At 46.1% G+C, this 57,671-nt stretch carries 43 protein-coding genes and 1 other RNA gene (1 of these 44 running past the window's edge); 19 read left to right on the top strand and 25 right to left on the bottom strand.

Annotated elements, in window-relative coordinates; genetic code table 11:
* A protein-coding gene (locus tag BM122_RS08910; RefSeq protein WP_074905242.1) for an adenylyltransferase/cytidyltransferase family protein crosses the window boundary here: on the bottom strand, positions 1-929 show its 5' portion. 631 nt of this gene lie to the left of the window's left edge; only the first 929 of its 1,560 coding nucleotides appear in the window; it begins with the start codon at positions 927-929; its stop codon lies off the left edge, out of view.
* A gap of 147 nt (positions 930-1,076) precedes the next feature.
* Between BM122_RS08910 and BM122_RS08905 the strand changes: the two genes are divergently transcribed.
* The 7 genes from BM122_RS08905 to BM122_RS08870 all read left to right on the top strand — a co-directional run bounded on the left by BM122_RS08905 (position 1,077) and on the right by BM122_RS08870 (position 8,959).
* Positions 1,077-1,679, top strand: coding sequence for a calcium-binding protein (locus tag BM122_RS08905; protein ID WP_074905241.1), 603 nt, complete (start codon positions 1,077-1,079; stop codon positions 1,677-1,679).
* Positions 1,680-2,638: 959 nt separating this feature from the next.
* The gene (locus BM122_RS08895; protein WP_074905239.1) at positions 2,639-3,382 is read left to right on the top strand and encodes a hypothetical protein; all 744 of its coding nucleotides are present in this window, start codon (positions 2,639-2,641) and stop codon (positions 3,380-3,382) included.
* 214 nt (positions 3,383-3,596) lie between these two features.
* Positions 3,597-4,061, top strand: coding sequence for a hypothetical protein (locus BM122_RS08890; RefSeq protein WP_074905238.1), 465 nt, complete (start codon positions 3,597-3,599; stop codon positions 4,059-4,061).
* A gap of 36 nt (positions 4,062-4,097) precedes the next feature.
* Positions 4,098-4,613, top strand: a complete 516-nt coding sequence (locus BM122_RS08885; protein ID WP_074905237.1) for a TlpA disulfide reductase family protein — start codon at positions 4,098-4,100, stop codon at positions 4,611-4,613.
* Positions 4,614-4,666: 53 nt separating this feature from the next.
* Complete coding sequence (locus BM122_RS08880; RefSeq protein ID WP_074905236.1) at positions 4,667-4,894, top strand: DUF4266 domain-containing protein; 228 nt, start codon at positions 4,667-4,669, stop codon at positions 4,892-4,894.
* A 20-nt stretch (positions 4,895-4,914) separates the two neighbouring features.
* A complete protein-coding gene (locus BM122_RS08875; RefSeq protein WP_074905255.1) occupies positions 4,915-7,662 on the top strand; it encodes a DUF3570 domain-containing protein in 2,748 nt (915 codons plus the stop codon).
* A gap of 394 nt (positions 7,663-8,056) precedes the next feature.
* Positions 8,057-8,959 (top strand): FAD:protein FMN transferase, encoded by a 903-nt coding sequence (locus tag BM122_RS08870; protein ID WP_074905235.1) that lies wholly within the window; start codon positions 8,057-8,059, stop codon positions 8,957-8,959.
* Between the two features lie 250 nt (positions 8,960-9,209).
* On the opposite strand, the gene ubiE is transcribed toward BM122_RS08870, so the two are convergent.
* Together ubiE and BM122_RS08860 are read right to left on the bottom strand one after the other, a co-directional pair.
* Entirely contained in the window at positions 9,210-9,944 is a 735-nt protein-coding gene (gene ubiE, locus BM122_RS08865) for a bifunctional demethylmenaquinone methyltransferase/2-methoxy-6-polyprenyl-1,4-benzoquinol methylase UbiE (protein WP_074905234.1), read from the bottom strand.
* 46 nt (positions 9,945-9,990) lie between these two features.
* Positions 9,991-10,389, bottom strand: coding sequence for a gamma-butyrobetaine hydroxylase family protein (locus tag BM122_RS08860; protein WP_074905233.1), 399 nt, complete (start codon positions 10,387-10,389; stop codon positions 9,991-9,993).
* Positions 10,390-10,516: 127 nt separating this feature from the next.
* On the opposite strand from BM122_RS08860, the gene phoB reads away from it, so the two are divergent.
* Together phoB and phoR are read left to right on the top strand one after the other, a co-directional pair.
* Positions 10,517-11,242 (top strand): phosphate regulon transcriptional regulator PhoB, encoded by a 726-nt coding sequence (phoB, locus tag BM122_RS08855; RefSeq protein WP_074905254.1) that lies wholly within the window; start codon positions 10,517-10,519, stop codon positions 11,240-11,242.
* Between the two features lie 287 nt (positions 11,243-11,529).
* Complete coding sequence (gene phoR / locus BM122_RS08850; protein ID WP_074905232.1) at positions 11,530-12,918, top strand: phosphate regulon sensor histidine kinase PhoR; 1,389 nt, start codon at positions 11,530-11,532, stop codon at positions 12,916-12,918.
* A gap of 110 nt (positions 12,919-13,028) precedes the next feature.
* Here the strand turns inward: phoR and BM122_RS08845 are convergent, their stop codons facing one another.
* Positions 13,029-15,005 (bottom strand): aminotransferase class I/II-fold pyridoxal phosphate-dependent enzyme, encoded by a 1,977-nt coding sequence (locus tag BM122_RS08845; RefSeq protein ID WP_074905231.1) that lies wholly within the window; start codon positions 15,003-15,005, stop codon positions 13,029-13,031.
* A 495-nt stretch (positions 15,006-15,500) separates the two neighbouring features.
* On the opposite strand from BM122_RS08845, the gene BM122_RS08840 reads away from it, so the two are divergent.
* The 3 genes from BM122_RS08840 (at position 15,501) to BM122_RS08830 (ending at position 34,692) form a co-directional block, all read left to right on the top strand.
* The gene (locus BM122_RS08840; protein ID WP_074905230.1) at positions 15,501-23,219 is read left to right on the top strand and encodes a SpvB/TcaC N-terminal domain-containing protein; all 7,719 of its coding nucleotides are present in this window, start codon (positions 15,501-15,503) and stop codon (positions 23,217-23,219) included.
* Positions 23,220-23,458: 239 nt separating this feature from the next.
* Entirely contained in the window at positions 23,459-23,692 is a 234-nt protein-coding gene (locus tag BM122_RS24130) for a hypothetical protein (protein WP_218152047.1), read from the top strand.
* Between the two features lie 638 nt (positions 23,693-24,330).
* Positions 24,331-34,692 (top strand): Tc toxin subunit A-related protein, encoded by a 10,362-nt coding sequence (locus BM122_RS08830; protein WP_074905229.1) that lies wholly within the window; start codon positions 24,331-24,333, stop codon positions 34,690-34,692.
* Positions 34,693-35,016: 324 nt separating this feature from the next.
* Here the strand turns inward: BM122_RS08830 and ssrS are convergent.
* Positions 35,017-35,194, bottom strand: a non-coding RNA gene (gene ssrS, locus BM122_RS08825) — 6S RNA.
* 61 nt (positions 35,195-35,255) lie between these two features.
* On the bottom strand, positions 35,256-35,564 hold the full coding sequence (locus BM122_RS08820) for a cell division protein ZapA (protein WP_074905228.1): 309 nt from the start codon (positions 35,562-35,564) through the stop codon (positions 35,256-35,258).
* Positions 35,565-35,968: 404 nt separating this feature from the next.
* Here BM122_RS08820 and BM122_RS08815 point away from each other — a divergent pair, with 404 nt between their 5' ends.
* Positions 35,969-37,408 carry a dihydrolipoyl dehydrogenase gene (locus BM122_RS08815; RefSeq protein ID WP_442753904.1) on the top strand — a complete coding sequence of 480 codons (1,440 nt, stop codon included), beginning with the start codon at positions 35,969-35,971 and terminating at the stop codon, positions 37,406-37,408.
* 194 nt (positions 37,409-37,602) lie between these two features.
* On the opposite strand, the gene BM122_RS08810 is transcribed toward BM122_RS08815, so the two are convergent.
* Entirely contained in the window at positions 37,603-38,292 is a 690-nt protein-coding gene (locus tag BM122_RS08810) for a VIT1/CCC1 transporter family protein (protein ID WP_074905226.1), read from the bottom strand.
* A 266-nt stretch (positions 38,293-38,558) separates the two neighbouring features.
* Between BM122_RS08810 and BM122_RS23240 the strand changes: the two genes are divergently transcribed.
* A complete protein-coding gene (locus tag BM122_RS23240) occupies positions 38,559-38,732 on the top strand; it encodes a hypothetical protein (RefSeq protein WP_177198084.1) in 174 nt (57 codons plus the stop codon).
* A gap of 362 nt (positions 38,733-39,094) precedes the next feature.
* The gene (gene corA / locus BM122_RS08805; RefSeq protein WP_074905225.1) at positions 39,095-40,168 is read left to right on the top strand and encodes a magnesium/cobalt transporter CorA; all 1,074 of its coding nucleotides are present in this window, start codon (positions 39,095-39,097) and stop codon (positions 40,166-40,168) included.
* Positions 40,169-40,322: 154 nt separating this feature from the next.
* On the opposite strand, the gene BM122_RS08800 is transcribed toward corA, so the two are convergent.
* The 16 genes from BM122_RS08800 to BM122_RS08725 all read right to left on the bottom strand — a co-directional run bounded on the left by BM122_RS08800 (position 40,323) and on the right by BM122_RS08725 (position 53,396).
* A complete protein-coding gene (locus tag BM122_RS08800; RefSeq protein WP_074905253.1) occupies positions 40,323-41,471 on the bottom strand; it encodes a LytR C-terminal domain-containing protein in 1,149 nt (382 codons plus the stop codon).
* Between the two features lie 9 nt (positions 41,472-41,480).
* Entirely contained in the window at positions 41,481-41,990 is a 510-nt protein-coding gene (locus BM122_RS08795; RefSeq protein WP_074905224.1) for a tetratricopeptide repeat protein, read from the bottom strand.
* 12 nt (positions 41,991-42,002) lie between these two features.
* Positions 42,003-42,953 (bottom strand): type II secretion system F family protein, encoded by a 951-nt coding sequence (locus BM122_RS08790; protein ID WP_074905223.1) that lies wholly within the window; start codon positions 42,951-42,953, stop codon positions 42,003-42,005.
* Positions 42,954-43,037: 84 nt separating this feature from the next.
* On the bottom strand, positions 43,038-44,012 hold the full coding sequence (locus BM122_RS08785) for a type II secretion system F family protein (RefSeq protein ID WP_074905222.1): 975 nt from the start codon (positions 44,010-44,012) through the stop codon (positions 43,038-43,040).
* 9 nt (positions 44,013-44,021) lie between these two features.
* Positions 44,022-45,401, bottom strand: a complete 1,380-nt coding sequence (locus tag BM122_RS08780) for a TadA family conjugal transfer-associated ATPase (RefSeq protein ID WP_074905221.1) — start codon at positions 45,399-45,401, stop codon at positions 44,022-44,024.
* A gap of 57 nt (positions 45,402-45,458) precedes the next feature.
* The gene (locus BM122_RS08775) at positions 45,459-46,619 is read right to left on the bottom strand and encodes a CpaE/TadZ family protein (protein ID WP_074905220.1); all 1,161 of its coding nucleotides are present in this window, start codon (positions 46,617-46,619) and stop codon (positions 45,459-45,461) included.
* A gap of 233 nt (positions 46,620-46,852) precedes the next feature.
* Positions 46,853-47,305, bottom strand: coding sequence for a TadE/TadG family type IV pilus assembly protein (locus tag BM122_RS08770; protein WP_074905219.1), 453 nt, complete (start codon positions 47,303-47,305; stop codon positions 46,853-46,855).
* Entirely contained in the window at positions 47,302-47,802 is a 501-nt protein-coding gene (locus BM122_RS08765) for a TadE/TadG family type IV pilus assembly protein (RefSeq protein ID WP_256211969.1), read from the bottom strand. The genes BM122_RS08770 and BM122_RS08765 overlap by 4 nt, the downstream gene beginning before the upstream one ends.
* Positions 47,803-47,806: 4 nt before the next feature.
* Positions 47,807-49,084, bottom strand: coding sequence for a TadE/TadG family type IV pilus assembly protein (locus BM122_RS08760; RefSeq protein ID WP_074905218.1), 1,278 nt, complete (start codon positions 49,082-49,084; stop codon positions 47,807-47,809).
* A 44-nt stretch (positions 49,085-49,128) separates the two neighbouring features.
* Positions 49,129-49,458: a hypothetical protein gene (locus tag BM122_RS08755; RefSeq protein ID WP_074905217.1), complete on the bottom strand. Its 330-nt coding sequence runs from the start codon at positions 49,456-49,458 to the stop codon at positions 49,129-49,131.
* 12 nt (positions 49,459-49,470) lie between these two features.
* Positions 49,471-51,063: a type II and III secretion system protein family protein gene (locus BM122_RS08750; protein ID WP_074905216.1), complete on the bottom strand. Its 1,593-nt coding sequence runs from the start codon at positions 51,061-51,063 to the stop codon at positions 49,471-49,473.
* Between the two features lie 21 nt (positions 51,064-51,084).
* Positions 51,085-51,891 (bottom strand): Flp pilus assembly protein CpaB, encoded by an 807-nt coding sequence (cpaB, locus tag BM122_RS08745; RefSeq protein WP_074905215.1) that lies wholly within the window; start codon positions 51,889-51,891, stop codon positions 51,085-51,087.
* A gap of 262 nt (positions 51,892-52,153) precedes the next feature.
* Positions 52,154-52,696 carry an A24 family peptidase gene (locus BM122_RS08740; protein WP_074905214.1) on the bottom strand — a complete coding sequence of 181 codons (543 nt, stop codon included), beginning with the start codon at positions 52,694-52,696 and terminating at the stop codon, positions 52,154-52,156.
* A gap of 69 nt (positions 52,697-52,765) precedes the next feature.
* Positions 52,766-52,948: a Flp family type IVb pilin gene (locus BM122_RS08735; RefSeq protein ID WP_074905213.1), complete on the bottom strand. Its 183-nt coding sequence runs from the start codon at positions 52,946-52,948 to the stop codon at positions 52,766-52,768.
* 41 nt (positions 52,949-52,989) lie between these two features.
* A complete protein-coding gene (locus BM122_RS08730; protein ID WP_074905212.1) occupies positions 52,990-53,172 on the bottom strand; it encodes a Flp family type IVb pilin in 183 nt (60 codons plus the stop codon).
* 41 nt (positions 53,173-53,213) lie between these two features.
* The gene (locus BM122_RS08725; RefSeq protein ID WP_074905212.1) at positions 53,214-53,396 is read right to left on the bottom strand and encodes a Flp family type IVb pilin; all 183 of its coding nucleotides are present in this window, start codon (positions 53,394-53,396) and stop codon (positions 53,214-53,216) included.
* Between the two features lie 321 nt (positions 53,397-53,717).
* On the opposite strand from BM122_RS08725, the gene BM122_RS08720 reads away from it, so the two are divergent.
* A complete protein-coding gene (locus BM122_RS08720) occupies positions 53,718-54,338 on the top strand; it encodes a methyltransferase family protein (RefSeq protein WP_074905211.1) in 621 nt (206 codons plus the stop codon).
* A 61-nt stretch (positions 54,339-54,399) separates the two neighbouring features.
* Positions 54,400-54,546 carry a hypothetical protein gene (locus tag BM122_RS23235; protein WP_177198083.1) on the top strand — a complete coding sequence of 49 codons (147 nt, stop codon included), beginning with the start codon at positions 54,400-54,402 and terminating at the stop codon, positions 54,544-54,546.
* Positions 54,547-54,594: 48 nt separating this feature from the next.
* On the opposite strand, the gene BM122_RS08715 is transcribed toward BM122_RS23235, so the two are convergent.
* Positions 54,595-55,287 carry a LuxR C-terminal-related transcriptional regulator gene (locus BM122_RS08715; protein WP_083398412.1) on the bottom strand — a complete coding sequence of 231 codons (693 nt, stop codon included), beginning with the start codon at positions 55,285-55,287 and terminating at the stop codon, positions 54,595-54,597.
* Between the two features lie 1,108 nt (positions 55,288-56,395).
* On the opposite strand from BM122_RS08715, the gene BM122_RS08710 reads away from it, so the two are divergent.
* Positions 56,396-56,827, top strand: coding sequence for a hypothetical protein (locus BM122_RS08710; RefSeq protein WP_074905209.1), 432 nt, complete (start codon positions 56,396-56,398; stop codon positions 56,825-56,827).
* Between the two features lie 114 nt (positions 56,828-56,941).
* Here the strand turns inward: BM122_RS08710 and BM122_RS08705 are convergent, their stop codons facing one another.
* A complete protein-coding gene (locus BM122_RS08705) occupies positions 56,942-57,358 on the bottom strand; it encodes an OsmC family protein (protein ID WP_074905208.1) in 417 nt (138 codons plus the stop codon).
* Positions 57,359-57,470: 112 nt separating this feature from the next.
* Here BM122_RS08705 and BM122_RS08700 point away from each other — a divergent pair.
* Positions 57,471-57,671 (top strand): transposase (locus BM122_RS08700; protein ID WP_143083342.1); only part of this gene is annotated, 201 nt, incomplete at its 3' end.

The raw sequence follows: 57,671 nt of genomic DNA, 5'->3' as shown, positions 1-57,671 counted from the left end.
ACCAACAAAGTAAATTTTTCCAGATTTAAGGCAGATATCACTGTATCCCAATAGGGATTGGGGGTACGCCAATCACCATAGAAGGCGGTTAAAATTTTCTCGGGAGGTTGTGGGAACCATACATCTCCATACTCTGTGCTGCGTTTGATTAAATCGAACTCAGGAAAGACGGAAACCCGTTGATATTCTTCCGGATAATCTGGCAAAGAAAAGCCTCCTACGATTTTGTGATCACTCCTGTGCTGTAGGCCACATAGATCAAGGGTTATTCCAATTTCTGAATGCACATAATCACGGTAATTGTTGTAGTTGAAACCCATTGATACCCTGGACCATCCCATTTTCTCAAGAGCCTTGCAGCATGCTTCCCAGGATTCAATCCATACCGCAATGTCCAGATCCTTATCAAACTCTAGTAGATGACCATTACGAACTAAACCGAGCAAAGTGCCAGCAAAAGGAAATGCGGGTATGCCTTGTGAAGCCAATTCTGCACAGGTTGCCCATAACAACTGTTCAGCCTTACCAGAGGTAAAAATATTTTCTGTACCGGCTTGTTCTTCCGCTTGTTTTTTTTTGGCCGGAGCTTTTCCCGATTTGGCGAGTAACGTTAAATGATGAATTGTGCTGGTAAAGTGAGCATGAGCCGCTGTCAAATCCAATAATAGAAAGCTTGCTATTCCCATAATCTGCGCCCAGCGTGCTTTCTGGAAATCACCTTGTACATGGTCATAAATACTAGCGGCATAGGCTGGAACCTCTTTTGTTCGTTCAGATCGCATCGCCATCGAGCACCATAATTTGGCAACATCAGGTGATAATGGATGCTCATGTTTTAATGGCTCTAGAATTTTGGTTGCCTCATTTAGATTGCCGGTAACAATAAGCTCCTGCGCGCGCTGTAAGGCGCTCTTAAGTTTCTCAGTCATAGTCATTAATAATTAGCACGATTTAATTCACATTATTCTTGTATTCTACTGATTATTTGTTAATATTGAGAATTAAACTCATTATTATTTGAATGATTAAATAATAATGTTTTAGGAAATTTCTTTAATGTACAAGGAGATAACATAATGGCTGTGAGTACTCAACCTCGTCCCAATCTCAGCAATTCTGGGAATATTTTTGAGATAATCGATGGCATCCAATTTCTCGGTTTCGGTTCGGGTGGATTTAACGAAAATGATTTGCTGATTATTGGTGATGAAACGGATAACGTCCTTGAAGGCGGATCCGGTCATGACGAAATAGAAGGAGAGGCTGGAAACGATACATTAACAGGTGGAGATGGTAACGATACATTGGATGGCGATGCTGGCAATGATGACCTGGATGGTGGGTTAGGAACCGATAAGCTCTTTGGTGGCGCAGGTGATGATATTCTTCGTGCTGGCCATGGTCGTGATCAGTTGACGGGGGGGAGTGAGAACGATACGTTTGGTTTTTATGCATTGGGGCATTTTCGGGTAACCGATTTTACTATTGGCCAAGATCGCTTATTTTTTGATTCTGAGAAGATTGGAATTAATAGTCTCGAACAGCTCGCTCCCTTAATAACAAATATTAACCAAAGAGCGGATGGAGTTAAGGTGGAATTCGGATCAGAAGCATCGATCGACCTTATTGGTATCAATTTAAACGATATTACGGCAGATATGATTGTCTTTACAGTTTGAGGTATTTTCTTCAATCACCAAGCGCATTCATTTTGTAGCGAGATGTTTTTATATTGAGAATTATTTAATCTACGAGAATTGCTGCTGTCTACGCGGCAACCTAATTAATTTTTTATCAGGTGTAAAAAAAATACCCCAGAGCAGCAAGAATGCTGCTCTGGGGCTCATCTGGCTTTAACAATATAGTTGTACGGGGTGATTTTCTGTTGCAACTGCATAAACTTCAGTCGAATTTGCTCAAACCTAGTATATTATTTGCCACACGGTATTTAGCCCAGCGCATACCGACTAACATAATTCGCCATGAGCTATATGTGCTAGGATCAGAAACAGTACTAGCTGGCGTATATGTACGCCACCCAATACTTGCGTTAGTCTACTTAGTCAAACAATTATTTCAGTCCAAATAAAATACTAAAAAGTACTGTTTGTCATATAGCCTGAATAGTTATCAGCCTCTCTCTAGCGGACGCAAAGGGTAACGGTACAAATTGGATTTATGTAACTCTATTATATAACTCTATCTGGAAGCGCTTGTTTATCAGCTTTTATATCCTGTTGCTATCTCCACAGCTGGGCGTTTTATTCGAATAAAGGAGGTATTAGAACAACCAATAAACGCTCTGCCATGCGACAAATTGTCGCAACCCGATACCCTTCCAGTAATTATATAAATAAACTTTGCTCAGATTACATTCATTTTCAAGCAGTTCTGTAAGTACAATAGATTTCAAAGGCACGTTTGAAATAATAACTGCGACAATTTGTCGCATTGTTATTTATTTGAGCAGACCAGATAATGTTTGTGACTATTCCTCTTTCCTTTGCAAAAAGATGATTAGTCACCGGTACTCTAGTTTCATTTTCAATTAATAAATTAACCCGGTAGCTGGGATGAGTCTTTTGGACTGCTTCTTGATTAAATCATAAACGTATAAAAAATGAGTAAAAAGGGCAATATGAAAAAAAGAAAGCTTAAAATATTAACGCTGACTTTGGTTACGACTATGCTGGTAAGTGTGGGGCAAAGTGTGCTGGCACATACAAGGTTAGATATACCGACTATGACTGAAGGCACTCGTGCCATTAATCACTTGCTAGGTCATACCTGTGGCGAAAATAATGCCATTGGAACGTCAGTTGTTTTTCCTGATGGGATTGATTCAACTATTCTGGTGAATGGCCAACCCCATAGTGGTCCAATAACAGATTTTTTGACAAATTACGGAAATAACGCTCAACTCATTTTTAATCGTGCTGTATTTGATCATATGGACGAAAAAACAGACCCGAATGGCAATGTGGTTGGATTCTGGGCAGGTGGGGGACCAGGTGTGCCACACAATCTCACCATGGCCACACAGTTTAGATTGACTGCACCTAGTATTGAGCCGGCATCTTGTGCCAATAGTGTAAAAGTCTATGTGTCTATTGCGACTATTTGCAAGATTACAGGTGTAGATCAATTTGGTGTGGAGGGAGTTGTTGATTTATGGACGCATAATAATCTGGGAACGCCGTTTGATCGTGTGAGTGCGGAAGATGATGGTCCCGCTCCATTAACAATTAATCGTGATTTAACGAAGAATCCGCTACCTAGCTCATGCAGTGCGGGTGTCGATGTCGAGGTGAAGCCGTCAGCTGCCCAGATCAACCGTGATATGCCGATTAAGTTCGAAGGTCAGCAAGTTTGGCCTCAATAGCGTTATACTAGACATGTGCAAACGAGATCGTGAATCTCGTTTGCATCAATAAAGATAGATGATTTTTTTAGTCAGTTAAAACGGGTATGCTTGCGAGCCATTGCTAAAAAATTGTGAAAAATGAAGTTGATTCGATAATGCTCTTACCCATATGTTTTTAATGATTAAATTAATTGAATATTTGAAAGAAGAGTAAGAAAGAGGAAAAGAAAACATGGCAAAGAACCATTTATTTCTGCAAAAAGTATTGATGGTGGTAAGTTTGACCTTAATTGCTGGTTATACTGCAACGATCAGTGCACATGGTGGGGGTGCGACGCTTGATCCTGCTGGCAACAAGGCAACGTTTACAGCGTTGGCGCGCGTGACCTGCCTTGATGATGGCAATGGGCCGCCTGATCATCTTGTTGCTCGTATTCGCGATAACTCTCCTGCCACACCTGGCATGTTTGTCAGCCTCCAGCTGCATAAAGGCAGCAAAGCAATCAGTATTACCGATACCACACCGGGTGATGCCGAATTCAGCCCATTTGTAACATTGCAAGGAGGTAACGGAACGTATTTTATGATGGCGGACAAAACGATTGCCGGTGTTCGGGATTTTGAAGTTGAATGGCATTGCAACACTGCTACAGGCGTGCATACCGGTACAGATATTGTGGTGGATCAGTTCGAATAATCTCAATTTTGATGATGATCATAAATTTTTACTAAAATGACCAAGCAAACGAGTTTATTATTTTCAGCCAGCCTGATATTGTGCCTTTCTATGGTAACGCCTGTCAGGGCGCACCTGGAAGGAAATACGCCGCCGCCGCATTGTCAGTTGATTTCTTTGGATGGAAAATCTGCTGAAGATTGGGAGGCAATGAAAGGTGAAGTGATTTATGTTGATTTCTGGGCTTCCTGGTGTCCTCCGTGTGTGAAATCGTTTCCCTTCATGAGCCAATTAATGCATGAATTTAAAGACAAAGGTCTGAAGGTGATCGGCATTAATCTGGACGAAAATCTTGAAGATGCTAAGGAATTTCTTGCCAAGCGTCCTGTTAATTTCTCTATTATGGTCGATACCAGTAAACGCTGCGCTCAAGACTTCAAAGTGATGGCCATGCCGTCCACTTATATCATTGACAAAAGAGGTTTGGTCCGACATATTCATCGTGGTTTCCGGACTGGGGAAACTGAAGAGTTGCGTGGTTTGATTGAGGAATTGCTGCAAGAAGAACTATAGAGCTAGTTGATATTCATAGTAACGGTATAAAAATTTTTAGCTTGACTTCATTGATGAAAGTCACTCATTTTGTTGTCATTTTCGCTATTTTACTCAGCGTATCGGGATTATCAGGCTGTGTCCATGTAGCGGCCTGGGAGCGTGGTAATCTTGCCAAACCGGAAATGGCGCTGGAGCCTAACCCATTACAAAGCGCTATTCAGGCGCACGTTTATGGTAGTCGTGAAGCTGCTGCCAGCATTAATTCTTCGGGGGGAGGCGGCGGCTGTGGCTGTTTCTAAGCCATATCATGAAAATAGGTTTGAACGATCCACTCTTAGCTGGCTCAACTCAATATTCAGCCGAGGAACTTGAATCTAGCGATTTAAAAGCCAATTCAGCTTCTCCTTCCAGTAAAACAGCGCTGCAAGCATTGACTTCTGCCGCGCTTGTTTTGCCGGGTTTGTTACTGTCTTCTGCACACGGTGCAAATCCCAGTAGTGACAACGTCAGTTTCCAATATATCCGCTATGAAGAAGGTAAACGCAATCTTTACAATGTACATAGCAACCTGAAGCCTATTACGGTTGATGTAATCCATGGAAGTGGCAATTTTACCTTCTATGATCGAGTTAAGTTTTCCTTTAACTATACTCAGGATACGTGGTCGGGTGCGACGCCTGTTACAACAGCGCCTTTAGTGGCGAATGGAAATCGGCCGATTCTGCAAAACTCACCCAATGGAGTGGTTACCGTTGGGGCCTCTCCTTTCGTCAATACCCAGGTTTTGCTGGATCATAATTTAAATCCACTTAGACTCACACCCGATGCTGGACAAGTTGTTGATTCACGTAATGTACTGGTTCTGTCTTCCGCATCGCCTGAAACACGTAATCAGGCAAATTTTAAACTGGGTTATGAATGGAATGAGGCGGCGCTTAATGTGGGAGGGGGATTTTCATTAGAAAGGGATTATAAATCCAGTTATGGCAATATCAGCGGTCGTCTCGATTTCAATCAGAAGTTAACCAGCTTGAAATATGGAGCAGCTTATACCAGCAGTGAAACATCCGCCATTCTCGACCCAGATCTTGTGCCTTATTTAACTACGACCGCTTATGCCAATCAAATCGAACGGCGCAGTGGCTCGGATATATTACAAGGCGATCGACAGGATTGGACAGCTAATTTAGGCTTGACTCAGGTCCTTGGTAAGAACTCGCTGATTGATACCAACATCGGTTATACCCATAGTAGTGGGTTTATGGAAAATCCGTATAAAGTAATGACGGTTATTTTTGTTAACCCAAATGCCATCAGTCCTGATCCCAATGTCCCCATAATGGGTGATGCGCGTGCCTTATTGGAGCAGCGACCCAATATCCGCAATCAACTGGCGTTAGGTAGTAAATTCGTGCAGCATATTAGCCCATTGGATGCTGCTCTTCATCTGAATTACCAATTCTCATTCGATGATTGGGGAATCCATGCGCATACTTTTGAAGCGGATTGGGTGCAACCACTGGGTTATGGTTTGACTGTTACGCCTCGAATTCGCTATTACTCACAAGATTCAGCTGATTTTTATAACCCTTTTCTCATTTCTACTCAGGCATTTCGTAGCCCTGCTATCGATGCATCGGGGCGGCAAATCTGGGTTAATTCGGATAATCCCAATCAACAATTTTTTCGTAATGGCAATGGTAACTTTTTCGATGTGAATGGCAATCCAATTGATGCAACTGAACTTAATTTACAACCTCAGTTGGTTTCATTTGATGCTGCCAAGCTACCTAAAAGCTTTTCTAGTGATCACCGATTGTCTGGTTTTGGTTCATTGAGCGGCGGCTTTGTAGTTAATAAGAAATTTGCCAAAGGAGTCGAATTAGAAGCAGCCTTTGAATATTACACGCGGGCCAGCGCGCTTAAACTAGGTGGAAATGGTCATAGCAGTTTTGCTGATTTTGATTTTTACGTTGCCAATGCTGCAATAAAAGTTGATATGGATGCCATTAACTCCCGGGTGAATAAAAAAAACCAGCATAACCATGCGGATAATGGCCATGGCCAACAGCATGTACATGGGATAGATCATGTCCCGGCAAGTATTATGTTTGGACACATGCTGGGTAATCCAGGTGAATTGATGGTGGGATACCGCTTCATGTATTCACGTCAAACAGGCGATATGTTGCATGGAACACACCATGCCAGCGATCAGGCGATTGTCAATCAAGGTTGTAGCGACCTCGCATTGTGCCGCTTTGCCCCGAAAGATATGAGCATGAGAATGCACATGCTCGATATTATGTATGCACCCACCCGCTGGTTGAATCTAATGATCATGCCGCAATTCGTGGATATGGACATGAATTTACGTGAGCTTACCGGGCGCCCACCACCCACGCCGGGTGTCCACGAGCATACTGGCATTGGTGGGCATACAACCGGCGGTGTCGGTGACACCATTCTGATGTCACTTTACAAGTTGCTAAATTTACCTGGGCATGGTCTACATGTGGGCTTAGGTGTCAGTGCACCAACCGGAAAAGTAGACTTGGAACTTCGGCGTATGTTTCAGGCCGATGGAGGGCTTATTCACTTTGACATGCAGCTAGGAAGCGGCACGTGGGATTTCATGCCTAATGTGACGTATACTGGGAAAAGCAATCGCTGGTACTGGGGAACCCAGCTTTATGGCGTCAAGCGAATGGAAAGCAGTAACGAATCGGGCTATCGACTCGGTGATATTTTTCAAGCCTCTACCTGGGGAGGGTATCATTTGACTCATTGGCTGGGGGCATCAGTGCGAGGCGTTTATACCTACCGCGATAGAATACACGGAGATTTCAACCAGTTTAATGCGCGTATTGGGCCGATGGATTTCCCTGAGAATCAAGGAGGACATTACTGGGATATAGGCATCGGTGTAAACGCTTCGGTACCGAGTGGCAAGTTTGCTGGCAATCACTTTGCTTTCGAATGGGTGCAACCACTGCATCAGGATGTGAATGGTTTTCAGCTTGAGCGTAAGGGCGGGTTATCAGCTACTTGGCATTATAGCTTTTAGGGTGCCCTTTAGTGTATTTTGGATTTAATTATTCGCTTCTTGAGGTAGCTGGTTGGAAAACCAGCAGATTGTAAAGCGCAGCTAAATCCATTTCCAAATCAAATATAACACGAAGGCGAGCCGTAGCAACTAAACTATAATATTTTCTCGCACTCAGCCAAACATTATTCAATGATCGCAGTGAGTTTATAAGTAATTTACTGCAAGAAATTTCTATCTTAGTTAAGATTCCAGAAAATTTGTCGTTAAAAAGTGACAAAGTAAATAATTTATTATTTACTCATTTTAATTTATTTGAAAGAACCTGGATGCGTATAACTCGTCTCATTGGTTATAGAAATGAAAATAAAGGTTCTAGAATTGTCTGAATGACTACCTGAGTATTCCCTTTTTAATGAAACTGTACCGTTTTCCGTTTAAAGCGATGGGCACGCCTTGTGAAATACAGATTTATGCTGTAACCGAGACTAAAGCTGGGCGTGCTATGGATGCAGCAATTTCTGATATTCATCGATTAGAATCGATTTATTCCCGTTATCGTGAAAGTAGCTTTTTGTCTGAGATTAATCGGATCGCAGCGGAAGGAGGAAGTATTATTGTCGATAACGAAACAGCCGGCTTGTTGGATTACGCAGACACCTGTTATCGGGAGAGTGATGAGCTTTTTGACATTACCTCGGGTATTTTGCGCCGTGCCTGGGATTTTAAATCAAATCAGTTACCGGATGAAGCGGTTATTCAAGCCTTGCTGGATAAAATTGGCTGGCATAAATTGAGGTGGGCCTCGCCTGTGCTTGAATTCCCGCTTGCTGGCATGGAGATTGACCTGGGTGGTGTCGTTAAAGAATACGCAGTAGATCGTGCTGCTACGATATGTTGGGATAGGGGCATTCATCATGGCATGATCAATTTGGGAGGAGATATCAAAATTATTGGCCCGCATGCGGACGGCAGTCCCTGGCGAGTCGGGATATGTCACCCGCGTCGTCCCGATACGTTATTACAAACGCTAGAGCTATATTCAGGTGCAGTTGCCAGCAGTGGGGATTATGAGCGCTGTATTACCATAAATGGCATCCGTTATGGTCATGTGCTCAACCCAAAGACAGGCTGGCCTGTAAACCGAATGGCTGCAGTAAGTGTAGTAGGTGATTTTTGTGTTATTGCGGGCAGCGCTTCAACGATCGGGATGCTAAAAGAGCAGCAAGGCAAAGATTGGCTTGCTGAGCTTGGTTTACCTCATTTGTGGGTAGATGTTGATGGGCAAGTGGGAGGTTCGCTCACGGAAGAATGCTGATTGATCAAAGAGATGATTCCATTTCTCAATCAAATTTGACTCTGCCAGCTCTCCTTGCCGTATCATTCCATTTCTAAATCAAAACTGACTTTGTCGGCTTCACCTTGTCGTATTATTTAACCTGCCTGCGGCTCGCCTTGGCGTCATGTTTGATCTGAAAATGGAATTAGAATCTAGAAAGGCATTTTAGTAGATGAAGCACAAGGAACCATACGCAGTGATTCTTTCGCAAAAATACTTGGGAAATATTCTAAAATTTGTAGCCGCGATGCAGCGCTACCACACCAGCAGCCAAATTAAAATATTCTACCCGTTCAAATCCAACTTGCTGCATGAGTTGTTTCAACTCATCCTGCGATGGATGCATACGAATCGATTCGGCAAGATAACGATAACTTCCTTCATCCCGAGCAATTAATTTACCCATGAGAGGGAGCACTTTGAAAGAATAAGTATCATAAAAAGGTTGGAGTGGCTTCCATACTTTTGAGAATTCCAGCACAGTAAGTGATCCGCCTGGACAAAGCACACGCAGCATTTCTTTGAGTGCAATATCTTTGTGAGTCATGTTTCTCAGGCCAAAGGCGACATTGACATGATCAAAGAAATTATCAGGGAATGGTAGTTTTTCAGCATCACATTGGGCTACTGGAACGGCTATTCCTTCATTCAGCATGCGATCCCGCCCGATTGCCAGCATGGAATTATTAATATCAGTTAACCAAACCTGGCCTGTTTCACCAACTTGATCAACGAACAATGCCGTCAAATCTGCAGTGCCACCGGCGATATCAAGAATCCGATCTCCCGCTTTTGCACCACTGGTTTCGACAGCAAATCGTTTCCACAGTCGATGCAAACCGAGTGACATGACATCATTCATCAGATTGTAGCGTGCAGCTACCGAGTCAAAAACATCCGCAACTTTGTGTGCTTTCTCAGCTTCTGAAACGGTTTTGAAACCAAAATGGGTAGTTTTTGTCATTTCAAATGATTAGTTGAGTATTAAGAAAATAAGTGCAATATATAGGCTATGAGTTAGACATATCCTTCATATTATTTTCACGGTTGATACCAGCATCAATTAGCCGTTGCAAGTAATGTTGCCACATTGCATCTTGATTCAATCCATAATTATAAAGTAAATCCCATGAATAAAGTCCCGTATTGTGGCCATCAGAAAAATTTAACTGGATGGCGTAATTGCCGACTGGCTCAATATGCGTGATGGACACATCCTGTTTGCCAGTTTGCAGAACTTCTTGTCCAGGCTCGTGGCCTCGTACTTCCGCTGACGGAGAATAGACGCGAAGAAACTCACAGGGTAATCGAAAAGTCTTACCATCGCTGAAGGAAATTTCCAGTATCCTGGATTTCTGATGAAATTTTATTTCAGTGGGAATTGGAGTATGTTTACTAAGGCCTGCCATAGATGTTTTTTAAAATTGAGATTATTAATAAATAGCAGCTAGGATGATTGTCACAAAAATGCAATATTGCCGATATATTATCTCAGAAATTTCTAAAGAATTTTTTTTGAATGGAGTCACGAGTATAATGCCTGCAACAATACTGATCGTGGAAGATGAGCCCGCAATCCAGGAGCTGATTTCATACCACTTACGCACTGCAGGGTATGGCGTTTTGTGCGCTAAAAGTGCAGAAGAGGCAAAGGATATGGTTAACGATGCGTTGCCGGATTTGGTGCTACTGGATTGGATGCTACCCAATATGAGCGGCATTGAGCTTGCTCGCATGCTGCGGCGAGAAGCACGCACCAAGATGATTCCTATTATCATGTTAACGGCCAGAGTGGAGGAAAGTGACAAGATAACCGGATTGGAAATTGGTGCAGATGATTATATTATTAAGCCTTTCTCACCGCGTGAACTTGTTGCGCGCATCAAGGCCGTGCTACGCCGACGCCTACCGGAAGTGTCAGATGAAGTGGTTGAAGTAGGCGGGTTAAGATTAGATCCAGCCTCGCATCGAGTCATCGCTAATGATCTGGAAGATGGCGCAAAGTCAGCAGAAATTGCCTTGGGACCGACTGAATTTCGTCTATTGCACTTTCTGATGACGCATACCGAACGCGTGCATACCCGGGAGCAGTTACTTGATCGTATATGGGGAGACCATGTCTTTGTGGAAGATCGTACAGTGGATGTTCATATACGAAGGCTGCGTAGAGCGCTCGAAGAAGCAGGCAAAGATGAATTGGTGCAAACTGTGAGGGGAGCAGGTTACCGTTTTTCTACCCGCTGTGAAGTTGGCGCTGAATAAAAGTTGGGCTGCATTGATTTTGAGTATTATCCTTTGGTATTCTTATTAATAATCACTATCTTTTTCTATGCCTATCTGCTTTTTCGCGCATAATACGTAGCAAACTAATCTTTTCAAAGGCAGTTAAATGGGAAGATGTTAATTCCATTTCCAAATCAAACATACCGAGAAGGCGAGCCGCAGACAGGTTAAATAATACGGCAAGGTGAAGCCGACAAAGTCAGTTTTGAATTTAGAAATGGAATAATTTCTGGAATATCCAAAATTCTTACCTCCGGGCTATTGAAGTGTTTGATTTCTGGCGACGCTTTGCTGCTATTATTTTGCTGATAGTGGTTACAGCTGTAATATGGATGGTGGTAGATGCTGTGACAGCATTGGCTTTATTCAGCTTGGTATTATTAGGATTAACGATATACCATACCTATTGCTTGGCTTTACTTGATCTATGGTTTCAACGTTTTAATCATACCGGGTTTGATCCCTCCACCATACCGAATGTACCTAAAAGTTTTGGTGCGTGGGGGGATGTGTTCATTCGTCTAACGCGCTTTATCCGACGTTATTACCGAAGCCGACAAAGTCTGAGCAAAGCGCTGGAGCGTTTGCAGCGCGCTACTTCAGCAATGCCGGAAGGTATCGTTATCTTAGATGAAGCGGATCGGATTGAATGGTGTAATCCCTCTGCTGAGCAGCATCTGGGATTGGATCTGAGGCTTGATATTGGGCAGCATGTGACTCATCTGGTGCGGCAGATGCAGTTTGTAGCGTATTTGACTTCCGGCGATTACAGCAAGCCACTGATTATCAAGCAATCACGATATGAGGAGTTGGTGCTTTTACTTCAGCTAGTGCCTTATGGAGACATGGAAAAGCTGCTGATCAGTCGAGATATTACACGCTTTGAGAAAATGGAAATCATGCGTCGTGATTTCATCGCGAATGTTTCACATGAGTTGCGCACACCCTTGACGATCATAGGCGGGTTTCTAGAAACATTGCTAGATGAAGAGATTAAAGACAGCGAGATGGAAAGGCGCGCGTTGATTCTAATGAATGATCAGGCAAAACGCATGCAACATCTGGTAGAGGATTTACTGACCTTATCCAAACTCGAGAATGCACAGAATATCTTGCATGAGGAAGAGATTAACATTGCTGAATTGCTGCAAAGCTTGTATCAAGAAGCACAATCGCTCAGTGCGGGACGCCACCACATTAATTTGAATCTGGTAAGTGATGCTCACTTGCTGGGAAGTATGAACGAGTTACGGAGCGCCTTCAGTAATTTGATCAGTAATGCCGTTCGTTATACACCCGATGGCGGTAATATTTCATTAAACTGGGCAGAAGAGCAGGGTCAAGGCTTATTTTATGTGCAGGATAGTGGTATCGGTATCGGACCTGAGCATATCCCTCGCCTGACAGAGCGGTTTTATCGAGTTGATCGGAGCCGTTCCCGTGAAACCGGGGGAACAGGATTAGGGCTTGCTATCGTCAAGCATGTGTTAGGTCGTCATCAGGCTCGCATGGAAATTATCAGTGAAATAGAAAAAGGAAGTATTTTCAAAGTCTGGTTCCCAGCAAAACGATTGATAAAAAATAAGGTAAGCAACATTACCATCCATGATACTCATGCTATGCCTTCAAATAAAACGATTCCACCGCTACTTTAGTCCTTCTTATTCCATTTCCAAATCAAAAATGACGCGAAGACGAGCCGCAGACAGTATCAATATTACGGCAAGGCGAAGCCGACAAAGTCAGTTTTGATTTAGAAATGGAATTAAGATAGCTTTCTCAAGCTTCCTTCCTCAGTAGCCGTAAGCAGCCTTAAGCAAGGCAAGTAGCCGTCAAAGACAATGCCATGTACTTCTACACGTTTTTGTGAACGGAGTATACTGACCAGATAATGTACGATGCTGTTGGTAATGGTTTGTCCTGGTACCAGCACGGGGATGCCGGGCGGGTAAGGTGTGATTTGATCGGCAGATACTCTTCCTTCCAAATGCTTATTGACTTTCTCTTCTTCGTCCAATAGGGGTACTAATTCACCCTCGCAGTAAAATGCATCACGCGGCAAATATCTCAACTCAGTAAAATGAGGGATTTCAGGTGTCTGATAAAGGCGCCGAGGAGCCCGGCCTTCGCGTGCAATGCGCATCAGGGCATCATATAGACGCGAGACTTTGCTGCGAGTAGTACCGATGGTGAGCAACAGGGTAAGCGTATTAAAAGTGGATTTCTCCACTTGAATATTGTAGTGCTCGAATAATTCGCGGATCAGCTCTTCCACAGTAAAGCCGCAGCGTGAAATATCCACCGTTACCTTAGTGGGATCAAGCTGAATATTGTCATGCTTGACTTCATCAGGCAGGAGTTCGGGCAGTTCCAGTACTTGAAATACACCTGTAGAATTGATTTGTGGACGGAGTTCTCTGGCAAGCTCCAGTGTGCGCGAAAGCAGTTTGTATCCTTCCAGCGTGGCCTGCTTGCGGGCTACATCCAGGCTTGCAATCATGCTGTATTGCGGGCTAGTGGAGGTATGCATGTTGAAATTTTCACGGAAAAGATGCTCGTTGAAATCGGGATCATTGACATGAATCATGCTAGATTGGGAAAAAGCAGACAATACTTTGTGTGTGCTTTGGGTGGCATAGTCAGCGCCTGCTTCCAGAGCAGTGGGGCGAAAAGCGGGATGAAAGCGGGCAAAGCCATACCAGGCTTCATCAATAATAACTTTGATCCCCTTTGCATGCGCAGCTTCAATGATCGGGGAGAGATCATAGCGTAGACCATCATAGGTGCAACTGGTTAATATCAATGCTTCTGCATCAGCATGTTGTTCAAGGGCATTGAATAGGGTTTGTTTGGGTACCGGCCCATAAATACTGAATTTCTTATTGACCGATGAGTCAAGATAAACCGGATGAGCCCCTGATAGCACCACGCCATGATGTACCGATTTGTGACAGTTTCGGTCCAGCAGTAATTTTTCACCTGGGGCGAGTAAGGTCTGAAAAATAACCTTGTTGGCGGTAGAAGTGCCATTAGTAGCGAAAAAGGTACGGCGTGCGCCGAATGCTTTAGCTGCAATTTTTTGCGCTTCCGCGATGACTCCCGCGGGTTCCATTAACGAATCAAGCATGGGAACGGAGACCGACAGATCAGCCCGGAAAATATGCTCACCGATAAATTCATAAAAATCGCTTATCCACGGGCTATCGCGCAGTGAATCACCAGAAGAGTGCCCCGGTGTATGCCAAGCATCCTTTGCCATCAGGACATAACTCTTGAGTTGATCATAGAAAGGGGTGCGCGCCTTTTCTTGCAGCTGAGCATTAAGGATGCGATACATACCGCGATAATCACGTTCTTCTCGATAGAAATAACCATCTACCGTTTCTGAGAAGAGGGCATCAACGACTTCATCCTGCTGTTCTTGTGCAATCAGAATATAAATATTTAATTCAGGACGAAAACGAGAAATTTTTTGGACGAGTTCTAATGCCGTCATTTGCAGATTACGTGCACCTTTCCGTTCACTTTGCAGAGTATAGAGCTTATCGTCGACCACCAATGCCTGAATATCGCCATCTTCTTCAATTGCCTGCAACGCCTCGCGTGCAGTCGTAACGCCAGTAAAAGTGATCCCCAAAGAATTTTCCATTGACTTGGCTGCGTCGTTCAATCCTTTGATGAATCCCTTCAGGATCAGTTTTTCATCATTGATAAGCAGAATACGGCTGATTGGTTTTTTCATGAGATATACGTCATCAAAATGAATGCTAGAGGTGACAGCTGAGAACTCTCACCATTCAATTAGAAATTATTATCTTGGTTAACAAAAGCTTAAAGTCATCAACTATTTTGTTGTGACGTTCTTTATGCACAAAATTTTTGTTATAAATTTTATTTAGGAGTTTAAACTTAATCTAATCTAAATCAACAATTCGACCATTATTGGACAATTTTCTCCTATGGCTGAAATTTTTGATGATAAGGAATAAAAATTGTATGCAGATGCATTATTGTTAGCTTGCTTCTTACTCCTTAGCATTATTACGTTGTAAAGCTGAATAATCTTATTCTATTTCTAAATCAAAACTGACTTTGTCGGCTTCACCTTGCCATATTATTGATGCTGTCTGCGGCGTCATTTTTGATTTGGAAAGGCAATTAGTCCCTAGCTTTTGCCCTATTTGAGGTGCTATGTTCATGCGTAACGCTTCATGAATCTTCACTGGAAGGAGTAGGAGTGGAATATTCATCACGTTCAACCAATTCTGGCGCAAGTAAAGAAGGTGAAACGTCGCATAGACAGGCAATCTCAAACGCTGCCCCCTCAATAACACTACCCAAAGGCGGCGGCGCCATTCGTGGTATAGGTGAAAAATTTACTGCCAATCCGGTTACAGGCACAGGTTCAATAAGCTTACCGATTGCCACCAGCTCAGGGCGGTCCGGTTTTGGTCCGCAGCTTTCATTGTCATATGACTCAGGTGCCGGCAATGGCACCTTTGGCTTTGGTTGGAGCCTTTCGATTCCCTCTATCACTCGCAAGACCGACAAAGGCTTGCCCAAATATCAAGAGGCTGAAGAATCCGATGAGTTTATACTATTCGGCTCAGAAGATTTGGTCCCGCTGCTGAAGGAGGATGGTTCACGTTGGAGTGATATACGAAATATTGAGGGTACATCCTATCGTCTCTACCGCTACCGGCCTCGTACCGAAGGATTATTTGCTCGTATCGAGCGATGGACCAATACTGAAACCGGTGAGATTCATTGGCGTTCTCTCTCCAAGGACAACATCCTAACGCTTTATGGTAAAGATGCTGCTGCACGCATCTCGGATCCCAAGAATTCTACCCATATCTTTTCCTGGTTGATCTGCGAAATCTGTGATGACAAGGGCAATGTAGTTCTCTATGAATACAAATCGGAAAATGGCGATGGCGTCGACTTGGGCTACGTGCATGAGCGCAATCGCGGTGCACGTGATGATACTCATCGTGCGGTCAATCGCTATCTAAAGCATATCAAATATGGCAACCGAAAAACTGCGCTAGATGATAACGGGCATCGCCCTTCTTTTCTGAGGGACACACAATTGGATTGGATGTTTGAGGTTGTGTTCGATTATGGTGAGCACGATGTCAATGCACCGCAGCCAAATGATTCAGGTCAATGGAATTTCCGTCTTGACCCATTTTCCACCTACCGTGCAGGTTTTGAAGTACGTACCACTCGCTTATGTCAGCGTGTGCTCATGTTCCATCACTTCCCGGAAGAGGAAGGGGTAGGAGAAAATTGCCTGGTACGTTCTACTGACTTTAACTACTCTCATGAGCAAGATCCAATCAGTGCTCGCAATCCTGTTTATACTTTTTTAAAGCAAGTGACCCAAGCTGGCTACAAACGTAATGGCAATACCTATCTAAAACGCAGCCTGCCACCTCTCGAATTCGAGTACACCCAACCCATCGTCCAGGATATAGTCGAGGAAGTCGATCCTGTTAGCCTGGAAAATTTGCCCATCGGTGTAGATGGTGCAAGCTATCAATGGACTGATCTGCATGGGGAGGGTATTCCTGGTATCCTGACCGAGCAAGGAGCTGCTTGGTATTACAAACGTAATCTGAGCCCCAGGAATTTCAATTTGACAAGCAAGCAGCCAGTCGAATTTGCGCCGATTGAGCATGTCATGACCAAACCCAATCTAGCTCTGGCTGGTGGTGCGCAGTTTATGGATTTAGCAGGGGATGGCCAGCCAGACCTGGTGATGTTAGATAACACCATACCCGGTTTGTACGAGCATGATGAAGAGGAAGGCTGGCAATCCTTTCGCCCATTTAAGTCACTGCCAAATCATGAGATGCGCAGTCCAAACCTCAAATTTATTGATCTGGATGGGGATGGTCATGCCGACGTGCTGATTACAGAAGATGAAGCTTTTATCTGGCATGCCTCACTGGCAGAAAACGGCTTTGGCCCGGCACAAAGAATGGCTCAATCCCTGGATGAAGAGAAAGGCCCTCGCTTGATATTCGCTGATGCTACGCAATCCATCTATCTGGCTGATTTAAGCGGTGATGGCCTTACTGATTTAGTACGTATCCGAAATGGTGAGATCTGCTACTGGCCCAACCTTGGCTATGGTCGTTTCGGTGCCAAGATAGCTATGGATCATCCCCCTTTTTTCGACAATCCAACTGAATTCGAGCACGAACGCATTCGACTGGCTGATATTGATGGCACTGGCACCACCGATGTAATTTATCTACACCGCGAGGGTATACGCCTGTATTTCAACCAATCAGGTAATAGCTGGAGTGAGCCGGTGTATTTAAACGTTTTTTCTCGTGTAGATGATTTGGTCAATATCGCTCCTACTGATTTGCTCGGAAATGGTACTGCTTGTCTGGTGTGGTCATCGCCATTACAAAGGGATATGCAACGGCCCATGCGTTATGTGAACTTGATGGGGGAGCATAAACCGCATTTGCTCATCAAGACCATCAATAATCTAGGTGCCGAAACTCGGGTGAAATACCTCCCTTCCACCTATTTTTATTTAAAAGACAAACAGGAAGGAAAGCCCTGGGTCACCCGTTTGCCGTTCCCAGTACATGTGGTTGAACGAGTCGAGACATTCGATCATATCAGCAATAACTATTTCGTCACGCGCTATGCTTATCACCACGGTTACTTCGATGGCGAGGAACGAGAGTTCCGTGGCTTCGGCATGGTGGAACAGTTTGACACTGAACAATTCAGCTCCTTTGCCCCGATAGGAGGTGAGGAAGCAGCCAGTAATATCGACGAAACCTCTCATGTGGCGCCTGTTCATACCAAAACCTGGTTTCATACCGGGATTTATCTTGGTCGCGGTCATGTCACCAATTTTTTCGCCGGACTGTTGAATGAAAGGGACGTTGGTGAGTATTACCGCGAGCCAGGGCTGAGTGATATTCAAGCGAGGCAGCTTTTGCTTGAAGATACCGTGCTGCCTGAAGATTTAACGGTCGAGGAAGAGCGCGAAGCCTGTCGCGCGCTGAAAGGTGCTATGCTGCGTCAGGAGGTATATGCGCTGGATGGCACGGATAAAGCAAAGCATCCCTATAATGTTGTCGAGCAGAACTTTACCGTCCGGCTTTTGCAGCCGCGTGACAAAAACCGCCATGCGGTCTTCTTCACCCACACCCGAGAAGCTGTCAGCTATCACTATGAACGTAACCCGAGTGATCCGCGTATTTCCCATGTGCTGACGCTCGAGGTAGATGGCTTCGGTAATGTGCTGAAATCGGCGGCTATTGGTTACGGCCGCCGCCAACCGGACCCGACTTTGTCGGTAGAAGCCCAGACTAAGCAGACTGAAATTCACGTCACCTACAGAGAAAATAATGTAACTAATGCCATTGAGGATGCCGACGTTTATCGTAGCCCGCTGCCCAGTGAGTCGCGCTGCTTTGAGCTGACTGGACTGCACCTACCCATGGGACAGAACCGTTTTACCGTAACAGAGATGCTAACTGCTGGCGCTGGTGCTGTGCCTATTGATTATGAGCAGAACCCGGCTGCGAGTATATTGCAGAAGCGGTGGATCGAGCAGGTGCGCACATACTACCGGCCAGATGACCTCGGAGCAGTCCAGAACAATAACCCCCTTATATTTTTACCGTTGGGCAAGATGGAATCGCAGGCCTTACCGGGCGAAAGTTATCAGCTTACTTTCACGCCAGGCCTTTTAAATAACGTCTATAAGCGCAACGGCCAGAGTTTGCTTCCGGCCAATCCCGCAGATGTGCTGGAAGGTGGAGGCGCTGAGCGCGGCGGTTATGTCGATCTGGATAAAAATGACCATTGGTGGCTGCCATCCGGTCGGGTGTTTTTCTCGCCAAATATAACTGACAATGCAGCAGCAGAGTTGACCCATGCCCGGAGTCACTTTTTCTTACCGCATCGTTACCGCAATCCGTTCCATACTGACGTACATAACACCGAGACCGTTGTCATCTACGATGATCACAAGCTACTCACGGTAGAGACACGTGATGCGCTCAGCAACACAATTCGCGCACAGAACGACTATCGCATACTAGCAGCTCGGTTAATGACCGACCCAAATGGGAACCGCTCCGAAGTGGCCTTCGACATCTTCGGCATGGTGGTCGCCACTGCTGTGAAGGGCAAGATCGGGCAAACCCTCGGCGATCTGCTGGAAGATTTCGATCCCGATCCGCCGCTCGTGGCGTTGCAAGCCTTCGTCGCTGACCCGCACGGCCAGGCAGACTCCCTGCTGGGCAAAGCCACTACCCGCATCGTTTATGATCTCGACCGCTATTTACGCAGTGGCCAACCCCCTTTCATAGCGACGCTGGCGCGGGAGACGCACTTCTTCGATCCTGGTGGCCCAGAGACGAAAATCCAGGTCGGCTTTTCCTACTCCGACGGCTTCGGCCGGGAGATCCAGAAAAAGATGCAGGCTGAGCGCGGCGACGCACCACAGCGCGGCCCCGACGTGATGCTTTCCTCTGGCGATGTGCAGCAGGGTGCGCTGGTGCGCGATGCTAACGGCAAACCTGTGCAAGTCGATACGCCACAGCGCTGGGTCGGTAGCGGGCGTACCGTGTTCAACAACAAAGGCAAGCCCGTCAGGCAGTACGAACCCTTCTTCAGCTCGACCCCTCTTTATGAACAAGAGAGGGAGATGACGGACACCGGCGTCAGTCCCATCCTGTTCTACGATCCGGTCGAACGGGTCGTGGCCACGCTGCATCCCAATCACACCTGGGAAAAGGTGATAGTCGACTCGTGGCAGCAGGAAACCTGGGACATCAACGACACCGTGCTGATCGCCGATCCTAAGACGGATGCCAATGCCGGCGATTTCTTCCGTCGACTGCCGGCTGTGGATTACTTGCCTACTTGGTATCAAGAACGAATAAGCAGACCACCGGCAGATCCTGAGCGGCAGGCTGCCGAGAAAGCAGCCATGCATGCTGGAACACCTGCCATCGCTCACACAGATTCGCTCGGCCGTACTTTTCTAACCATTGCGCACAACCGCTTCGAGCGTAACGGCGCGCTCATTGAGGAGCATTATGCCACCCGCGTGGTGCTCGACATCGAAGGCAACCAGCGTGAGGTGATCGATGCCAAAGATCGTATCGTCATGCGCTACGACTACGACATGCTGAGCAACCGCATCCACCAAGTCAGCATGGAGGCGGGCGAGCGCTGGATGCTGAACGATGTCGCTGGCAATCCGCTCTACGCTTGGAATAGCCGCAACCACCAGTTCCGTACAGCTTACGATCCATTGCGTCGATCTATCGAAACCTCTTTCCGCGAAGACACAGGACCAGAGTTTCTTATTGAACGCACGGTTTATGGTGAAACCCGCCCCAATCCCGAGGCGAACAATCTGCGCGGTAAGATGGTTCAACTCTTTGATCAGGCCGGCGTTGCCACCACTGATGAGTACGACTTCAAGAGCAATCTTTTACGAAGCCAACGCCAATTGGCCGAGTTTGTCGACCCGCAAGGCACTCGAATTCCGGCCTACAAGACCACTGTAGATTGGTCCGACAGCATTCAGCAGTTGGAAACCGATATCTATATCAGCCGCACTCGCTACGATGCCCTTAACCGGGCGACAGAACAGACCGCGCCGGACTTGAGCGTCTATCATCCCACATTCAACGAAGCCAATCTGTTGGAGAAGGTGGACATCCACCTGCACGGCGCGGCGGTGGCTATGCCTTTCGTGCGCAACATCGACTACAACGCTAGGGGCCAGCGCGTGCTCATCGAGTACGGCAATCAGGTTAAGACCGAGTATGAATATGACGTCTTGACCTTCCGTCTGATCCGCCTCAAGACTACGCGGTTGAGCGACCAGACGCGGCTGCAGGACCTGAACTATACCTATGACCCCGCAGGTAACATCACGCAGATTGAGGACGCCGCTCAGCAGACGATCTATTTCAACAATCAGGTGGTGACGCCCAGCAATGACTATAGCTACGACGCGGTTTATCGCCTGATCCAGGCAAAGGGGCGCGAGCATATCGGCCAGTCTTCCCAGCCGCAGACCACCTGGGATGATCAATTTCGAGTGCATTTGCCGCACCCAGGCGATGGGCAGGCCATGCGCCGCTATAGCGAAACGTACTATTACGATGCGGTTGGCAATTTCGAGCAACTGATTCATCAGGCGGCGAATAGCAATTGGATCCGCAGTTATGCTTATAACGAAGACAGTCTGATTGAACCTGCCAAGAAAAGCAACCGTCTGAGCAGTACCACTGCCCACCCAAACGGCAACCAACCGATTCCTGAGCCGCATAGTCACGACGCTCACGGTAACATGACCACCATGCGGCACCTCAGCTTAATGCAGTGGGACTTCAAGGATCAGCTGCGGGCGACCGCGCGGCAGGTCGTGAACGAGGGCACGCCGGAGACCACCTACTATGTATACGACGCAGCCGGACAGCGCGTGCGCAAAGTGACCGAACGTCAAGCCGCTGCCGGTCAAACCTCGACACGCAAGAAAGAGCGCATCTATTTGGGAGGCTTTGAGATTTACCGTGAATATGAGAACGATGGTAACACGGTGGAATTGAAGCGAGAGGCGCTGCACATCATGGACGATAAGCAACGCATCGCGTTGGTAGAAATCCGGACCCAGGGCAACGATGGTTCACCGGCCAAATTAGTCCGTTATCAATTCGGAAATCACCTCGGTTCCGCTACCTTGGAATTGGATGAGGAGGCGCAGATCCTCTCTTACGAGGAATATTACCCTTACGGCAGCACGTCATACCAGGCGGACCGAAGCGCCACGGAGGTAAGCCTGAAGCGGTATCGGTATACGGGAAAGGAGCGGGATGAAGAAAGCGGGCTCAACTATCATGGGGCACGTTACTACGCGCCATGGATTGGCACGTGGCTGTCTACCGATCCGGCTGGCATTCTGGACCACATCAATATGTACGTGCTCAGCCGAAATAATCCGATCAACTTCATGGATCGAAATGGACGAAATTCGAATAAGGTGAGCGAGGCAGAAAGCGCGCTGATCGATGAGCGTACAAAGCTGAAAGATTTAGTGGAGAACAGGTTGCCAGAAACGCTCAGCTCACAGCGGCAGCTTGAAGTGGAACTCAAAAGCACCGAAGCGAGCATCAAGCAGCTTGAGTCGGATATCAAGGGACTCAACCCCAAAGAGGCTGGATTCGCGGCTCAAAAGCAGAAGCTCGAAGCGGAGTTGTTGAGGAAACGGGTCCACTACGGGTTGACTCGATCGGATCTGGAGATTGCAGGAGAACGTGTGCGGCAGGTTAAGGCAGACATCAAGAAATCGCAAAGCACTGTAAAAAACCTGGCACGCCGTGTCACGAAGCTGGGAGGCGATCCAAATGTGGAGCGTGGCGATGTCAGGTACGGCAAGGCGGATCAGGCAAGCTTGGCCGAAACAGAAGTAGACGATTTGGAACGAAAAATCGATGAGCTCGAAGGTAAGAAAACCAGCACACCTGCTGGGGACAAAGGTACCGGTGGTGGCGGGGGGACAAAAAAGAAAAGTGGGCCGGCCAGACGCTGGAGGGGATATGGCGGTAAAGCACTGCAAGGAGCGAAGTTCCTCGGCAAGGCGGCAGTGGTCGTCGGGGCTGTCGTGTCAGGTGCTACGATTGTGTGGCATCTCGCTCACGGTGATATCGATGCGGCAGCCATTGAAGCGGCAGATTTTTTTACGTTCGGTGGGGTATCGTATGCCAAAGAAAAAATAGAAGAAGGCATGAAGAAGATTGACGAAGGAATAAAGGCTTATCAGAGCATAAGAGAATTTCAAGAGTATGGTCCAGGACCGGTTGAGTACAGAAAGCAGTTGGACCCTCTCGAGCGATTGGAGAGGAAACGGTACCGTCAAGAGAGGATTCTCAAAGGAGATATTTTTGTACCTTAGCCCGCGAAGGTTAGGGTGACAAAGAACCCCAACATTTTGCGGCACTGGGATCACTTTCGGGCGTTGCTATCGGGATTAATCGTTGGGGTTCACCACCAAGCGGGACGGGGTATATACCCCGACCCGAACGTTTGTGTAAATTAGTCGGGTATCGAAACATTCCGGACGGGGGAAATCACCGATCCGGCAATAAAGAGTTCGGCACGAGGAAATTAAGGTTTTGCAGGAGAACGAATACTATGCCCTCGCGCCGTGTTGCTGTCGACCTGAGTACTGAGACATATTACTTGACCCTGACGGTCCAGCACTGGTATTACCTGTTCGATCGTGATAACCACTGGCAGATTCTGGCCGAGTCGCTGCGATATTGCCGGGAACATAAAAATCTGGAACTGAACGGATATGTTTTCATGCTGAACCATTTTCATCTTATCGCCACATTGCCGGACATGGCAGGTTTCCGCACGACTTAAAACGGTTTACCTCCATGAAATTCAAGAGCAATCTGGAAACTAAAAAGCCCAGTGTATTGAAGTTATTTTTGGATGAGGACGGAAAGCATCGGTTTTGGATGGGTATCCATGATCGAAGAAAGCTGAAAGCCCAGATTCTTACCGACAGAAGCTCAATTAACATCTACGAAGACCTGGTGAGAAAGGGCTATGTGACGTGTCCTGAACATTGGATTTGGTCGTCGGCGCACCCCGCTTCCCAATGAGGGTAAGGATGCTTGGTGGATAAGCTGATAAGTTTATGCAATGCGTGTCAACACTGCAAGTAGTGGCGCTATTTCAAACGTTCCGGATGGGGGAATTCGATGTCCAACATCTGGACCGGACGTTCGTTGTGCGGCCGCAGAATTTATATGGACGATTAAATAGTCATACCCGATCACAGGCATGGTGTTAACACCGCCGCCAGGTAACGATAGTGATTCTTATCGCTGGATAGCGCACAAGGCTTGTCATGAGCCTGGCGGAAGATCCGCTTGGAACAGGCCCTTTCCCGCAGCAAGCTGAGCTCGTAGGTTCAGATTGCACAGGGGAAAAGAGACATATGGCATCGGCTAACTAATGTATTGAGACAATTGATTTGGACAGGAGAATTCGGGATGAATGATACTAACAAAACGTTTCGTATTACGGGCTATGTGATCGACGCAAAAACGCATCAGACTTTAGCGGGTTTACGCGTTGAGGTGTGGAGTAAGGATCATATATTGAATGATCTGGTGGGTTGTGCTGTGACTGATCAGCAAGGTATTTTCCGGGTAATATTCGATGAGTCTTCTTTTCGTGAAATTTTCTTGGACCGGCGGCAGGATTTATTCTTCAAGGTGTTCCATGAAAATAAACTCATCAAGAGCACTGAAGATTCAGTGTTGTGCAATGTAGAGAGCATGGAAGCCCCAGTCGTAATCGAGGTTGAAATGGAAGCTGCCGAGCCTCAGCCGGAGGAGATGTTCATTGTTCGAGGACTCATCCACTATCCGGATGGCAAGCCAGTAATGTCGGGACTCGTCATGGTATTCGATAAGGACTTACGTAGCGAGGAATACCTGGGTGAGACGCTAACTAGCAAAGCAGGGCACTATCAGATTACCTATCATGTTAGCCAGTTCCGCCGCAAGGAGAAGAAAAGCGCGGATTTGTTGGTCCGTGCCTATCTGGGAAGAGAAAATATCACCGAGTCAGCCATTATCTTCAATGCCCAGCCGGTTGAGATAGTCGATCTGGTCATCGGCGACGGTGAATACCGCGGCCCTTCCGAATACGAGCAGATTGTCGAACAACTGATGCCACTGTTAGATAACGTCACTTTCGCTGAACTCAGACAAGATAATAAAATCCGCGACATTACTTTTTTGAATGGAGAAACCAACCTTCCGAATGAAAAGCTTTTCTGCTTTGCGGTAGCTCATCAATTGATGGGGGAGAGCCATATCGAACCTGAATTCTGGTATGCTGTATTCTCGACACCTTTCTATTCGATCTCTGAGGATCAGAATCTACCGGATCTGCTGGCGGTGATACTCGCCACACTTCCTTCTCTTGATGCGATGACCGTGCATAAGGCTTTGATCAGTGCCTTGAGTCATAATCTCATTCCTTCGTGGGGCAAGGATAAGGTAGGCGTGTGGATCAAGGCGTTCCTCGATTTTGTAGCCCGGCAAACCGTGAGCGACGATGGCGCCGTCCTCAAAGGCGTACTCGAAGACGCGGGTATTCGAGATGCCCCAAGACAAGAAAAGTTCGCACGTCTCTTTGGCGAGTATCAAGGGTTAACGCACGATCTGGTTGAGGTGTTGAAGCAAGATGGCTCCTTCAAAGAGAGCGAGATTACTGATCTGCAAACCACTTTTCAGATTACAGAGTTGGCACAGGGTAACTTCTCCGTTGCCCGTGTTTCAAAGAAAGTCTATGGCATTGATCAACCTAGTCAAATACGACTGCTAGCCAAGGTGAGCGAGGATGAGTGGATTAAGCTGGTGCGCGATCATGTCGCCTCTGGCGAGCTGCAATTACCGGTAGATATCCCCCTGCCAGATTTGCCGCTAAAGGCTGACTTACGCGCCGCTGAAGCCTATGGTAAAACCTTGGCGCAACAGTTCCGGGAAGCTTTTCCTACGGTTGCTTTCACGGGAGGCTTAGAACGGGTAATGAGTAATGGTGGGCCGAAAGGATTGAAGCATCCTGAACTCATCAATAAGTTCCTGCAGGCGCACGAACAGTTTGAATTTCTAACAACAGCCATAGATGATTTTTTTGAAACCAAGCTTCGCCCAGATATAGGGAGATTGGAACAGAATGAGGAGTTGAGGCTGCAACTGAAGGGGATTCAGCGGGTATTCAAGCTTGTACCCAACTTCGAGGCAACGGATGAATTGCTGGCGGATGATCTGCATTCGGCTTTGAAGATTTACCGTATGGGAGAGGCGGAGTTCGTGCGAACTTATGCCAATCGTCCTGGTTTTAGCCGAGAAACTGCGCGACTCACTTATAACCGTGCTGCTCAAACTCATGCTGCTGTAGTGACGCTGGTGGGCGAATTGCAGGCGCTGGATGCCGAAGGCTTGCCTAAGGCGTTGCTCAATGGCAACGAGGCGGTGTCCAAGTTCCCCAACTGGAACAACCTGTTCAAAGCGGGTGATCTATGTGAGTGTGAGCAGTGCCGCTCAGTCTTCAGCCCTGCAGCTTATTTTGCTGATGTGCTGATGTTCCTCAAAGATCGTAAGGCGAAGAACCCGGCACAGACAGTCAAGGGCATCCTATTCCAGCGCCGCCCCGATCTGGGCTACCTGGAGTTGAACTGCGAAAATGCCCATGTACCTTTGCCCTATATCGACATCGTATGTGAAGTGCTGGAAGATGTCATCGCCAATGGCGAGAACGACCTGGAGCTGTCTGGGCTGACAGCTATCCTTGATGCGAGCGCTACCAGCAAAGCCAACGTGGCGACTGCCTTCGCCACGCAGGGGGTCAGCTTAGGGGATGATTTCACGCTCATACAGGTTAAGCCCGCCGACCCCAACCTTTGGGTGGTGCACGGCGATGCTATTACATATCTGTTGAAGAAAAAGGCCACGCCTAATTTCTTCGCCGAAATCCTGCGCAATACAAAAGCAAGTGCTGACGAGCTGCGGGCCAACCCCCAGTATGTTAATCCCAAAGCTTATGGCAAGTTAAAAAAAGCGTTTTATCCCTTTACACTGCCTTTTGACCTGTTCATTGAAGAAGTGCGGACAGCTTTTCAAAAAATCGCATTGAAGCGTTGGGAGCTTATGCGCACACTCAAAGGTACGGTTGCACCGAACAATCCGACTGAGGTTCACATCGCTGCCGAATACTTCGGTATTTCGGTCGCGTTAGAAGAGACTGCACCACCGCTCGAAAAGGATGAGAAGCGTATCATACTCATAGAAGACTCAGCTAATCAGCACCCTTACTGGGGTGAACCAGATATTTCAACAATGATAGCTAACGTAAGCAAGGTTGACGTTTTTCTACAAAAAACCAGCCTGGAGTACCCGCAACTGCTCGCCTTGCTCGACCTGAAATTCATCAATCCCATGGGCGATATCGCCGTCGTCCACCTCGACCCGACATGCGACACAGAGCAGAAGCGCATCGAAACCTTGGATGCTCAGAAACTCGACCGTATCCACCGCTTTTTGCGGCTGTGGCACAAGCTAACCGATTGGAAGATGTGGGAGCTCGACCTCGTCATTCGTCATCCTGCCATCGGCAATGGCAGCCTGGACGAGGCGTTCCTAGTCAAGCTGATGTACTTTGCAGAAGTAAAAAACAAGTTGGGCAGTAAGGTGACGGTGGAGCAGACCACCGTCCTGTTTGGTGATCTAAACACCGTGACACGATTCACCAAGCTTCATGAAAAACGGGAGGACGCGCTCTATCAGAATCTGTTCCTAAACAAGAAGCTCATTCATCCGCTTGACCCGGCATTCCAGCTCGACCCCAATACGGGTGATCTACCTACCGGGCAAACGATCACAGCTCATCTGCCGGTTGTGCAAGCAGCGCTAGGCGTGCGTGATGCTGATTTGCAGGTTTTCAAGCATCTTAAGAACCCCTCCGGTGTAGTTTACATCAACGATGACCTCAATTTGGCCAATCTGTCCTTCCTCTGGCGCCACGCTTGGCTAGTTAAGCTACTGAAACTCAAAGCGAACGAGTGGCAGATATTATTGAAGTTACTCAACGAGGATATTGCCGCATTTAGCAGTCCTCAAGCAGCTTGGGGTTTCCTGGAGAAAGTCGGGCAACTGAAGAAAACCGGTTTCAACATGGATGAATTGAACTGGCTGCTCTACGTGGACCATTCTGCGAAAGCCACCGTGAAGGAATCAGACGCAGCCAAGTTTTTGTTCGAGCTGCGCAAAGCGCTGCAGGCCGTGCGTAGCGAGTACGATGCCTCAAAGTATGCGTTCCTGACAGCCACGCCGCCCACGGATGAGGAGCAATTGGCCGGACTGCTGGTTACGCTCCTGCAACAGCTAAACCGCGATGAACCGGCAGTGAGCTCCTTCGTGGCGATACTGCGGGGCGATGTGGCGGTGGAAAAGAAAGTGGCAGGCTTGGGGACACTCGTTTTTCCTGCCGGAATACCGATCCAGTACAATGCAACGAGCGGAATCTTGCGCTTTACCGGCGTCATGACCAGCACCCAACAAAACACGCTAAACGGTCTGTCTGCTGACTCGGTATACCGTGACGCCATTAAAGATCTGTTCGAGCGCCCTCGGTTGGCGGTGAAATTTTACGAACCCGTGTTCACCGCGCCACTCAAAATACTGCCCCCCGCAATAAATTTTCAAACACAGCTTTCCGCTGATCTCGCTGCCAAGATCGTTTATGATGCCGAGTATCGATTGCTGCGCTTTACCGGCATCATGACCGAGGAAGAACAGGCGGCGCTCGAAGATCTTGTGCCCAACACTACTCCTTCGGATCCGCTGGATGCTGCTTATCGCAATGCCGTAACCAGCCTCGCCACGCAACCCCAGACTATCGTTTTGCCGGACGAACGCATCTGGTTGAGTGACGCTGACCTTGATACCACGGTTCCCGCCAATGACACTTTTGCCAAGCGACTCGTAAATGCTACCAAGCAAGCGTTGGCTTACCTTGCCAAGACATTAGCAGTAAATACTGTGGTACAGCAGAGTAGTGACACACTCGGCTTAACCACAGCCATGGTACGGGAAATCATGACCCGTTTCGAATTGAACTCCCCCGATACCATTCTTGAACTTTTCATCGGTGCGTTCTCCACATCGAGCGGAGCGCTGGATTACGAAGACCCAGCTTTTAAGGATGCTTTCGATACCTGGTACTGGCTCAATAGGATTGCAGTGATTTTGAAAAAATGGAAGATCAATCTGGAGGAGCTTGAAACCATCATCACTCTGCAAGCTCCGGCAAAACTGTTCGATTTTAAAAGTCTGCCGCTCGACAACAATGATCCGATCGCTCCCATCGACACTTTCCTGCGCATGAATCGGTTGTTCAAGTTGCGCGACACCTTGCCAGAAACGGGCATCAAATTACTCGTTATTTTAGGGAAATTAAATGAAGGTGCCTATGCTTCTGCCAATGAATTTGCCGCCGATGTGCAGCTCCTGAACGACGCCTGGAATGCAATTGACGTTGAGCACCTTATCCAATCACTCGACCTTGCTTATCCAACTGACTACCTGCTGGCGGAAAACTGGGAACGCTTGCGCGATGCATTTCGCTTCTTTGATAAGCTCAATGCCGGAGCGGATAAGGCAATTATTTTCGCCAACCCCATCGTCGGTAAAATGGAAAGTGATACGCTCAAGCAGTTGCTTCGCTCCAAATTCGGGGCGGATACTTGGCTAACCCTCAGTACGGAAATACAGGACATGCTGCGCGAGCGTAAGCGCGATGCCCTTGTGGCCTGGTTGCTTCATCACTTCACCCCGACAACGCCACCGCCACCCTCCGGTAAATGGGAGAATACCAATGATGTGTACGGCTACTATCTGCTTGACGTGGAAATGAGTTCTTGTCAATTGACTTCTCGCCTCGTCCAAGCATCCGGTTCGGTGCAGCTATTCCTACAACGCTGCCATATGGGCTTGGAACCTGATGTATTGGTGAAGGCCGATGGCAATGACGGTGACAGTGCCTGGCGCTGGTGGGAGTGGATGAGTAAATACCGTGTCTGGGAGGCTAACCGTAAAGTATTTCTCTATCCCGAAAATTGGATCGAGCCGGAATTGCGCCGAGATAAATCCTCCTTTTTTAAGGATCTGGAGAATGAGCTACTGCAGAACGAGGTGAATCAGTATACGGTCGAAACGGCTTTTTTGAATTATCTGGAAAAGCTGGACGAAGTTGCCCAACTTGAAATCGCGGGTTTTTACCAGGAAGATGATGCCGACCATACTATTCTGCATGTTTTTGGACGCACAAAGGGCGGTGAGCCGCATATTTATTACTATCGCCAATACGACTATCGCCGCTGGACTGCTTGGGAGAAGGTGGACTTGGACATTGCGGGAGACTACCTCATCCCGGCGGTGGTAAACAAACGGCTGCTCCTATTTTGGCCGATATTTACGGAAGTGCCGGATGAAACAGAAAACAATAAGCCCGTTCCGATACCGCAGTCAGGGGATAGCGAGGCACCCGTTAAGAGAACAATAAAACGGCTCAGATTGCAGATGGCGGTGAGTGATTACCGGCAAGGAAAATGGACACCGAAGAAGATATCAAAAGATTTTTATCAGAGTGGCTGGGTAACTGAGGTCGATATTGTCAGAAAGTTTTATCATTTTATCCCCGTGGATCGTAGCAGCATTGATGGACGGTTCATTATTAACTTTGGTGGATATAGCCTTGGTAGCGATGGATACGAGCAGGCGGAGTTGCATGGTGCGTTTGAGATTACCGGCTGTAAGGGGGTGCCTGAACTCACGGCTCTCACGGCTGAAAAGGGCAACTACATACCCGTCCTTCAGCCAGAATGGGCTTCAGTGGGGCAATATAGTAATCCAGCTAAGTCCTATACAGCGTTCATGAAGTGGATTGAGCTGGGAATGCCTGATGAATTTGGTCATACCGTTAGTCGTCATGACGAGCCGCAGAACGATTTCACCCTCTCCAATTCATTCCTCACCCTCCTTCAAACGTCGAAGATCACCAATCTACCCAATACCATCATGGTTCCCCGGGATTGGAGTGGGTTTTCTACCCCCATCCTGATCCAGACGCCCAATATCTTCAAAATGTCCCCGCCTTGGCATCTTTCTTACCTGGATAAATTCTGGCTTGATTCCTTTGATCTTTTCCATCTTACATCGAATCGAACCTCCGTTAGATCAGGAGTCAATTTTGCAGGCAGTTGGCTTCCGTACTTCTACGCTGATAAAAAGCGCACGTTTTTTGTCCTACCCTCGCTCAAATTGCGGACGGGAGATGTAGACACGATACACGGAGGTGCCGCAGCCATCCGACTGTACTACCCGGAGGTCAAGAAAATATTCCGGCAATGGCAGGATATTTTCGATGGTCAGGTACAAACCGTTGTGGACGGCATCGACCTCTCGGCCTTGACTCCTGACCAACGGAAACAGTTGGAAGAGGGTCTTCGCCTGCAGTTCCCCAGAGAGGAAGAGCAGCCACGCTATACAGACAAAAAGGTCCTGGAACTGTTGACACGATTCTTGATGAGGTATTTCAATTATTGGCTCGGCTACTGGTCATACTATTTGTTCCTGTTTCGGCAGTTTCACTTCAAGAATTTTTATCATCCCTTTGTCTGTGATTTTGCCAAGCTGGTTAATAACCCTCTCAAGGGTATCCCCGCCTTGATGAGTCGGGAAACCCAGTTGAAAGATTCCGGATTCCGGTTCTTCGATATCTACCAGCCGACCCAATGGGTCGTCGAGCCAACCGGCGATCCAAACAATCCTTATTCGGAGTTTTACCCCAAGGAAGACGTGGACTTCACGCCGGATGGTGCCTACTCGCCCTACAACTGGGAATTATTCTTCCACGCACCGCTGATGATCGCTAACCAGTTGAGCAAGAACCAGCGCTTCGCAGAGGCGATGCAATGGTATCACTTCATCTTCAATCCTCTTGGCTTAGAAGGTACCTTGCCGGACGGCACAATAGCAGGGGCACCCCAGAAGTATTGGATCACCAAACCATTTTTCCTGACAACTGATGACGAGTACCTGCAGCAGCGCATCGATGGCATCCTGCGCATGTTGGCGGAGGATACCGCTGTACCTGGCTATACCGTACAGTTGAAAAAGAGTCTTGAAGACCAGGTAAAAGATTGGAGGGACCACCCCTTCGAGCCACACCGTATTGCTCAGTATCGGACCGTCGCCTACCAGAAAACGACGGTGATGAAATACTTGGATAATCTTATCGCCTGGGGCGATTACCTGTTCCGACAGGACAGCATGGAAAGTATCAACGAGGCGACTCAACTTTACATTCTGGCGGCGGAAATCCTCGGGCCGCGCCCACGCAAGATTCCGCCTCAGGCAAAGCCGTCCTCAGAGTCTTTCAACGAACTGGAAGATCAGTTTGACCGCTTCTCCAATACCCTTGTGCAGGTAGAGAATTTCGTGCCGCCCATGCCAGGCGATGGCCAGGACGGCGAAGATGCAGCGCCGCTGCCCATGCTCTATTTCTGCATCCCGCAGAACGATAAGTTGCTCGGCTATTGGGATACTGTCGCTGACCGGCTCTTCAAGATCCGCCACTGTATGAATATCGAAGGTGTGGTACGGCAATTGGCGCTTTTCGAGCCGCCGATCGAGCCCGGTGTCTTGGTGAAAGCGATCGCCGCCGGCGTGGATATCAGCAGCACGCTCACTGACTTGAATACACCGCTACCGCTCTACCGCTTCAACGTGCTACTGCAAAAAGCCAATGAGGTGTGCAACGACTTAAAGGCACTTGGCGGCGCCTTGCTCTCTGCACTAGAAAAAAAAGATGCTGAGGCGTTGAACCTGCTGAGGCAGGGTCAGGAGATCAGACTGCTGGAAGCGATGAAAACGGTGCGAGAGAAACAGGTTGATGAGGCGAAGGATAATCTGGAAGGAGTGAAGAAAAGTAAGGAACTGGCCCAAATCAAGAAAGATTACTACGAAAGTCGGGAGTTTATGAATATAGGAGAAATAACGGCAACTGCTTTAAATTTCCTTTCCATGGCGTCTCATACAGCCGGTACCCTTGCCGACACGTTGGCAGGCGTGATGTTTCTTATTCCAGATTTCAGAATTGGCGGGTCAGGATTTGGAGGTAGCCCTCACTTTACATCTGTACCCCCCACGGGTGATAAACCGGCAAAGGCTTCAGAGCGTGCAGCCAACGGCTTGTACAATATAGCCACCATTTTGGACAAGAACGCAGATCTTGTTGCTAACCTTGCCAGTTATCAACGTCGACAGGAAGAATGGGACTACCAAAAGGATCTGGCCATTAAGGAAATCGAGCAACTCGACAAGCAAATCGCCGCTGCCGAACTGCGCCTCGCCATTGCCGAGAAAGAACTCGATAACCACGTCCTCCAAATCGAGAACGCCAAAGCCACCGATGACTTCATGCATTCAAAGTACACCAACGAGGAGCTGTTTCAGTGGCAGGTAGGACAAATTTCCGGGGTATTTTTCAAGAGCTACCAGCTTGCGTATGATTTGGCAAAACGCGCGGAGCGCTGCTTCCGTTTCGAGCTCGGTTTGCAGGACAGCAATTATATCCAATTCGGCTATTGGGACAGCTTGAAAAAGGGGCTGCTGTCTGGCGAGAAATTACAGTATGACCTGCGCCGCCTCGAAACGGCGTATTTGGAACAGAATCGGCGCGAGTTCGAGTTAACTAAGCATATCTCGCTGCTCACGCTTGACCCGCTAGCCTTGGTGAAGTTGAAAGCAACCGGACGTTGCTTTATCAACCTACCCGAGGAGATCTTTGATCTCGACTACCCAGGTCACTACTTCCGTCACATTAAGTCGGTGAGTATCACGCTGCCGTGCGTCACTGGACCTTACACGACAGTTTCCTGCACGCTTCGGCTATTGAAAAATTACATCCGCATCCATTCCGATCTTGCCGACGGTTACGCCCATGCTCAGGACGACAGCGGCGTCTGGACGGACGATCCCCGTTTTGTGGAAAGCAATATCCCAGTCAAATCAATCGCAGCTAGCAATGGGCAGAACGACAGCGGCGTCTTTGAATTAAGCTTCCGCGACGAGCGCTATCTCCCCTTTGAGGGAGCGGGCGTAATTAGCGAATGGTCTTTGGAATTATTTAGTGATCTTCCTTCTAATAATCCTGATCCTGGAAACCCTGACTTTGGGAGGCCATTGCGTCAATTTGATTACAGCACGATTTCTGATGTCATTGTTCACATCAAGTACACGGCAAGAGAAGATGCTGGACCATTTAAAAACGGTGCAATTGCTTATCTACGAGAATATTTCAGCAAAGAGGGGACAACGCACTCTGTACGATTGCTTAATTTGCGTCAGGAATTCCCGACCCAGTGGCATCGCTTTTTGCACCCGATCAATCCAGCAGAAGAGAATATTTTTGAGTTGGAGATGGTGCCAAGTCTTTTCCGTTTCCTGGATCAGGGAAAGATCCTGAAGGTTAATAGCATTTGGCTATTGGCACAATGCACAGATAGGGGCAACTATAACGTTGTCATGACGCCACCATTGCCTGAGCCGCCTCCTGCGGGATCTAATGCTTTTACCCTTTCCCCAGTCGAGCAAGATCAATATGGTGGTTTGCATTTCAGCCAAAAGGACGTCTCTGCCTTAGGGGTTGAGGTGGTACCAACAGATCCGCCATTGAAATGGCAACTAAAGATGACCGGCCCAGGCTCTAGCGGTAACTTGCAGAACAATGAAGTAAAAGATGTTTTATTGATAATAGGCTATCAGTGGGAGGAAAGCTGATGAAAATCAGATTTCTATTTTTTTTAAATAGTTCAGTCTAATCCAGATTTTTATTAAGAAAATTTTCTAATGGAAAATCTGGATTTATGTAGAAGGCGAGAAATTTTACGGGTGAGAGTTTTTTAAGCAGGTGCTTATTTTGTAGCGACGGTAGGATTAGATGAAGAAATAGTTAGAGAATATATCTATCCGACACCAAGTAAAAGAGAAGGAGGATGAACATTATGATCAGCTTAAGCTTATGTGTGATGCTACCTGATACTATCTGCTATCCTATCTTTAGGTAGCGCAATTTTTGCCTTTCTGGAGTGTTATTATGAAAATGGTTTCCCCGCCAATGCCGTCAGGCTGTCATCTTGAACCTTGAGGTTCAAGGTGGTCGCAAACCGGATGCATCAGGTGCCCCTTCTTTGAGGAGCGCACAACAGCATCACTTTAGTTCGCAACCTGCTATAACAATTGGTTCAAAGAGTATTAGCCTTAACAAACACCGCAGGGAAATTCTGTAATGCAAATTCTGTATTGCTCAAACAAGATTTAATGAAAAAATCTTAACTTATTTTTTATTGGTCTTCTTTTTCTTTTTTTGGCAACAACTCATCTAACTTGTTTTCTATAAATTTAATTTTACGCTTAAATTCACTCATGTCAAAACTTTTGGCTGGACGCATGGTAAGCAGTTCATGAGTCATATGAAGCGCTGCTACAATCGCAATCTGTTCGGTTCCCACTATTTTGCGTTCATTTTTTATTTGCAGCATTTTTTTATCTAAATAAGAAACCGCCAGCAATAAACCCTCGCGTTCTTTTTCAGAGCAGTTAATGCGGAATTCTCGTCCCATAATAGTAACGATGATTGTCTCAGTGTCCATACCTATTTTCAGGAAGATTTTTTAAAAAATCCTGTAAGCGATTGATAACAATATGTATAGTTTAGGAAGCTGATTATCTATGCAGTGATTGAGTCAGCTGAATGATGATAAAATCTGCCTTTTAATGAGCAGATAACTTTATATCATTTTACAAGTTGATTAATTTTATCATCAAATAATTTTAAAATTCTGCATTCATGAAGTCACTATGGTTTTACAAACATAATAAAGTTAAAGTCAATTATTAATCGACCTTATTCCAATTCCAAATCAAAAATGACGCAACGGCGAGCCGGAGACAGTATCAATAATACGGTGAGGTGAAGCCGACAAAGACAATTTTGATTTAGAAATGGAATAAAATGAGATAATTGAAAAACTGTTCTTAGCTAAATAGGCACAATGTGGCGAATTCTAATTTTGTAAATGAAATGCTGGATGTCATTATCATTGGGGCAGGGAGCGCTGGGTTGTCTGCGTTGCGCGAAGTAAGGAAGCGCACCGAACAATTTGTAATTGTCAATGATGGCCCTTGGGGAACGACATGCGCACGTATTGGATGTATGCCCTCTAAGCTATTGATTGAAGCGGCCAATGCCTTCCATCGGCGTACTACATTTGATACATTTGGAATTCGGGGGGCAGACCAGCTGAGGATAGATATAGCTCGTGTCATGCAGCGTGTTCGTGAGCTTCGTAATGATTTTGTAGCCAGTACCTTAAATGCAACTGAAGTGCTTGGACCGAGGGCGATTTCGGGTCGTGCGCGCTTGCTTAATGCAAATCAAGTCCTGATCAATGATAAAAAGTTAAGTGCAAAAAATATTATTATCGCTACCGGCTCACACCCAATTGTCCCCGCAGAGTGGCATGTACCGGGAAATCGTTTATTGACTACAGACACTTTATTTGAGCAGGAAAACTTACCAACAAGGTTGGCGGTCATTGGAACGGGGCCTATTGGGGTGGAAATGGCACAAGCACTGGCCCGCTTAGGTGTAAAGGTCACTGCATTCGGCAGTAATAAGCTGATTGGCGGCTTAACTGATCCACACATTAATGAGGTAGCGTTAGATTTACTTTCACAGGAATTTCCACTCTATTTGGGAGAAAGAGCTGAGGTGGTTCTGGAACCAGAAGAAAATTGCGTGCGCATTCGAACGAGTGGAGTAGACATCGCGGTTGATGGTGTACTGGCAGCACTTGGCCGTCGCCCCAATATTGATAATCTTGGACTCGAAACGCTAGGTGTTTCGCTCGATGAACAAGGATTACCCCCTGTGAATCCCACTACTATGCAGATAGCTGATCTTCCTGTGTTCTTGGCTGGCGATGCGAATAATTATCTGCCATTGCTGCATGAAGCTGCCGACGAAGGACATATCGCAGGGCTAAACGCAGTACAAGAAGAAATGATTTGTTTCAAACGTCGTACTCCACTTGGCATCGTGTTTTCTGATCCAAATATTGCAGTTGTTGGAAACGATTTTCGATCACTTGATCGTAATGATATCGTAATCGGTGAAGTGCATTTTGATCATCAAGGACGTGCCAGGGCTGCACAATGTAATAAAGGAATGTTACGCCTTTATGCAAAATCAGGAAGCGGCGAACTACTCGGTGCAGAGATTTGTGCCCCAGCAGGCGAACATATGGCTCATTTACTGGCGCTGGCAATTGATCAATCTCTAACGGTTGGGGACCTGTTAGGTATGCCTTTTTATCATCCGGTTCTGGAAGAGGGACTCCGTACGGGATTACGTAATCTCGCTGCCAAATTGCCGGCAGTCAGCGAATCTGATCTTGCTTCCTGTGATGCTTTCAATGCGGCCGCACTCGATTGATTTACGGCACCTCTAAAAATTCAGAGTTTTAAACAAGACGAGGCGAGAACAAAAAATGTTGACGCAGCATATAACTGATATGTAAGGAAACAATTTTTGTGAACAGCGACGTATTGTGACGAGACGGGGTAAGCAGGCAATCCGCGAAAGCAGATGCTCGCAAATATGGGTGTTTAGAGATACCCTTATAATTGTCAGACGGTGATACCGAACAGTTTTCCTGCTGTAGCAGTAAGCCCCATGGCGAGTGTTCCCCAGAAAGTTACCCTGATTGCGCCTTTCAAAATATTTGCGCCTCCCAAATAAGCAGCCAGTGCACCCAACATAGCCAGAGAAAAAAGGGAAAAGCTGGCGACAATAGGAATAATTTGGGCTGTGGGTGCAACAAAAGTAGCTGTAAGCGGCATGGCAGCACCTAGGGTAAACATCGCTGCTGAGGTAAAAGCCGCTTGAATGGGTTTTGCGGTCATACGCTCATAAATACCCAATTCATCTCTGAGATGGGCATCTAATGCATCCTGAGCCATTAATTGCATAGCCACTTGTTTTGCGAGTTCCGGTTGGATTCCTCTTTTGATATAGATCTCTACTAATTCCTGGAATTCAAATTCATGATCTTCCTGAAGATGGCGTTGTTCAAGAGCAATATCGGCTTTTTCTGTATCGGCCTGCGAGCTGACAGAGACATATTCCCCGGCCGCCATCGACATGGCTCCGGCAACAAGACCTGCTATACCTGCCAAAAGAATATCTTCCCGGCTTGTGTGGGCAGCAGCTACGCCGATAATAAGGCTGGCTATAGACACAATTCCATCATTAGCACCCAGTACGGCAGCACGTAACCACCCAGTACGGTGAGAGCGATGATCTTCTTTATGAGCCATGAAGGTTAATAAAATTTTATTAGGTTGAGAAGCGCTGCAGTATAGCTATCATAATGATGCTTATTGGCAATGGCCAACCTGAACGTGCCGTTCTGCAATAGCCATGCTTTAATGATTTTATAATAATAGCAATTATGTATTGACTTTCTTCATATAAACCTTCAAATTGTGAATGTAACTTGCTCATTATTTTTATTCTTTATGCTATAAGTTGTCTAAACAAAGCTGATTTACTCTCTTCATTTGTTATAAGGAGGTTTGTTGCAATGGACAAAGAACTTTCTTTTGATAATATTGATGTTGATGAAGTAGTCAATGACATCATGCCGATTAGCCGGGTAGCGAAGATAATTGATGAAAATGAATTCCTCAATGAGGATGATGAAGATATTGAAATCGAAGAAATTGAAATAACGCTTGATTCTCTGGGATTAGATTAATTTTAGGACGCCTCTAAAAATTCAGAGTTCTAAACAAGACAAGTCGAGAACAAAAAATATTGACGTAGCATATAACTGATATGTAAGGAAACATTTTTTGTAAACAACGAAAGATTGTACGAAATATGAATTTTTAGAGTGCCCTTTATTAAAAGTGGGCGGATTAGTTAGAAGCTATCCGCCTCCGTATTGCACATTCTTAATTTTTTTCACCTGCTAGCAGGGTGAAAATACTGTTTATTCATCATGCGGTAAGATGAGTATTGGCGAAATAGCGTAAGCTTATTCGTCACCAAAGTCCCTATAGCTCCTTATACGATGCACTCGTTAAAGAGTGGTTGATTCTTCCAAAAAATATTCTCATGCATAAATCCAAGGCAACTAGACGCAGAGCAAAAAAGGTTGGTTTACCCGCTGAGACCTTGCTATACACAGGGGAAAGGGAGAAAAACAGTATCCATATCACGCTCACTGACTATGATGCAAAGCACTTTGAGGAGCATACACTCAAACAAGTAGATGAGTGCCTACCTTATAAACTTAAGCCCACCATCACATGGATCGATGTCGATGGCGTGCATGATCCCAGTATACTTGAGAAATTGAGTGAAGATTTTAGTATCCACCGGCTTGTGACTGAAGATTTGATGAATATCGTGCAGCGGCCAAAATGTGATGATTTTGGTGATTATCTATTTATCGTTGTCAAGATGCTTTCCTATGACGAGCAGGAGAACAAAATCCATCCGGAGCAGATCAGTATTATTCTAGGACAGAAATTCCTGCTGTCTTTTCAGGAGGAGAGTAAAAGAGATGCCTTCCAATTAATTCGTGACCATCTGCGTACTGGAAAAGGGAAAATAAGGAAGATGGATACCGACTATCTTGCTTATTCGCTACTGGATACATTGGTGGATAACTATTTCATCGTTCTCGAAAAACTTGGCGATAAGATTGATCTGCTGGAAGAGGAGTTGATGATCCGACCTGATAAAACTGTTATAGAGCAGCTTTACCAATTGAAGCGGGAACTTCTGTTTTTACATAAAGTGGTGTGGCCGTTGCGCGAAGTCATTTCATCGCTGGCACGGCGGGAGTCGCCGTTAATTCATGAAGTGACGGTTCCCTATTTGCTTGATATCTATGATCATGTCGTGCAAGCCATTGACAGTGTCGAGATTTACCGGGATATGCTCACAAGCTTGCTTGATCTGTATATCTCGAATGTGAGCTACCGAACGAACGAGATCATGAAAGTCCTGACGATCATCGCTACCATCTTTATGCCATTAACCTTTCTCGCTGGCGTTTATGGTATGAATTTTAAATATATGCCAGAGCTTGAATGGGAATATGGCTATCTACTGATATGGATGATCATGATCGGGCTGGGCGCGGTCATGCTTGTCTACTTTAAGAAAAAGCGCTGGATATAGTTTTTCATAGTGGACACTAATTCCATTCCTAAATCAAAACTGATTTTGTTGGCTTTACCTTGCCGTATTATTTAACCTGTCTGCGGCTCGCCTTCGCGTATTCTTGATCTAGAAATGGAATAAGGATACGCGCTTAAGTTATCACCTAGAAACCCTAGGGTGCAAAGGCCAACATATTTTGAGCAAGCCGAATATTCCCTTGCTTGGTGAAATAAGCCATCTCATTCGCAATATCTTTACCTAACAATATTTTTAGAGGGGTATCTTCACGTAGTTCGTTGTTTTCAATCATTTTAACTTGACCTGGCATGAGTTGACTGATTCGCACAGCATGCGTATGCGCATCTGTGTGGTAATGTATTTCGGTTTGGGGCTGCTGGAATGTTGGGTGATTGGTAAGGCGTGCGTTGTCAAATCCATATGATTTCAGAAAGGCAGCCATATCTTTGGCCATGCCTGCTACGCCATTACCATTTGAGATTTCAATCCGTTTATTTTGCTTAACAGCGGCAGAATTTTCTGGAGCGGGTTTTTCTGCTTGGTCATGGGTGAGAGGAGTCAGATAAATAGATGAGGTTGAAGGTGAGGCGGTAACGGGGGTTGAAACTGTTTTAGGTACAGCTTTTGAAACGGGTGCTACTGTTGGTGTTGTGTGGAGTTTTTCCTGCTCGACTCTGAATTCATAAACGTTGGGGGCGACTTGTACGAGTTGCTGCTGACTGGAATTTTGTTTTATGGGTAGATTTTGCGGGACACTCGCGCTAATTTCTTCAGGCTTTTTCATTACAGGTGAAAAAACTGCCATTCCCTCTATCATTCCCATGCGTTTCTGTGCCATAGCCAGATTTTGGCGTGCTTTAGAATTGTGGGGATCAAAGTTAAGTGCTTCCTGGAATGCCGCCACTGCTTCGCTATTTTGCCCTTGGATAAGATGAGCATAGCCAAGATTGTTATACAGATAGGTCGCTGAAGGTGCAATACTGATTGCTTTTTGGAAATGCTCCAATGCTAACTGATGCTGTCCTTGTGTGGAGTAAATAACACCTAAGCCATTGTGAGCTTCTATATAATTAGGATTGACAGCAAGTACTTTCTGATAAAATTCGATCGCGGTTGCATAACTGGTTTTTCTATGATGATAGCGTGCCATTTGATAGAGATTTTCTGCACTCGTATCCGCATGCTGTACATTCATCACGGGCTTAATTTGCAGTGCTGAGTATTCTTTGCTTGAATATAAGGACGCGCAACCAGTCAATATAGACAGACAGCTGAATGCCCATGCAAGCCTTTGTTTGTTCATGCTCATCATTTATTCTCCTGTAGTATCCGTCGTATCCGCCTTGCTATGAATGGCAGCTAGATTGGCACGTGCCTTTTCGTTTCCGGGATCTAATCGCAACGCTTGCTCAAACTCACTGATGGCTTCAGGTTTGCGCCCCAGCAAAAAATAGGTATAACCCAGATTATTACGTAAATGAGATGCCAGTGGCGCTAAAGCAACTGCTCTCTGCAGATGTTGTAGCGCTGGTTCAAATTTTCCCTGGATAGAATAAATAACACCGAGCCCATTATGTGCTTCAGCATAATTAGGGTTGATTGACAGAATATTTTCATAGGTAGTGATGGCTTCTGGGAACCGGGCCTCATCCTGATATTTGCGCCCTAATTGATACATTGTTTCAAGATCATGGGTGATCTGAGCGCTTTCTTTTGTATCACTACTTGTTGATCCCATTTTGTTCTTGCCAGGTTGAGTGGCGCAACCTGCCAACAGAAAGATGCAGGTAAGTATCCATAAAAGTTGTTTAAAATTGAACACGAAAAATCTCCTTTATTGGCCTGTGCCACCCATGGTAGGTAGCAAAATACTATAGATGTTGATCATGGCAGGTCCCATGAGTACAACTAGCAGAGAAGGAAAAATGAAGAAAATAAGTGGAAACAGCAATTTTAGAGCAATTTTCGCAGCTGCTTCTTCTGCACGTAAACGACGTTTAGTACGCAAGGTATCTGAGTACACACGCAAGGAAGCAGCTGTGCTTGTTCCAAAGCGGTCGGCTTGAACGAGCATAGCGACCAAAGCTTCAATTTCCTCTACTCCAGTTCGCAGGGCAAGATTGCGTAGTGCTTTTTCCCTGGATGCGCCAGCGCGCAATTCCAGACCCACAAGAAAAATTTCATCAGCCAGAATTTTACTGCTCAGCTTTATTTCTTCTCCCACTTTGGCCAGAGCAGCATCCAGCCCTAGCCCAGCTTCGACACATACAGTCATGAGATCAATCGCGTCAGGAAAGCTTTCAAACAGTTCGCGCTGACGCACAAATATTTTACGTGCCAATATTACATTGGGTAAATAATAGCCTATAGATGCAAGCACCAGCAGCACCATTGCAGCTACTTCCATGCTTAACTGTAATTTACCAATACCTGCTGCAAGTAAAAAGATTCCGGGAAATACCAGAGCGAGTAATGCCTTAATGGCAAAGTAAATGTAGGGTGCACCGTTGGATCGATAGCCAGCATGAATAAAACGGGCTCGTAAAGCAGATTTTTCCCAGTCCTCCTCAGGCAATGCAAGTTTTGCCAAAGGTTTTGATAATTTTATAACCTTTTCTTTCCACGCCTCATCTGCTTTATTGTCATCCAGTACGCTATCCTTTGCAGCGATTTGTTTCAGGCGCGTACTGGTCGCGCGAGGTGAGAATACGAGCATCATGGCGTAAGCAATACCAGCAACTGCCAGAAAAATCATAATCAAAAAAGCGGTTTGTGCAGAAATCATAATTTGTTACCTCTAGAACTAATGAAAATTAAAGAGCAGCTAAATCATATTAATTTTAAATTTTATTTATCTACACAACGCGGCTTATACGCGAATCTTGATAATGCGTGACATGGCATAAATACCGAGTAGCATCATTATACCCGCGGCTGCAACGAGCTTATGCCCAGCTGGATCTGTCCATAATGGATCCATAAAACCGGGATTGACGAGGTTCATTACAAGCCCGACTGCAAATGGCAGACTGCAAAGGATCCAGGCAGATAATCTTCCTTCAGCAGACAGAACGCGAATTTGGCCTAATAATTTGAGTCTTGCACGAATCAATCCACTGATTGTGTCGAGTAATTCCGTCAGGTTACCGCCACTTTCGCGCTGAATAAGCACAGCTATGACAAAGTAACGCAAATCAGTGATGGGTACGCGTGCGGCAAGATTGATCAGGGCATTCTGCGCGGGAACACCGAAATTAATTTCATCAAATACCAAACGAAATTCGGTAGCAGAAGGTTCAACGCCCTCAGTCGCGGCCATTTGTAACGCACCCGGAAAGGCATGCCCTGCCTTCAAGGCACGCGACATAAGGTCGATAGTTTCCGGCAATTGCTGTTCGATTAAATTTAGACGCTTACGTTTGGCTCTGCATACATAGAAATAGGGAATCAGGGCGCCACCTACTGCGCATAGCAACATGACTAGAAATGGCCAGTTCAGCAATGCAGCAATTGCCATACTCCCCAGACTGCTCATAGCGCTGTAAGTCAGAAATTGTGACATCATCATCGGCAGTCCGGATTGTAGCAACAGTTTATCGAGGCTATGCATGCGCGGTAATTTCAGCAGCAGTCTTTGTAGGGGAGGGGAGTTGCTCAATAAGCGTTGCTTGAGCAGGGTTGTATTTTCTTTACCGCTCCAGCCAGCTGAAATTTGCTGTAATCGTTTCTGGATGCGTTTTGCCTCGGGCCCCTGGTTCGAGCGCCAAGCGAAATAACCTCCTTCGAGCATCAGTACGACTGCAAGAAAAGCCAGTGCTATGAATAAATAATAAAGGTAATCCATATTCGCTCCTTATTCGTATCTTTTAGTAGGATCGAACAGGTCATCCCGCAAAGCTACACCATATACACGTAAACGATCAGCAAACTTTGGACGGATCCCCGTTGCACGGAAATGCCCCAGCACGGTTCCATCTGCTGCTACACCTGTTTGCTCGAATGTGTAGATTTCCTGCATGGTGATGACATCACCCTCCATACCGGTAATTTCCTGAATGCTTAGGATTTTGCGTTTGCCATCCGGTAGACGGGAGACTTGGATGACTGCAACGATCGCGGAACTGATTTGTTGACGGACTGCCTTGGGCGGTAAATTAAGTCCAGCCATTCCAACCATATTTTCGACCCGGCTCAGCGCATCGCGGGGGGTATTAGCATGAACCGTTGCCATGGAGCCTTCATGACCGGTATTCATAGCTTGCAGCATATCGACTGCTTCCGCACCACGTACTTCACCGATGATGACCCGGTCAGGGCGCATTCGCAGGCTATTTCGCACCAGTGAACGCTGGGAGACTTCACCCTTGCCTTCTACGTTTGGCGGGCGTGTTTCCAGTCGGACCACATGCGGCTGCTGTAATTGCAGCTCGGCGGCATCTTCGATCGTAATGATACGTTCGGAGGTGGGGATAAAACTGGACATGATATTGAGCAATGTCGTTTTGCCGCTACCGGTACCCCCTGAAATCAGTATGCTGCATTTTGCCTTAACTAATCCGCTGATAATTTCAGCCACTTCGGATGTCATTGATTTGTAGCTTATCAGGTCATCCACTTTGAGAGGAACCACAGCAAAGCGACGGATCGAGACCAGGGAACCATCAAGAGCCAGCGGCGGAATAATCGCGTTGACCCGTGAACCATCTGGCAACCGGGCATCGACCATTGGGCTTGACTCATCCACCCTACGCCCAACCCGAGAAACAATGCGGTCAATAATTTTTCTTAAATGATTTTCGTTGGCAAAATGGATATCGGTGATTTCCAGCTTCCCGCGGCGCTCGACATAGATCTGGCGATGCGTATTGATCAGAATATCTGAGATGGTGGGATCTGCCAACAACGGTTCGAGTGGCCCGAGTCCAAGTATTTCGTGTTGAATATCCTGAATGATACGCTGACGCTCGGTGTCATTGATCGGAGTGCGCTCCTCGATCAGTAGCCGTTCCACCAGAGCCTTGATTTCTGCCAATAAGCGGTCTTGCGGCAAATTTTCCATAACAGCTAGATCCATCCGATTGAGCAGTTCTTCATGGATGCGGGATTTCAATTCATGGTAGGCCAAGCTTTCGTGTGAAACCGTACGGTTATTATTGACGGCCATGGCAACAACCTGATTTGGTGCTGCGTTGCTGTTTGCTATTATTCCTTGAAGACGATCTCGTATTGACATGATATGTGTTCCCTAAATATTGGTGAATGATTTGCCATGGGATGTGTTGTTTCAGCGCTAAAAAGAAAAGAGTTTTTTTAGTAGTCCGTTATGCGCATGATTTTTTGTGAGTTCCTGCGTGATTTCCTGTAATGATTTTGCAACTGCACTGCGCCGTGCCAATTTGCTAACTGGTATGCCTTGATTAACCGATTCAGCGACAACTTTATAGTCGTTGGGAATGACTTTATACACTTCCTGCTGCAGTGTGCTAGCCACATCATCCAGGGTAATATCATCTTTTTTACCATAGCGATTTAAGATCAGCCGGATTTTGTCAGGGGAATAGCCTAACGAGTTGAAGGTACCGATGATGCGTTTTGCATCACGGACGAAAGGTAATGTCTGCTGTAAGATCGGAAAAATCAGGTCAGCCTGATCCAGGCACTGAATCGAAATAGCATCGAACAAACGCCCGATATCCAGAATCACAAAATCGTAGTGTTTTTTAGCTACTTCAAGCAAAGGTTTGATATGCTCCGGTTTTATTTCGGCCGCTTTCTCGGGCTCATCCGGTGCAGGTAGCATATCGAAATTAGGCAGGACCTGAATCGAGCTGGAAGAGAGAAATGAGCCATCCAGCCGCTGGATTTGCCGGGTCACATCAGCAATGTTCGTAGTAGATGTCGCCTCGTGTATGAACAGGGAAGCATCACCAAACTGCAAGTTGAAATCGAGCAGAATGACCCGCTTGTTTTCCTCTGACGCCAGGTTATAAGCAATATTGCTCGCAAGAAAGGTCGCGCCACTACCTCCCTTGCAGGGGATAAATGCCACTATTTTGCTCTCATGCATTGGCATTTTGGCGAGCATCATTCTTTGTTGGAAGCGCTCGACTGCGTTGGTCAGCACACTTTGGGTTAAAGGAGTAGGGACGACCTCCCGCACACCTACACGCATGGCTTCCAGCAGGAATTCCTGCGGTTGGGGCGGGCATAGCACAATTACGCCCAAATCAGGAAAGCGGGAAGTGACCTGACTCAGGATCTGCTGCTCCCCTGAATCAAGACGAATGCCTTCCAGTAGCAGTAGATCCGGATGGATTTGTTCGATCACAGCCGGAATTTGTTGCGCACCTCCCGTTATCGCTACCAATGGCTGTGGCATGTTGGATTGCGCCAAATATTTCTGGATATCACTCAAACATTGTTGATCTTGTGAGATGGTTGCGATTTTCATTTGCCTACTCCTTTTATGTTCTGTGTATGCTGATACAGATGTTTTGCCTTTCCAAATTTTTATGTCGATTTGACCTTGTCATACTTATCGTTTGCATCGTTACAGCGTTTTGCTTGAGTTTGTTGAAATCCGCTCTTAATTCGATCAGGTGGTTCGGAAAGCTTAATGCGCACAATAAGAATTCTGCCTAAATGGTCTAGCGGTGATTTGGAAATAGGTTTATTCATAATGAGTTAGGCGCAATCCGGATTGACGCTATCCATACTTTCACGCGGAAGCGTCGTGCTAAACGACGGCATACTAATATTTAATGGCACAAATGGAATCACGGTGGATACTGTTAAGCCGGTGATACCGACAGTGATTGAAGTGCAGGTATTACTGTCACAGCCGCTGGGTAAATAATCGACGGTGATATTGCTGGATCCCAGCACGCCTAGCATAGCTTGCATTTTTGTTTTAATAGCGGCTGCATCCTGGTTACACACGACTGCCAGACGTGCACCCAACCGCGTTGCTTCCGTAGCGGAATTCCAGTAAAACAGCACCCGGCTCATTTCCATGGCACCAATCAGTACTGTAAATAGAATGGAAGCGATCAGAGCAAACTCAACGGCAGCTACACCGCGTTGATTAAAGCGATTAATCGATGCAGATCTTCTATTAAATTGTTCGTTAGCTTTCATGATTGCCTCATCGTTGCCGTTATGTCGTCAAATGTGATCGATCCCTCGCCTCCACCAAGAAATGTGCGCGGATCTAATATAAAGTTAAAGGTGTATCCAGTAATGCTTACTTCCACGAGTGTAATCGGTGTACCTTCTGCCGTTGTAGTATTGATAGGGTTGATATTTACCATACTGGTAGCCAATCCGGGGGCGAGGGTCTGCCCGGTGCACTCGCTATTGCCGTATACCGCGAGGCATTTGGCTTCAGTTTGAGCCTGGGTATAGTTGGTCGATGAGGGGTTGTAGAGCGAAAGATACCGTACCGAATCACGGGCTGCTTTGACGAGCGTGTTATATTGATAGATTGCCCGGCCAAATTCTGCTGCTCCCAGTGCGAGCATCAGTAGCGGAATCAATACCAGCGCAAATTCCACCGCGACTGCACCGCGCATCGCTTTATGCATGTTCTGCATGTTGCCAGGAAATTTTTGAAGGGTGTGTCTGACTTGATTCATATATTTACCTCACTAAAGTTGGAACTAACGGCCCTGCAGCATTGGCTCCTCCTGGTACACCATTGGTGGCGCAGGGGCTGTTGGGATCGTTTGATCGGCCCAGATATTCGACAAACATTCTAGTTGAACCTGTTTGGGTGTTGCCACCTTGAGCGTTATTGATTGGGTGGAGCATCAAAATACATGCCCATTCATTAACAGGTGCTGTGGAACCACTCACGAAACCACTGCAATCAATTATAGGTACGGTAGCTAATCTGCGATCTTCACCATTTGCCTTGAGATAAGAGGCATTTTCAATCGTGCCATTTATTTTCAATCCTGTATTGGCATCTCCTTGGTAGGGTGAGTTGTTTCCTCTTTGATCCTGAAAATCAGCGAATGCATTGGATTTGGAAAACCAGTTAATTTCAGTATAGGCGTAGCCGCTATAATCAGGTATCGAATCACCTGCTTTGACGTTACCTTGATATATCCCAAAACGGCTGTTCCAGTCATTGGCTAGAGAGGACTTGACGCCTGCTTCGCCAACTTCAGTTCCTGTAGTCGGGAGGCTGCACACACCGGGGCCTGTTAATTGCCCGGCCAATTCGGAGGCACCGCCTGCAGGCGGGGTATAATCCACCCATACAAAATTTCCTGTCAGATTACCTTCGGTTGTACTCCCCGCTGGTCCCAACACACTTTCTAGCCATGTTCCCACCGGAGTGCCTGTAGATACACTGTTGCTACAGACGCCTATAGGGAGAGCGCAAGAGGTAATCTGTGATGGCCAGAGGGTGGCGACTGCACTTGCGGCTACCGTTTGGTCATCAATATCAACACCAGGTAGAAGATTCAGTACTTGGATGAACCAGTTGGCGATACCTGTGCGACTAGCTTCACATTGTGCATAACGCATATTGATCGCCCCGGGGCCAGTAAAAGCGGTCTGATAGCCTCCTGTCAAAGTTTCACTGAATGTTACGCTGCGGATGGTAATCTGTTCCTTCTGGAAGAGTACCTCGTGGTTCTCGCCAGTGGTCACACCCGCTGCCTCAGCTAGCACGAGCTGATTGGTATTGGCGCTTGTTAATTCACGTGCTGCAGCCAATGCACAGGCGTCTGCGCTGTTTTGCAGCTCGGTCTTGGCGACAAACAGCTTGCCCAGATCGAGTGCCAGCCCAACAAAGCCGACCAGTGCGGCCAGTGACAGAGCTACGATGATAGCGGCGGCACCTGTTTCCTTCTGGGGAAATCGATTGTTCAAGCTAAGGGGTAATCTATTTGAACAGTTATTCATCAGTTGTTATCCTCGTAAATTTCCTGCTAATCCTGATCCAGGGCCTAATTGCCATTGCCGCGCTGACCGCCGCCACCTCCGCCGGAGCTTAAAGATGAGGGAACTCCTCGCGGTGACAGTTGTGGGTTTCTGAACGAATTACGGTAGCTATCAAAGATGGCATCGCCAGCCTGCCCATCGACGCCCATGACAGGCTCAGTATTGAGTGAGGCTTCCGGATTAATAGTTTGCTGTGCTTTGGCAATATCGACTGCTTCACCAAAGTGTGCATCCCAACGCGGGGTGATGGGTGTACATCCCGCTGTTAGGAGAGCCAAGGCAAGCAAAGGGCCGGAAAGTGAGCCTGAGATATTTTCTGATGTCATTGTTTTCATGTGTTTTTCTCCTTATTTCATCTGAAAACCGCCGTGCTCGATCTGTGGAGAGCTTACCCTTGTAGATTGGGCTTGATCGGATTTACTTTCCATCCTGCCATGAATCAGGAATTCACCACGGTCAGGCGAGATGAATGCATCGGTCGGTAGTGGGTAGTCAGGCTGTAATGGTTTGATCAAACGGGGTGTGATCACGATCATGAGCTCTGTTTTCTTTTGCTTATAATTGCTGCTGCGGAATAGCGTACCGAGTACCGGTACCTCGCCGAGTATGGGGAATCGTTTGACCTGCTCTGTTAAGTTATCTTGCAACAGACCTCCGATAGCCAGTGATTGACCATCGCTCAGTTGTACCGTGGTCGAGACGCGCCGAGTGGTAAAGGTAGGAATAGCCAGAACCTGCCCCAAGCCGGTGGATGCGACATTGGTAATATCTACCAGTTCCGATACCTCCGGGCTGACTTTCAGATTGATACGACCTTCTTCCAATACTGTCGGCGTGAAATGCACGCCTATACCGAATTCTTTAGGTAAGAGCCTTACTTGATTTGCACTAGGAACAGGAATCATAATTTCACCGCCAACGAGGAAGCTTGCGGCCTGTCCACTAATCGCGACGATATTGGGTTCAGCCAGAATTTTGATTAGTTCATCCTTCTTTTCGGCATCCACGAGGAAAGCAGTGGCTTCCTCAAAGGTGGCATTTGAGATTCTGGGCAAACCCAGATCGACATTTGCATTCAGACCTTTAGCTGTCAGCAGATTCGCAGCACCGCCGCCAATAACGCCTGCCATCACCTGTGTCCAGGCGCTGCCGGCTTTTCTTGCTGCCCGGGCAAAATCAAAACCTAATTTTTCCGCTATGGTACGGTTGACCTCTGCTACCTTAACTTCCAGCATGACTTGCTGATTGTCGCGTACACGTAGCAGATTAACGATTTTGATGCTACCGAGGCCAGCACCAGCACCGGCTGAATCCTCGTCGCTTTGTACTCCTTGCCGTAATATCTGCATTCCCTGCATTCCCCCCTGTCCTCCTTGCCCACCTTGCGGACTGTCGCCTTGCATGCTCATCATCATGCCTAATACCGATGTGCGCATATAGGTATCCGCCAGGGCAACTGCACGATCAGCCTTAATGGTGTTGGCTACCGTGCCGGAAAGAATCAGCGAATCACCGGCAGCTCTAACATGAATGTCTTTTTCATCCGGCATGATCTCCTGTAGTTTGTTTTGCAACGCTACTGCATCCATCAAGACGGTCACATCGACCACTCTGGTTTGCCCGCTCTTTGCCCACAGAATGATGTTGGTGGTACCGATCATTTTACCCAGGATATACACCTCACTTGGATTGATCAGGGTAACGTCGGCCACGCCAGGATTGCCAACCGATATGCGAGAAATTGCTGATGGCAGCCTAAGTAGAGTAGATTTACCTAGCGTTACATCCATGGTGGATGCCATCTCATGCATATCGTATGCTCTGTGTTTGGATGGAATCGATGCGACATTTTGTGCCAATGTCGTGGAAATACTGATTATCCACAATATGACTATCCAAAGTAGGATCGTGGTGAAATCAGATTGTCGTTGCGATGTCATTTAATTCCCCTTTCCTTTTATTTAATGCTGCGCATTGGTTTTTTGCAGGCCCCGGATGATTTCAACCGAGGGCTTAGGTGTGCCAGTAGATTTGTAGACGATTTTGGTTTCTGTTTTAGCTTCTGCTGTAACAATTTTTCTTCCAAGCAGATCATTGGTGCGTACCCCATTGGTTGCACCGTAACTATTGTCAATTTGGTTACGTAATACCAGTGATAATGTGCCAACGCTACGCGCTAAATCGAGTTTTTCTGCCTCATCAGGTGTAACTTCAAGCGTAACCGCATTGACAACTTTGGGCTTGGTTTCATCACGACCGAGGTCCTGCGCCACAGCAAGCACTAAAATCTGTTCCAGAACAATTTTGGAAATAGGGTTTTTATTGTTGTCTTCTTTAATATTGACCAGGATATCGACCAGATTACCGGGTAGAGCAAATCCTGCTACACCCACCACATCATTCACGCGTACAGTGATGGCGCGCTTACCATCAGCAATGACACCTGACAACCCGCCTGCAGTGCCTTCGGGTGCGAGTTTGGCATCTAGCAGCGGTTCGCCTCGATGTAGATTAACCTTGTTAACGCGGCTGTCGAGTAATTTAATGTCATGAAACGATCCAGCCGGTATACTGCCACTTGGCCAATCGATTGTTGTCAGTAAATCAGGTGTGAGCCGCGTACCCACATTGATATCCTGCGCAGCAACGACGATTCTGGAGGCATCAATGTTTACTTGCTGATTAATCCATCTTCCTGCCACAATCATCGCAGCAACCCCTAACAATAATGAAACTATGATCATCCCTATCCCTCGTGCATTTCTCATTGGCATACCTCTTGTCTGTTAATCGGGTTGTAAACTTGTACATAAATCTATTGCACACCTTGATCGCTACGTTGGGCAGTGTTCTCTTTCCCCTTGTTTATTTAATTGATATATTTAGTCGCAGGATTTCTTCTACTTATCATTACGGCTGATCACTGCGATTTCTTCACAAACTCTTTGATTTTTTTATTTAACATTTCTTAATTCTTTAATTGTTTTTGTGAAGATAAGAAAACAGTAAAACCAATTTACTTTCTTACTGTTATGCCGCCACCCAGTGAGCTGTTGCCAGATAGAATAGCGTCCCAGCTGTTATCGCTACACCATAAGGTAATTTGCCAGTAGATTCTGGGAACGTTTCACTTGCTGAAATACTAACCATTGACGACCCTGCAATGCGGATGAGCAGCATGATCTTTAGATTTTCTAGCAATCTGGATAACCTGCCTCGCAGAAGTGCAACACCTAACGCCAATACACCTCCAGCGAGTAAAATATATAACGTAATGATTAACATGCTGGTCGAGCCTACAAAAGTACCGATCATGGCCATAAGTTTGATATCACCCGCTCCCATGGCACGCAGCAGATAAAGCGGAAGTAACACTACGAGACCTACTCCTAATCCTGCCAGAGAAGTTAACAAGCCAAAGGCGCCCATTTCTTGTGGGAGTAGAGTATTGAGTAACACACCGATAATGGCACCCGGAAAAACGAGTATATTGGGTATTCGGTAATAGCGGATATCCTGCCATGCTGCGATTAGCAACAGTATGATTAAAGTTGAAATTATCAAAGGGTGCATTTAAATTTTCTCCTCTGAGTTTTATTATTCCGGTGCAACTTAATTGTTGCACCGGAATAAGAAATAAAATTATGCTGCTGGTTTGAGATTGGCGGATACAGTTTGAAAGATAGTGTTCAGATCTGTTCCGACTGTTTGTACAGCTGTAACAATTACAACAGCAATCAATGAAGCGATCAGACCATATTCAATGGCAGTAACGCCTTCTTCATTGTTCATGAATTGTTTTACAGATTGAATCAGTTTGTTCATGGTATTCCTCCTGTTAAGGTTAAATGAAAAGAGCTTTATGATTATGCTGCTGGTTTGAGATTGGCGGATACAGTTTGAAAGACAGTATTCAGATCTGTCCCGACTGTTTGTACAGCAGTAACAATTACAACCGCGATCAATGCAGCGATCAGACCATATTCAATGGCAGTAACGCCTTCTTCATTGTTCATGAATTGTTTTACAGATTGAATCAGTTTGTTCATGGTATTCCTCCTGTTAAAGTTAAGTGAAAAGAGCTTTATGATTATGCTGCTGGTTTAAGATTGGCGGATACAGTTTGAAAGACAGTATTCAGATCTGTTCCGACTGTTTGTACAGCAGTAACAATTACAACCGCGATCAATGCAGCGATCAGACCATATTCAATGGCGGTAACGCCTTCTTCGTTGTTCATGAATTGTTTTACAGATTGAATCAGTTTGTTCATGGTGTTTACTCCAGTTAAGGTTAAGTAAAAAGAACTTTATGAAAGTGACATTATTTTGTTACGCCACGGTGTAATTGTGGTGTGACAGATATTCTTTGCCTATCGTACTGTGGTACATCGTCCTTTGGTACACCGTACTTTGGTACGATCTACGAACAGCCGCGCATCGTATATAAAGAATAAGTGCGCAATCTTGCCGTTCTTTTAGCAAAACAATTCAATCAGTAGTCGTGATATACCTGCTCTAATCAATCTAGAGTGGAGGTGGTAAGACGCGGAGCGCACATTGCTGTTCTTTCTTCTTTCTCATGGAGCCAAAATATGAATGCATTATCAAGAATCATAAAATCGCCGAGATTCAATGTTTACAGTGGTGTGCTATTGGCCACGTTATATGGATTATTTGCTTACGCACATTTCAGCAAGTTTCAACAAACCAATGATTGGGCATTATTGCTGGTTATCATTGCTGAAACCTTGGGAGCAATTTTCTTTATCTGCCGTAGCGATCCGCAAACCGTTTCTACTGCGCCCTCAGACTGGCTAGTGGCGATTATTGGTACGTTTGCGCCACTCTTTTTGCGTCCAGCAGAGTGGGGGATTCTCCCGGTGGCCAATATTCTGATAATGGTGGGTACCATGCTGCAGATCATCAGTCTGATATCCCTCAATCGAAGTTTTGCACTCGTAGCGGCTAAGCGCGAAATTAAAACAACCTGGATGTACCGTATCGTGCGACACCCGCTATATGCCAGTTATTCAGTGTTATTTGGTGGCTATGTATTAGTGCATACCACGCTTATGAATCTGTTGGTTTATATAGTGACGATGGTATTTCTCTGCATAAGAATCTTTCGTGAAGAAAAACATCTTGCTCAGGATCAAACTTATCGCACCTATATGTTTAACGTGCGTTACCGGCTGATTCCTTTTGTGTTTTAACCCGCGAGTTGGTGAATTTGAGCTAATCCCTGCATCGCTGGGAATTTTGCTAAATGGAAATATGCTTTCTATTCCCGCACAAAAGGACTCAACGATGCAGCGTGTAGGGCGCAATAACCATCGGGCATTGCGCCGTATGTTTTATAGATACAAAACTGGTGCAATGCGCTACGCTTATTACACCCTACGGTTGCATGGTTCTGCTTAACCGGAGATGAATGGCAGCAGGTTTTTTTACGAGTGAGCCAATACAACATCAGGCAGAAATAGTGGGATAATCACTGTTATTATTGTCAAATACCTGATTCGTTGTAGCAGCGGTATCTTTAACGAGCAAGGCCAGCTTAATTCTGTCTGAAATCGCCAGCTTGCGGAATATTTCAGTCAAGTGCGCCTTGACGGTTCGTTCGGTAATATCCAATCGTTTAGCAATCTGCTTGTTGCTTTCGCCGCGACCCACCAGAATGGCGATTTCATATTCACGTTTTGTTAAATTTTCCAGCAAGTTATTCACCGCACGCTCAATGTGTTTTTTCTCCTGCATGGCCGTAGCCAGTTCATCTTGCATACGCTGAACTAATTGTCGCCGGATCCATAATTCACCTCGACAGACAGCTTCAACTGCGCGCTTGATTTGCTCAGATGAGATCGTATCCAGGCAAAAACCCTTAACGCCCGCTTTGAATAACTTCCATTCATTTTCATCAGAAATACCGGGACTAAACAATATAATGCGTGTTCGGGGACTCAACTTCAGCATGTTCTCAATTGTCTGAGAGTTGTCTATAACCAAGAAGTCATAATCAAGTAAAAGGATGGGGGGTGTTCTTCTTATCAGCTCATTTCTGAGGGTATCCGGATTTGTCAAGCAGTATAAAGTAGAGATATCTGATAATCCCTGCTTCCAATGAGTAAGTTTGTCTTCAGATGAACTGGCAAATATAATCAAGATAATTACTCCTGTTTGACTCGATTAGGGTCGTGTTGTTAATGCCGATTTAAATTAATACAGCCATTTCAGTAAATTCCGAATTAAATTTGACATGCCATCATCACATGCTATTTACATGATAATAGGAATCATCCATTTTTACCCTTTGTCATACTCGTCGCTCGCTGATGCATTAATTAAAAGATTGTTCTCGCAATTAGCACGATGCGCACGTACGGTACAACACGAGATCGGATAAAGGGAAGCGTATGTAAGTTGGATAACGGTCGGACTCCATAGAAAGAACGGCAGGATACTGATCACAATCAAAATACCTTTACATAGTGTATCGTAGTGAATTGAAAAAATAGATTTGCTAATTCTTAGCTCATTGAAAGGTGACTGGTGGATCAACTTCGTCATTGATCATCAAATCTTTTCAATTATCTTGCTTGAAATAAAATTATGTTTTCTCAATAATTTCATTTGCGTATAAATCATTTTCATCTTCATGACCAATTTCAGAATATTGTCATTTGCTCATATCGATACAGCATTTGCATACATCATACTGCGTCTATTTATATTCGGCAATAACAGATGTCACTTTTTAACGACATTTTTTATTGTTGAATTTAATCATTAAAAATTAGTAACATACAGAGAAATGTCTCTTGACTATCCTTATTCTATATCTATTTTTTTAATTCTATTCCTAAATTAAACCTGGCATTGTCAGCTTTTTCTTGCTCTTGGATTTATACCGTCTGCATTTTTCTTTTGCGTCATGTTTGATTTCAAATGGAATCAATGGAATAATGGAATCAAATTTAATAAAAGGAAGTGTAGTAAAGGCGCGTAAGCGCCAGCTGTGGTGTTGCCTTTGGAGTTGATTTTGAATGGGGCAGATACCAATAGCAATAAGTGTTTCAGTAGAATTAATCTGCTAATGTCTGTCAAAGCGCGCTAACTTCGTATGCGTTTTATTCACAGTGTCGGTATGCGCGAGATAGGGAAGTTAAGTCGGGGTTGTCGGCGGCGGGAGTACCTTCATGTGAAGAATAAAATACTTTTCTTGCGTCCTTTATTAATGAGTCTAAACGGCAGGTAGCCAGGAGGGATAAAGATGAAAAGGTTAATCGTTTTAGCTAATTTCATTGGATTATTGTTACCTATTACTCTCCACGCCCAAAGCCTCGGGGTATTTTGTTGGAGACTTAATCCTTTTGTTGATATTTTGTGTTTCGATATTGAAGATAAAGGGTTTGTTTTTGAACTGACAGGAACCCAAGGCATCGCCACTTTTCAAATTTCATCACATGGTGCAGCTAATTTGAACCGTTCAACTAATCGATATCATCTAGGATTTACTTCTCATTTCCCTAACGGGTTTCACGGCCAATTTTTTGTGTCGTTAAATACACAATCACTTAATGGCACTTGGACAGATAATTTGGGAAACAGTGGTGATTTTTTCTTCCAAGGGACTGGGCCTTTACCTCCTGGATTGTCAGACGGGACAGATGGCGATTATTTTAGCCATATTTCTTCACGATAGGTTTAGCTCTCGGTTTTTTTTACGGGTCATGAATTATCCTAAAAGAGGTTTTTCAGGATAGTTCAGGCTGATTGCTAATAGGCGAATTTTCTCATTTTATTCTGACCCGTAAAGCTATCCTTCAATGATTTCAAAATCATGCGTGATATTGACAGTGCTCCTGAGCATGATGGAGGCTGAACAATATTTTTCTGCGGAGAGATTGATCGCGCGTTCTACTTGTTGAGCGTTCAGGCTTTTTCCGGTAACGATAAAGTGCAGATGGATATCTGTGAAGACCTTGGGATCTTCAGAAGCACGGGTGCTATCGATTTTCACGACGCAGTCGGTAACTTCCTGGCGGCTTTTTTGCAGAATCAGGATGACGTCAATAGAAGAGCAGCCACCGAGCCCCAGTAATATCAATTCCATCGGGCGAGGTCCTAGATTTTTCCCGCCGATATTTGGTGCGCCATCAATTGATACGGAATGCCCGCTTTCTGTTTCACCTCTGAAGCTAATACCATCTAGCCATTTAATCCGTGCTTTCATATTTTTTCCTGTGCTTTATTAGGGTCTGTTGACGTTTTAAGATAAGTATTTCATAGATAGAAACAAACTCGTAATATTGGGGTTCCTACACCCCCAACAAAACGAGTTTGCGATGCCCCGAATGATGCTCAATGATGAGTACTGGTCGAAGCTGGAGAAGATTCTGCTTCAAGAATCGATTTATAACAAGCGCAATCTGCGCATGACGGTAGAAGGCCTACTGTATCGAATGCGGGTTGGCTGTCCGTGGCGCGATCTGCCCAGGGTGTTCGGCTGCTGGAATTCTATCTATAAAAGATTCAATGCCTGGTCA

Source organism: Nitrosomonas communis, assembly GCF_900114745.1.
Taxonomy (GTDB): domain Bacteria; phylum Pseudomonadota; class Gammaproteobacteria; order Burkholderiales; family Nitrosomonadaceae; genus Nitrosomonas; species Nitrosomonas communis_A.
The sequence above is the reverse complement of the archived record's forward strand: the minus strand, read 5'-3'. Positions and strand labels throughout refer to the sequence as shown.

Coding starts and splice junctions, on each gene's coding strand:
- phoB (WP_074905254.1), top strand. CDS start 10,517: ATGCCTGCAACAATACTGATCGTGGAAGATGAGCCCGCAATCCAGGAG.
- BM122_RS08790 (WP_074905223.1), bottom strand. CDS start 42,953: ATGATTTCTGCACAAACCGCTTTTTTGATTATGATTTTTCTGGCAGTT.
- BM122_RS08845 (WP_074905231.1), bottom strand. CDS start 15,005: ATGAAAAAACCAATCAGCCGTATTCTGCTTATCAATGATGAAAAACTG.
- BM122_RS08905 (WP_074905241.1), top strand. CDS start 1,077: ATGGCTGTGAGTACTCAACCTCGTCCCAATCTCAGCAATTCTGGGAAT.
- BM122_RS08720 (WP_074905211.1), top strand. CDS start 53,718: ATGAATGCATTATCAAGAATCATAAAATCGCCGAGATTCAATGTTTAC.
- BM122_RS08880 (WP_074905236.1), top strand. CDS start 4,667: ATGAAAGTCACTCATTTTGTTGTCATTTTCGCTATTTTACTCAGCGTA.
- BM122_RS08760 (WP_074905218.1), bottom strand. CDS start 49,084: ATGAATAACTGTTCAAATAGATTACCCCTTAGCTTGAACAATCGATTT.
- BM122_RS08890 (WP_074905238.1), top strand. CDS start 3,597: ATGGCAAAGAACCATTTATTTCTGCAAAAAGTATTGATGGTGGTAAGT.
- cpaB (WP_074905215.1), bottom strand. CDS start 51,891: ATGAGAAATGCACGAGGGATAGGGATGATCATAGTTTCATTATTGTTA.
- BM122_RS08775 (WP_074905220.1), bottom strand. CDS start 46,619: ATGAAAATCGCAACCATCTCACAAGATCAACAATGTTTGAGTGATATC.
- BM122_RS08830 (WP_074905229.1), top strand. CDS start 24,331: ATGAATGATACTAACAAAACGTTTCGTATTACGGGCTATGTGATCGAC.
- BM122_RS08710 (WP_074905209.1), top strand. CDS start 56,396: ATGAAAAGGTTAATCGTTTTAGCTAATTTCATTGGATTATTGTTACCT.
- BM122_RS08725 (WP_074905212.1), bottom strand. CDS start 53,396: ATGAACAAACTGATTCAATCTGTAAAACAATTCATGAACAACGAAGAA.
- ubiE (WP_074905234.1), bottom strand. CDS start 9,944: ATGACAAAAACTACCCATTTTGGTTTCAAAACCGTTTCAGAAGCTGAG.
- BM122_RS08810 (WP_074905226.1), bottom strand. CDS start 38,292: ATGGCTCATAAAGAAGATCATCGCTCTCACCGTACTGGGTGGTTACGT.
- BM122_RS08860 (WP_074905233.1), bottom strand. CDS start 10,389: ATGGCAGGCCTTAGTAAACATACTCCAATTCCCACTGAAATAAAATTT.
- corA (WP_074905225.1), top strand. CDS start 39,095: ATGCATAAATCCAAGGCAACTAGACGCAGAGCAAAAAAGGTTGGTTTA.
- BM122_RS08800 (WP_074905253.1), bottom strand. CDS start 41,471: ATGAACAAACAAAGGCTTGCATGGGCATTCAGCTGTCTGTCTATATTG.
- BM122_RS08780 (WP_074905221.1), bottom strand. CDS start 45,401: ATGTCAATACGAGATCGTCTTCAAGGAATAATAGCAAACAGCAACGCA.
- BM122_RS08895 (WP_074905239.1), top strand. CDS start 2,639: ATGAAAAAAAGAAAGCTTAAAATATTAACGCTGACTTTGGTTACGACT.
- BM122_RS24130 (WP_218152047.1), top strand. CDS start 23,459: ATGCCCTCGCGCCGTGTTGCTGTCGACCTGAGTACTGAGACATATTAC.
- BM122_RS08885 (WP_074905237.1), top strand. CDS start 4,098: ATGACCAAGCAAACGAGTTTATTATTTTCAGCCAGCCTGATATTGTGC.
- BM122_RS08705 (WP_074905208.1), bottom strand. CDS start 57,358: ATGAAAGCACGGATTAAATGGCTAGATGGTATTAGCTTCAGAGGTGAA.
- BM122_RS08735 (WP_074905213.1), bottom strand. CDS start 52,948: ATGAACAAACTGATTCAATCTGTAAAACAATTCATGAACAATGAAGAA.
- BM122_RS08820 (WP_074905228.1), bottom strand. CDS start 35,564: ATGGACACTGAGACAATCATCGTTACTATTATGGGACGAGAATTCCGC.
- BM122_RS08740 (WP_074905214.1), bottom strand. CDS start 52,696: ATGCACCCTTTGATAATTTCAACTTTAATCATACTGTTGCTAATCGCA.
- BM122_RS08750 (WP_074905216.1), bottom strand. CDS start 51,063: ATGACATCGCAACGACAATCTGATTTCACCACGATCCTACTTTGGATA.
- BM122_RS08870 (WP_074905235.1), top strand. CDS start 8,057: ATGAAACTGTACCGTTTTCCGTTTAAAGCGATGGGCACGCCTTGTGAA.
- BM122_RS08770 (WP_074905219.1), bottom strand. CDS start 47,305: ATGAAAGCTAACGAACAATTTAATAGAAGATCTGCATCGATTAATCGC.
- BM122_RS23235 (WP_177198083.1), top strand. CDS start 54,400: ATGCTTTCTATTCCCGCACAAAAGGACTCAACGATGCAGCGTGTAGGG.
- BM122_RS23240 (WP_177198084.1), top strand. CDS start 38,559: ATGGACAAAGAACTTTCTTTTGATAATATTGATGTTGATGAAGTAGTC.
- BM122_RS08755 (WP_074905217.1), bottom strand. CDS start 49,458: ATGAAAACAATGACATCAGAAAATATCTCAGGCTCACTTTCCGGCCCT.
- BM122_RS08765 (WP_256211969.1), bottom strand. CDS start 47,802: ATGAATCAAGTCAGACACACCCTTCAAAAATTTCCTGGCAACATGCAG.
- BM122_RS08785 (WP_074905222.1), bottom strand. CDS start 44,012: ATGGATTACCTTTATTATTTATTCATAGCACTGGCTTTTCTTGCAGTC.
- BM122_RS08730 (WP_074905212.1), bottom strand. CDS start 53,172: ATGAACAAACTGATTCAATCTGTAAAACAATTCATGAACAATGAAGAA.